We start from the raw sequence: 57,671 nt of genomic DNA, 5'->3' as shown, positions 1-57,671 counted from the left end.
AAGTTCACTGCACGAAACACAATACACACGACTATTTCGTTCGTAGCGGTCAGCGCGAACGAGGTAGCAAGAAAAGAATATAAGGAAGTAGACAATGGAAAGTTATAAGCAACCCCTTCGAATTGGTATTGGCGGCCCAGTAGGATCTGGTAAAACAGCTCTGTTAGAGGTGCTTTGTAAAGCGATTCGCGACAAGCTCAACATTGCCGTGGTAACCAACGACATCTACACGCAAGAAGATGCCAAGATACTCACGCGAGCAGAAGCGCTAGAACCGGATCGTATCATTGGTGTTGAAACGGGTGGCTGTCCGCACACGGCGATCCGTGAAGATGCGTCGATGAACTTAGCTGCGGTAGAAGAGCTTGCCAAGCTGCATAAGAACCTCGATGTGGTATTCGTCGAAAGTGGCGGTGATAACTTGAGTGCGACGTTCAGCCCTGAATTAGCCGATCTTACCATCTACGTGATTGATGTAGCGGAAGGGGAGAAGATCCCACGTAAAGGCGGACCGGGTATTACGCGTTCTGATCTGCTGGTTATCAATAAGATCGATTTAGCACCATATGTGGGTGCGTCACTTGAGGTGATGGAGCAAGACACACAACGCATGCGTCCAACCAAGCCATACGTGTTCACCAACCTCAAAGAGAGCCAAGGGCTAGACTTCATCATCAACTTTATTGTGACGGAAGGGATGCTAACCATGAAGGAGCCTTCTACGACGGAGTCGTGAGTAAGGTTTGAATCAGGTTGTTTTCTTTTACAGCCAGTAGATATACAAAAGCCCTGTCGATTATCGATAGGGCTTTCTGGTTTTAAATGATTTTCAACGTTCTAGTCGAACCTAAAGCTCGCTCTTAGTCACTCTTGTGGTCACTTGCGACTCAATCACACCGTCTTCAACTTGAGTGGTGATCACTTCACCGACTTCGACATCGTTAATCGATGATACCGTCTTGCTCGATTCTGAATGAGTAATGCTGTAGCCACGCTTTAGGGTTGCCAGTGGACTAACGGTCTCTAACTTCTCTGCAGCCATAGCGAGCTGGTGGCGAGTGGTTAGTAATGTCTTGTCCATTGCATCCAATAGCTTTTGCTCTGAACGTTGCAGATGCAGTTTCTGTTCGCCAAGGCGTTTCACTGGCGAGTTCAATTGAAGCTGGTGCTGTTTACGTTCAACACGCTGTGCATGCTGTTTTAGGTATTGAGTCATACCACGACGCAAACGCATATCTAGGTCATCAAGCTGCTGACTCTGCTTTTGAAGTTGGTAGCTAGGGTGTTGCTTCTCTAAGCGGTATTTCAACGTTTGAGTGGATTGCGCCTGTTTGATTAACACATGACGAATCGCACTGACTAAGCGAGCACGTTTAGACGCGAAAGCTTGTTCTTTATGACTGTTATCACGGCTAACCAATTCTGCGGCAGCTGATGGCGTTGGGGCACGCATATCGGCAACGAAATCAGCGATAGTGACATCCACTTCGTGGCCAACGGCGCTGATAATCGGGATTTGGCTTGCTGCGATTGTGCGAGCTACGATCTCGTTATTGAAGCACCATAGGTCTTCCAGTGAGCCGCCACCACGGCCGACGATTAACACATCACATTCATTGCGTTCGTTAGCGCGTCCAATCGCTTGGGCAATCTGAATCGCCGCCTCTTCGCCTTGAACCATGGTCGGGTAAACCACAACAGGCAATGAAGGATCGCGTCTTTTCAGTACATCAAGAATATCAAACAGCGCAGCGCCCGTTTTTGAGGTGATAACGCCAACGCGCTTTGGGTGTTCAGGAAGTGGTTGCTTACTTGATTGAGCAAACAGTCCTTCTGCGGCAAGGTTCATCTTCAGCTTTTCAAATTCTTGCTGAAGTTTACCGTCACCCTCTGGCTGCATGCTTTCGATGATCAGTTGGTAGTCACCGCGTGGCTCGTAAAGAGATAGGCGAGCTTTGACTAAAACTTGATTGCCGTTCTGAGGCTTAAAGGTCACACGGCGGTTATTGCCACGAAACATGGCGCATTTAACTTGAGCGCGAGAGTCTTTTAGCGTGAGGTACCAGTGACCAGAGACAGGTGCAGAGAAGTTTGAGATTTCACCAACGAGCCAGACTATTCCCATTTCGTTTTCTAATAGGAGACGAACCTCTGAGTTGAGGCGAGAAACAGTAAAGATGTTTGGATTAGTCATAGAAGCACTATCTTTCCTTGAAGGAAGGTCTTTCTTGGAATCTCACAGGGCGTGAGTATGGAAGATAGCGGCAATATAATACATAGCAAGGGGGCAAATGCAAATTAAAAATACAAAAATGTGTAGCCAAGCGATTTCGCCGTGCGTATAATCCGTCTGCAATATCAAATCCAAATCACTTTATTATGCGAAACGATAAAGTTGGGTTTACTCCTTTTAACACCTTTGTTGTGAGATATTGCAAATGCTACGAATCGCAAAAGAAGCTTTAACTTTTGATGACGTTTTACTCGTCCCAGCACACTCAACCGTTCTTCCGAACACAGCTGATCTTCGCACTCAGTTAACGAAAAACATTTCTTTAAACATCCCAATGATCTCTGCATCGATGGATACTGTTACGGAAGCACGCCTAGCAATTGCCCTTGCGCAAGAAGGTGGTATTGGCTTTATTCATAAGAATATGTCAATCGAGCAGCAAGCTGAAATGGTTCGCCAGGTTAAAATTTACGAAGCTGGTGTGGTTTCTCACCCAGTAACTGTAAGCCCTGACGCGACAATCGCTGATGTTGTAGCCCTTACTCAAAAACACGGCTTCGCCGGTTTCCCTGTTGTTACTGAAACAAACGAATTGGTTGGTATCATTACTGGCCGTGACGTTCGCTTTGTTACTGACCTTTCTAAGAAAGTTGATGTAGTAATGACGCCTAAAGCTCGCCTTGCTTCTGTTAAAGAAGGTGCAACTCGTGAAGAAGTTCAAGAGAAAATGCACGAAGCGCGTGTTGAAAAAGTTCTTGTTGTAAATGATGACTTCCAACTTTCTGGAATGATCACTGCAAAAGATTTCCACAAAGCAGAACGTAAACCAAACGCATGTAAAGATGAGCGCGGCAGCCTACGTGTAGGTGCAGCTGTTGGTGCTGGTGCTGGTAACGAAGAGCGTGTTGCTGCTCTAGTTGAAGCTGGCGTAGACGTTCTACTTATCGACTCTTCACACGGTCACTCTGAAGGCGTACTTAACCGTATCCGCGAAACTCGCGCTGCATACCCTGATCTACAAATCATCGGTGGTAACGTAGCAACTGGCGCTGGTGCTCGTGCTCTTATCGAAGCTGGTGTTAGTGCGGTTAAAGTTGGTATCGGCCCAGGTTCAATCTGTACGACTCGTATCGTTACTGGTGTTGGTGTTCCTCAAGTAACAGCCATCGCAGACGCAGCGGAAGTGGCTAACGAATACGGTATTCCAGTAATCGCAGATGGCGGTATCCGCTTCTCTGGCGATATCTGTAAAGCTATCGTTGCTGGCGCATCTTGTGTGATGGTTGGTTCAATGTTCGCTGGTACTGAAGAAGCACCGGGTGAAGTTATCCTTTACAACGGTCGTTCTTACAAGTCTTACCGTGGTATGGGTTCTCTTGGCGCTATGTCTCAAGGCTCTTCTGACCGTTACTTCCAATCTGACAACGCTGCAGACAAGCTTGTTCCAGAAGGTATTGAAGGTCGTATCGCATACAAAGGTCGTCTAAAAGAGATCGTTCACCAACAGATGGGCGGTCTACGCTCAAGCATGGGCCTAACGGGTTCTGCAACTGTTGAAGACATGCGTACTAAAGCTGAGTTTGTTCGTATCTCTGGTGCGGGCATGAAAGAATCTCACGTACACGATGTTCAAATCACGAAAGAAGCACCTAACTACCGTTTAGGTTAATAATACGTCCAAACGTTTGAATAATGTGCTGATTTAGTCGGCACATTAATATACCAATCGTAGTAAATAACTGGTCATCCTAGCTTGTTAAAAACCTCGATAACTTCGTTAGAATTTTTGATTGTAGAATAACTACTTATCAGAACTCTTTGTCGAATAGAGCTGCCTCGTTCTCAGGCTTTTTTCCTACGCTATTCCTGAACACTTACTTACTGTGATTGGTATTATATCTACCGCCTGTTTTGTTAAAAGTCCGATTGTCTCAAAACACGTGGTTAAAGATATCTAACGAAAACGTTTGCTTTATTTCTTGAAGAGTTAATCAGAGGTGAGTAAACTCACCTCCGTTTTATCACATAGCCAATAAGACTGCTTACAATGACTAAAAATATTCATGACCAACGTATTCTAATTCTAGACTTCGGTTCTCAATACACACAGCTAGTAGCTCGTCGTATTCGTGAGATCGGTGTTTACTGTGAACTTTGGAGCTGGGACGTAGAAGAAGCGGATATTCGTGAATTCAATCCAGACGGCATCATCCTATCTGGTGGTCCTGAAAGTGTAACGGAGGAGAACTCTCCACGTGCACCTCAGTACGTATTTGATTCAGGTGTTCCTGTATTCGGTATCTGCTACGGCATGCAAACTATGGCTGAGCAACTTGGCGGTAAAGTAGCAACGTCTACTGAGCGCGAGTTCGGCTACGCAGCGGTACAAGTGACTGGCGAATCTGCACTTTTCGCTGACCTTGAGTCTACTCAAGATGTTTGGATGAGCCACGGCGACAAAGTAGTTGAGATTCCAGCTGATTTCACAAAGATCGCTGAAACAGACACTTGCCCATACGCTGCAATGGCAAACGAAGAGAAGAAGTACTTCGGTGTTCAATTCCACCCAGAAGTAACACACACTAAAAACGGCCTGAAAATGCTTGAGAACTTCGTTCTTAACGTATGTGGTTGTGAAGGTCTGTGGACTTCAGCTTCAATCATTGAAGATGCAGTTGCACGTATTAAAGAACAAGTAGGTGACGACGAAGTTATCCTTGGTCTTTCTGGTGGTGTTGATTCATCTGTAGTTGCGATGCTTGCTCACCGCGCTATCGGCGACAAACTAACATGTGTATTTGTTGATAACGGCCTTCTTCGTCTAAACGAAGCTGAGCAAGTTATGGATATGTTTGGTGACCAGTTCGGCCTAAACATCATCAAAGTCGATGCAGAAGATCGTTTCCTTAAAGCTCTGGAAGGCGAAGCTGAACCAGAAGCTAAGCGTAAAATCATCGGTCACGTATTCGTAGATATCTTCGATGAAGAGTCTAAGAAACTATCTAATGCTAAATGGCTTGCTCAGGGTACTATCTACCCAGACGTAATCGAGTCTGCAGCATCTAAGACAGGTAAAGCACACGTAATCAAATCTCACCACAACGTTGGTGGCCTTCCTGATGATATGGAAATGGGTCTTGTTGAACCTCTACGTGAGCTGTTTAAAGATGAAGTACGTAAGATCGGCCTTGAGCTTGGTCTTCCATACAACATGCTTTACCGCCACCCATTCCCGGGTCCTGGTCTAGGTGTTCGTGTTCTTGGCGAAATCAAGAAAGAGTACTGTGATCTACTGCGTCGCGCAGATGCTATTTTCATTGAAGAGCTTCACGCTGCTGACCTTTACCACAAAGTATCTCAAGCATTCACGGTATTCCTACCAGTACGTTCAGTTGGCGTAATGGGCGATGGCCGTAAGTACGATTGGGTTGTATCTCTACGTGCCGTAGAAACTATCGACTTCATGACTGCTCACTGGGCACACCTACCATACGACTTCCTAGGTAAGGTTTCTAACCGTATTATCAACGAAGTTAACGGCATTTCACGTGTTGTTTACGATATTTCTGGTAAGCCACCAGCAACTATCGAGTGGGAATAATCTCTTAGAGATTTAACCAGCTTTGATTAAGATCTTAAGCCTCGAACTCAGTTCGGGGCTTTTTTCTTTTCGATTGATTATATTGATTCATTACATTAAAGGCTTATGAGCAATACCTCGAAATCAAATGAACAATAACTAGAAACCAAATGAGTTGGAAACTAGATATCAGCTCAAGAAACCATGAGACGCTTTGTTGTGCTGAGCCATGTATCAAAAAGATCACTCGCACTTTTTATAAATTCACACAGCTACAGCTAGGCCATTCCACATGTGAAGCATACTCTTTGATGGACTTATTAAGGACAGATAAGAGAATCCATCATGTTAAAAATCAAATATTTGGCGACAGTACTGGGCTGCACATTAGCAGCGCAAAGTCATGCGTCTTTGAACATTCAACCTGATCCGCAAAACCCGAATGGTTACCTTGTTGAAAAGTCGGCTCTACAAGCTGCTGAACAAGCGAAAACATCCGATCCTATGTATGCGATCTGGTCACAGGCCCTTCAAACTCGCCCGAATACAATCGTTGAAGCGATTGAACCCGGTTCCCCCTCGAATCCTGAAAACATAAAGCGTGTAGAGCGCGTGTTCCCTCAATCTGAATGGGACTTCCTCACTCAGATGGCAGCGCCAGAATACACCTACACTCGCTTCTTACGTGCGATCGGTAAATTCCCAGCGTTCTGTGGAGAGTACACCGATGGCCGTGACTCCGATGCCATCTGTAAGAAATCCATCATCACGGCCTTTGCTCACTTTTCACAAGAGACGGGTGGGCACATCGCGATAGGCAACACCTCTGATAATCCATTAGCTCTAGAAGAGTGGCAGCAAGCGCTGGTGCATGTTCGCGAAATGGGTTGGTCTGAAGGCCAAGAAGGTTACACCACAGGTTGTGGTCAGAATGATTGGCAGAATGCCCGTTGGCCATGTGCTGCGGGGCAGGGTTACTTCGGACGTGGTGCTAAACAGCTTTCTTACCATTTTAATTACGGCGCGTTCTCTGAAGTGATGTTCGATGGCGATGCGACGGTGCTTCTCAACAATCCGGGCTTAGTGGCGGATTCTTGGTTGAACTTAGCGTCTGCTATCTGGTTCTTTTTAACACCACAAGCGCCTAAACCGGCAATGCTGCATGTAATTGACCGAACATGGACACCATCTCAACGTGAATTGGATGCGGGTATTGGCTATGGCTTTGGTACCACAATCAACGTGATCAATGGTGGTATTGAATGTGGCGAGCAGAACAAAGACAAAGGCCAACCCGTTAACCGTATTCGTTACTGGGAAGGGTTAGCCGCGCACTATCAGATTCCTGTAGAAGCCGATGAAGCCAATACATGTTGGCAGCAAACGCCTTACGGAAGCTTGAATCTCAACGGAGCAACGGATGTGTTGTACACCAACTGGGATGGTAACTGGAAATACTACGCAGACCGCCCAGAAGGGTATTCATTTGAGTGTGAGCTAGTGGGCTTTCAAACTGCTTATTCCGCACTGGTGGCTGGCGATTACGAGAAGTGTGTGACCAACTTTTATGGTTCTCATGCGAGTTGGCCTGAAGTGAAAGTGGTCGATAAGCTGGATCCGGTAGATCCTGGTACTGATCCGGGTGGTAATGGTTGGAGTGCGACCAAGGTTTACAACGCGGGTGACCAAGTGACGCATAACGGCGCAACCTATGAAGCGAAATGGTGGACACAAGGGGATGACCCTGCCAATGGTGGCCCTTGGAAACTAGTAGCGGGCGAGCCAACACCACCAGTTGTGACAGATCCAACGCCTGTTGATCCTGCCCCTGTCGATCCAGAACCAGTAGACCCTGCACCCGTTGAACCACCTGTGACAGAACCGCCAGTGGTTGTCGATCCATCTGAATTTATTACGTGGCAAGCCGGTGTTAGCCAAGTGAGTAATGGCGATAAAGTGACGCATAACGGTAAGTGCTTCGTGGCTAAAAATGGCCCAGGTGTTTGGGAAAGCCCAGTTCAATCGAATTGGTTCTGGGATGAAATTAGTTGTAATTGATCGTCTGAATACTGAAAAGCGGTCTAACCGACGAGTTCAGTAGTACGACCATAATGATATAAATAATCAAAAGCCGAAAGTGTCTACTTTCGGCTTTTTTTCGTTTCGAACTTGGCTATCTAAGGAGGGCTATTGGTCTATTTGGCTATGTTGAAGCGCATTTAAAGATTAATTATCCAGTTAGAGGATAAAGTTCTGTACAAACGATGGGTGTGAATTTATATTCAAATTTAAATTATATTTATTCTTTTTTATTTTAGGGTTAAGGTGTACCTATGGAACAGACAGATATCACGTCACTCATCCCCATTGTGATTACTTTGGTGTTGTCGTTGGCGACAAGGAATGTGGTGATTGGCCTTTTTGCTGGCGTGCTGAGTGGTGTTGCGATGCTGACTGGCATGTTTAGCGAACTTAACCCGCTTGATACGTTTGGTACCATGGTTAAAGGTTACCTAGTCCCTCAGCTTACAGATAGCTACAACGCTGGCGTGATTATGCTGTTGGTGTTCATCGGTGGTTTTGTCGCTTTGATGGAAAAGTCGGGTGGTGGTGTTGCGTTTGCTAAGCGTGTGACTCAGTGGGTAAGCAACAAGTGCCAAGCTCAATTGTCTGCGTGGTTTGGAGGAATCGTGATATTTTTCTCTGACTTAGGTACTCCGTTGATTGTTGGTCCTGTCTTTCGCCCTCTTTTCGATAAACTGAAACTTTCTAGACAGAAGTTGGCATTCATCATCGACTCTACATCATCACCCGTCGCGATCCTTATCCCTTTTATTGGCTGGGGTGTTTATATCATGGGGTTGATTCAAAAAGAGTTTACCGCTTTGAATGTCAACATGTCGGATTGGGATGCTTTCATCGGCGCGATTCCTTTTCAGTTCTACGCTTTCTTAGCGATCTTTATTGTTCCTTTAGTTTCTTTTAAAGGTTTAGACTTCGGACCAATGGCAAAGGCAGAGCGTGATTGCCAAGCGGGTCTTTGTTCTGGTGCGAATAATGAGTCGTTGAATCCTTTCTCGCATAAAAATGCAAAAGCATCTTTTGTTTGGGCACCGTTACTCGTGATGGTCGTTGTATTGTTCACCATGTTGGTTCCGCAAGGCTTCCCGTTCCAAAAGGTTGCAGGTTCGTCATTCAGAGCGGCTTTATCATCGGCTTATTTTTTTGCTGCGATTACCTTGATCTCGCTAATGGCTTATTACGGTGTAAGAAAGTTGTCTGATGGTGTTTCTGTGTACTTAAAAGGCATGGGAAACATGATGCCAGTCGCGATCATCTTGGTATTGGCTTGGGCATTAAGCACCGTTGGTAAAGAGTTGGGTGCGGCAGCTTATATTGCTGAGCAAGCACAGAGCGGCTTTCCATATTGGTTAGTACCTGCGGTCGCGTTTTTATTATCGGCTATCATTTCATTCGCAACGGGATCGTCGTGGGGAACCTTCGCGATAATGATGCCATTGGTTATTCCAACCGCGATTGCGATAGATGCTCCGCTTCTCGTCGCAATTGGCGCTGTGTTGTCTGGTGGCTTGTTTGGTGACCATTGCTCACCGATTTCTGAAACCACGATTCTTTCTTCAACCGGGGCAGGGTGTGATCAGTTTGAACACTTTAAGACGCAGCTTCCTTACGCATTGATGAACGGCTCTATTGCTCTGATTAGTTTTGTAGTCGCAGGCTTTACGGGAAGTGCATTGGTTGTGTTAGGCGCTCTTGTTGCTCAGTTGATTGTCGTGACGTTGTTAGCCAAGCGCGATGCGAGTAAAAACGCTTCTTCAGAAGTTCAATCTCAAGTGTCTGATTCTAAAGCTCAACAAGCGTAATTTAAGATTACAAAAGAGGGGCGAGAGTTAATGAATCGATACGGGATACGAGTAAACGAGTAGCGAAGAGCTCGCCCTATGTTGCCTACGTTTGCTATTAAGGGGGCGCTTACTCGAATCTAAAGACTTTTTTCGCATCTCGCATCTCGTTACTCGCATCTTTTTCATAGCGCGACAGGGAATTTGTTCATTTATAGGTTCTATGAATTAATTAGCGTTGTTATGAAACTAATTTTCCATAAGATCATTTACACAATCTTAGTTTTCGATAACTGGATTACCTAGTTGTACGGTTTATAGATTAAAATTTTCTGACAACTTTTATTGTTTTTTTTTAATCAACCACTTTAATAAGGTAAATTCGCAATGTCGACCAAACTAGCTAACCCAGCGCCACTAGGCTTAATGGGTTTCGGTATGACCACTATTCTTCTTAATATCCACAACGCAGGTTTCTTTCCAATCGATTCAATGATTCTTGCTATGGGTATTTTTTACGGTGGTTTGAGCCAAGTTATCGTGGGCACAATGTGTTTCAAACGTGGTGACACGTTCGGTACAACTGCGTTTACTTCTTACGGCCTATTCTGGTTGTCTTTGGTTGGTTTAATCGTGATGCCTTACATGGGTCTACCTGCAAGCCCTGCAGCATTCATGGGTTGGTACCTACTACTATGGGGCATCTTCACAGGCTTCATGTTCATCGGCTCTCTATGCTACCCAGTGGCGAAGCAAGTAGTATTCGGTTCACTAACTATCTTGTTCTTCCTACTTGCAGCTCGTGATTTCACTGGCAGCGAACTAATCGGCACTATCGCTGGTTTTGAAGGTATCTTCTGTGGCGCTTCAGCTATCTACTTTGCAATGGCACAAGTAATCAACAACGAATACGGCCGCACAGTACTGCCTATCGGTGAGAAGAAAGCACCTCAAATGGCAACACAAGAAATCGCTGCTTAATACTCTAACTCGGGAACAGTTAGTTTGTTATAAGCCATTTATTGGTTATGAATAAAACAAAAGGGGTTAGCCGAAATAGCTAACCCCTTTTTTATGCGTTATTAATAGCACTATTTGTTAAAGCGATCTATTTGCTAAGGAAAGCTTAAGCTGAAGGCTGCTCTACAGGTTTAGTGTCTGCAGCTTCTGCTTCAGGAGAATTGCCTGTTTTACGCTTGTACTTCTCTTCCCAGTAAGTAGCACCTTTAATGCCTAGTTTTACAGGGTTGAATGTGTACTCAGTCACACCTTGTTTCTGTTGTTCTTCGTAGTCAGCTAGAGCTTTAAGCGCAGGCTTAGACATGAAGAAGATGATCAGAATACCCACGATGTTTAACCATGCCATCAAGCCAACACCAACATCACCCATTGCCCATGCAAGGTTCGCTGTTTTAACTGTGCCATAGAAAACGGCAGTGATAAGAACAAGCTTAAGTACGAACATCATGCCAGGGATCTTGATGGTACGACGTAGGTAAGCAATATTCGTTTCTGCGATGTAGTAGTAAGCAAGAATCGTTGTAAATGCGAAGAAGAACAGAGCAAATGCGATGAATGGCTTACCAATGCCTGGTAGTGCACTTTCAATAGCAAGCTGTGTAAATACAGGACCATTCGCACCAACGTTTGCTGCTAGGTTCTGAACAAGGAATACACCCTCAGCACCGCCGTGAACGTTGTAAGCACCAGTGATGATGATCATGAACGCTGTAGCTGAACATACTAGAAGTGTATCGATGTAGATAGAGAACGCTTGTACTAAACCTTGCTGAGCTGGGTGATCAACACTTGCAGCAGCTGCCGCGTGAGGACCAGTACCTTGACCTGCTTCGTTTGAGTAAACACCACGCTTAACACCCCAACCAATTGCAGCACCGAAGCCTGCCATAGGTGTGAATGCATCACCAACAATCATTGCGAAAACAGTTGGCACTTGGCTGATGTTTAGCAGAATGATAACGAACGCGATGATGATGTAAGCCAATGCCATGAAAGGAACAACGATCTGTGTGAAGTTCGCAATACGTTTAACACCACCAAAGATGATGAAAGCAAGGATGATAGCAACAACAGTACCGGTGAAAATTTTAGCGAAACTGAATGTACCGACAGCTGTTTCAATCATGTCACCTGAACCAAATGCAGCTTCTACAGCATTACCAATACTGTTTGACTGAACACCTGGAAGCAAAATACCACATGCAAAAATAGTCGCGATTGCGAAGATCCATGCGTACCACTTCTGACCCATTGCTTTTTCAATGTAGTAAGCCGGACCACCACGGAACTGGCCTTCGTCTTCTTCTTTGTAGATTTGCGCTAGCGTAGATTCTGCATAAGCAGTCGCGGCGCCAAAGAAGGCTACAACCCACATCCAGAATACTGCACCTGGGCCACCGAAACCGATAGCGGCAGCAACACCAGCAATGTTACCTGTACCTACACGGCCAGATAGCGAAACGGCTAGAGCTTGGAAAGACGAGATGCCTTTTGATGAGCTTTTACCCGATAGTAGCAAGCGCCACATTTCAAAGAAGTGACGGATTTGAACAAATCGAGTCATGATGGAGTAGAACAAACCTGCACCTAAACATAGGTAGATAAGTACTGGACTCCAGATTATTCCATTCAAAAAATCAACGAATGACTGCATGAGTATTTTCCCTGTTAGTTTTGCTTATGATTGTTTTTCGAACAACACAATACTTCACTTGTAACCCGAGTGTTAAATTATTTAACTGCCTATTAGGATTACTGTGACATAAAGCATGTTACAGGGGGTGTTTGTTAACGCTTAGTGCTAATTTGATAATCGTTCCATTAAAATTGATATGCAATTAGTTGTTTTTAGTGTCGGTTTGTAAAGTGAATAAATAGTGATTAATACAAATTTTCGAAACTCACAATATGTGTCAGAAGGGAAAATAGAAGAAAAATGAGAGGAAACGTTGTTCAGTACTAATGACTGTTAACACATTACGACGGTAAAGACGCAAGAATATATCACCGATATAGTGAAATTAGGCAGGTTTAAGGGGAGGTATTATTTAAAATGTCAGTAGTGATTTTAAAACTTTCCGTAAGGATTACCGCAATCAGAAATCGTGAATCAATCGCCTGTTTTAAACGACTTTAAATCCTTTTCCAACCAAAGCTTGAGCGAACTCAGACTGAGTGTTTGGATCTCCGTGAATCAAATGTACCTCTTTGGGTGGCACGGTTATTTCTTCTATAAATCGATTGAGATCATCTTTATCAGCATGAGCAGAGTAGCCAGACATACTATGGATCTGAGCCTTCACCTCAACGTGTTGGTTATCGATGGAAACCTGTTTTTCTCCTTGTTGTAGCTCTCGCCCGAGCGTTCCGTGAGCTTGATAGCCTGCTAAAATCACATCGGTTCGTTTATCGGGAAGTAAGGCGGATAAGTAGTTCATTATCCTGCCGCCCTGACACATTCCAGAAGCTGCGACCACAATTGCGGGTTCACCTGTCGACTTGAGGCGATTCACGATTTTCTTGTGCATTCTATGTCCATCAACGGTAATGCACTGCTCAAAAGCGAGTGGGTGACGTTTCAGTTCAAGACGCAGCTTTGCTTCTTGTCCCCACAACTCTTTAAAACGTCGGTATGAACGCGTCACTTTTTTAGCCATCGGAGAATCGAGAATAATAGGAATATCGCTACTGAGTTGATGCTCAAAGATCAGGTGTTCGATATCAAACAGCAATTCCTGAGTTCTGCCGATACTAAAAGCCGGGATTAGAATAACGCCACCATCGAGCAGTGAACGATCAATAATGGCCTTGAGACGCTCAGATCGCGTAGCAATATCATCATGTGTACTGGTGCCATAAGTGGATTCTATAAACAGATAATCGGCTTGCTGTGGTGACTTGGGATCCGGCAGCAGTGGTGTGTTACTCGGGCCCAAGCCGCCAGAAAACACAACTACTTCTTGGTTAGGTAACTTAATCTCGATATAGGCGGAACCTAAGATGTGCCCAGCAGGTTGAAATCGAGCATGCAGAGTATTTGGCCTATGATGATCCTTTCCGTTGTTTTGCTGTTTAGACGTGATTGGAAACCATTCGCCGTAAGGCTTGGGATCTATCAACGAATGAATCTTTTTGAGTATCAGCTTTGATTGTTTATTGCTGAGTCCTTGTAGTTTTAACCCATCCTCAATCATTAAAGGAGCGAGTTCGGCGGTGGCTTGCGTGCAATAAATTGGCTGGTTAAATCCACTGGCGAGTAACCAAGGTAATCGGCCAATATGATCAATGTGGGTATGGGTCAGCAGCAGAGCGTTGAGGCGGGAAGTTTCAAATACAATATCAAGAGGGCGAGTGTCCGCACCTTGAAGCTTTTTACCTTGAAGATCTAAACCTTGAAAAAGGCCACAATCGATGAGCACCGCTTGGCCTGAATCTCTTAGCTCGTGACAAGATCCTGTGACAGTATGTTTGCCACCATGGTGAATCACTTCCATCGTTTGCTCCCATTGCTCTATAAAGCCGTTAACGCCTGTTTTTATTTTGCGGATAAGCGCCAGCAAGTAAAACAAGAACAATGAGAGTTGCGATCGTTGAGTGTCTTTTTAAGTAACTGAGCGATGACTCAGTAGTTTCGTTGCGAGTTAGTTCGTAGAAGAACGGTCTGAATCCAACTCTGGTTTTTGCTGCGCCTCTAAACGAGCCACTTCGGCATCAAGCTCTGCTATTTTCTCTGCCATGAGTGCGTGACAGCGATTGGCCAACTCTCTCGCATCGCTAAGCTTGTATCCGGATACATCGATAGGTTCCAACATCTCGGTGATCACAATGCCATTATTGGCACGATTAAAGTCGATCTTATTGTGCGTGGTGCTAGTACACATCGGGGTGATAGGCACACCAGCTTCAATTGCCATTCGGAAAGCGCCTGTTTTGAATGGCAGTAGTCCACGCCCTTTACTACGGGTTCCTTCCGGGTAAACCCAAACAGACAGATCTCTCTGATGAATCGCTTCCGCCACTTGCTTGATGGTATCGCGTGCTTTGGATTTGTCTTCGCGGTTAATCATGATGTTACCGGTGATCCAATACAGCAGGCCAAAGAAAGGCACGTACAACAAATCGCGTTTGCCCAATGAAACAGTGCGTGGTCTTAGCATTCCTGGATCGGTCACAAAATCCAATATGCTTTGGTGGTTAGAGATGTAGACGCTGTTTTCTGGTGTCGGGGCATTGTCTAGGCCGCGTTGCACCAGTTTTACACCGATGATCTTTTGGAGTTGGTTGAACCAACGACAGAAAACGTACACATGCTTGGGGTTCTTGGGGCTAAACAAGCAGTAAACAAAAGCACATAGAGTGGTGAAAATAATAAACACCGTAGCCAAAATAATACGAAGAACAGCAAGCACAATTCACTCCTTACTCACCGCAGATGGCAGTGATTAAATAGTTTTAGATGCTTGAAGTTTTCACTCTATTTAACCGAATTGCAACAATTAACTGTTATAGAGTTCTGTTTTTATATCTTTATATAAAACAAGGACTAACAATGGGTGTTTGACACGATTATCGAGCTTACACGTGTTCACCAGTAGCGAGGCATGTTCACCAATACTGTTTATTTGGATCCAACTCTTCTACCCATTCAGGATCTTGACGCGACTCTAAATAGAGTTGTAGGCCGTTATAGGACATGAAAGCTGCAGGGCCGCCGAGGTGCTCGAAATAGTCAAAATACTCATCTTCGAGAGCACAAAGGTGGGCTAAATCTTTAACCTTGTTAGCCAGCGCCCACTGAATGGCAAATACAGGCGCTATTGAGCCTGAAATATTCACCTCTTCGACGTTTGGGTTAAACATTGAATTAGCTTGCTCAAGCAGTATCTCTTCTTGTTCAGACTCTTGTTGTAGTACCTCTTCGACGATCTCCGAGCGCTTGGTATTAGAGACATTCTTGTTCAGCTTGGTGATTCGCAGTGCGTAGCTAAACCTTTCTGATGAAACGATGTCGACAAGCTGCGACAACAGCTCTTTGTCTACGCCTGCTGCCTTGGTGAAATAGTCGATACATGAATTGATTGAGGCATAACGAGTACCGTCAAACTCAAAGCCACTGGTTTCGTCGTATACCTCAAGTGGGATGTCATCAACCGACAAAGGCCAGCCTTTATAATCGACGCGTTGTTTGGCGATTTGATACATCTTCCAAGCGCTGCGCCCAAACCCACCGAGCGTCGAACCCGAGAAATCAGAATCAATAAGCTCTTGCTCCGTCCAGTTCTCACCGATGCCAAGGTGCTTAGCGTACTTGTCTATCAGAGTGTGTTTTATCTGATCGCGCACAGACCAAATTGAGGTCAGATTCTTTGAATAGTTAATTCTCGCACACTCATTACAAGCCGGCAGTGCTATCGGTGAATGGCCAATCTTGGCAACTGCCTGCGCTGTCTTAGGAAATTCAACAAGGTTACTGGAAGGCTCACCACAAAACCAACAGGTGTGGCGCAGGTTGAACGGGGTGTCTATGTGTGAGTATGTGTTCATTAGTTTTCTATCGGTTTGGTGCTTGAGGCGAGTTAATCATCTTCAAACAATTATCTCTGTTCGCACGTCAGCTTGCACCTTGTTTGTTTTTGTTTTTCTGACGAGATCAATTCGAGGTGTGACTAGCCTGATGAACTCATTAGGTGGATATTGATATAAAACAGTCACTAACGATAAATGCTGATTGGTGTGGCTGAACTTACATGAGCTGCTAGCAATCGCCTAAGCTCCCCATTACTATTGAGATAGACTCCTTACTCCAATAGCGCATATGTCCTCATCGATTCCTTTTTACGATAAAAATGCTCACACACTTTGCCAGCAGTACAACTCAGTGACCTTCGAGACGGTGCATAAAAGCTGGCAAGCTTATTGGCCTTTAGTGGGCGATAAAGTACTCGATGTCGGTGCTGGATGCGGTCGTGATGCGCTATGGATGCACAAGGCCGGATCTGATGTTATTGCGATAGAACCAAGTGCTTCATTACGCGAACAAGGCTCGAAATATACAGGCCCAAGTGTTACCTGGATTGATGATTCACTTCCCTCGCTTAGCCGCACTGAAAACCTCGGAATGCGTTTTGACTTGATATTGGTCAGTGCGGTTTGGATGCATCTCGCTCCGTCTCATCGAGAGCGCGCATTTAGAAAGTTGTCTAACTTGCTAGCTCCAAATGGCAAGTTGGTGATCACTCTGCGTCATGGGGAGTTTCAAGACAGTCGACAAGGCTATGAAGTCTCGGTTGAAGAGCTCGAGCGTTTATCAAAAAACAGCGCCTTGTTGGTTCGTCATGTTGATGATAGCCAAGACACATTGAACCGCAGTGAGGTGTGGTGGCAAACCGTGGTGATGACACTACCAGACGATGGCTCCGGTGACTTGAACAAGGTGCGCCACATTATTGTGAATGACAACAAGTCGGCCACATACAAGTTGGCTTTGTTGAGAACTCTACTGAGAATTGCTGATGCGCATTCAGGCGCTGTGATTGATCGAACTGATGGGAAAATTTCTCTACCAGTGGGCTTGGTTGCTCTGTATTGGGTTAGACAGTTTAAGCGACTGATTGATATCGACATAGAAGGCGCTGGGATTCAGCAAAATAGCAACACAACGAAGGGACTTGGGTTTGTAAAAGAGGATGGTTGGAATAAACTAAAACACTTAAGTGCTGATGATCTAGCGATAGGCGCTATGTTTCTCGGCGATGAAGCCAAGGCTCTACAAAAGCTATTTTCACAAACGATCAGTACCATTAAATCAGGACCTGTGACTTTCATTTATCAAGGCTCGAAAGACAACCGACTATTCGATATATACCCACCTCACAAACGACGGAAGAGCCGAGAATCACTGGTCATTGATAGTGAGTTCTTAGAAAGTTTTGGTTATTTTACTCTCGATGAAAGCCTGTGGGAGTGCTTTAGAATCTACCACTCGTGGATTGAACCGCTGGTGGTGAATCAATGGGTCATGGAGATGCAGCGTTTCGAGTTGAACCGACAGCGAAGCATTTCACTACAGACTTATCACGACTGCTTGGTATGGATCGATCAAAACCATGATACTCGCGATGTGCGTAAACGTGTCGAGCAACTTAGATCTGATCGTGCCGACATTGTCAGCGTGTGGAGTGGAAAATCATTAAAAAATGAGTATCACGTTGATCACTGTTTGCCTTTCGCTTACTGGCCAAACAACGATAAGTGGAACCTCTTTCCTACTACAAGCAAAGAGAACTTAAGTAAAAGTGATAAAGTTCCTACGGCTGAAAAGCTGCGCTCGTCTAAGTCGAGGATTCTAGAGTGGTGGCAACTCGCTTGGAACGATTCGGCTCATTTTGAACAACAATTCTTTTCAGAAGCCGCGCTTTCGTTACCTAACATCCCTGCGCAGTGTCGAGACTTTGAAGAGGTGTTCGATGCAATGGGCTTGCAGGTACGTGGTGTAAAAAGCAGACTGCTGATTAGTGAGTGGCACTGATCATTAAGTGGGCTAGTTATCCCAAATAACCCTCAACAAACTAATCATCGAGAACATAATGAAATACATCGGAATTGATGGCTGCAAGGCGGGGTGGATCGCTTGGATTGTCTCTGGCAATGAGCTACCTACGTTCAAAGTGGTAAACACGCTCGATGAGTTAGTCGATGAACTTGCAGGTTCGACGACGTTAATCGATATGCCGATTGGTTTTAGTGATGCACAAACTCCAGATCGTTTGTGTGACAAAGCAGCAAGGCGTTTTCTAACCAGCAAACGTGGTTCTTCGGTGTTTCCGGTTCCGTGTCGTGAGGCGGTTTACCAAACCGATTACATTGCGGCGTGCAGTGCCAATGTGGAGCAGCTTGATAAGAAGTTTTCTAAACAGACTTGGGGAATTGTGCCCAAGATTCGCGAGCTTGATGAGCTCATTGAAACTCATCCCAATCTTTCTATCAGGGAATCACATCCTGAAGTGGTGTTTGCAGCATTGAAAGACGAACCGCTGACGTTTTCAAAACGAACGCAAGAAGGCAAAGAGGAACGGCTTTCTATTATTCAGCAGCTATCCCCTCAATGGTGTGACCGCTTGTCGTTGGCCATTTCAAATACCAAACGTAAAGACGCCGCGATAGACGATATTTACGATGCGTTCGTACTTATGTTAGTTGCCTATTACGCTCCGCAATTATCGACCTTACCTGAACTTTCTGATGTTGGTGGAGAAGCTGACAAGGATCAGAACGGACGAGTTAGAGAGATTGTTTACTGGAACAAAACACGCTAACAAAGCGTGCGCTCAACTTGGCTTAATATGCTATTTTCCAACTTCTGCTACTTTTCACTCTTACTATTTTGAGTTTTTGATATGAAACGTTTTATTGTCGGCTGTCTGGCCACTGTGCTCAGTGCAGTGAGTTATGCCCAAGTCGCTCCTATATCTCAATGGCAATGCGACATGATGAAAAAGAACAATGTCTTGAGTAGTGGTGCGCCCGTTGGTTGTGAGCGACTATCCAAAGTGGATTTCGATTTCATTAGTTTCAAAGGGGAAACGCAACAGGGCAATATGATCGTGCTTGATGTTATTGCGCCTGCTGTTGAACAAATCTTTTCAGAGCTCAAACAGCGCAATTTTCCTCTTCATTCCGCTCGCCTAATGCGTGAATTCAGAGGTGATGATAGCGCCTCAATGGATGCGAACAACAGCAGCGCCTTTAACGCTCGTCCTATTACAGGCGGAGGAGGTTGGTCGAAACATGCCTATGGTGTGGCAATCGACATCAACCCAGTTCAAAACCCTTTCTTAGAGTTTGATAGCAACGGAAGAATCACGGTAAAGCCTTCACAATCTGCGACTCGTTATGTGAACCGTACTCGTTTTCGTGCTCGTGATGAAATTGAACGCCGCGGCATGGCTGAAGATGTGGTGGAGCTGTTTGCCCATCACGGATTTATGATCTGGGGAGGGGATTGGAATAGCCCAATCGATACTCAGCATTTTGAGGTTGGATCAAGAAAGTTCGTTAACCAACTGCTCTCTAAACCACAACCTGAAGCCGAGGTGTTATTTGAGCGCTACGTCAAATCTTATCGACAGTGCTATCTCAAAAATAAAGGTGAGGACGCAGAAAAAGCTCGAGCTATCTGTGCAAAGAAAACAGTCGGGACTTTTTAGTGCTATGTTTATCTAGAACCGTTTGTGTTTTAGCAAGTTAAACTCGCTTCAGGTGTGTTTTGAATAGCTAAGGTCAGCGCTCGTCGTTGGCCTTTTTTGTATTCACTTCTTCAATAGAACACCGAGCATTGAAAAGGTTATTGGGTATCCATTAGTCAATAATCGATAAGCGAATGCAGCGCAAAGTCATCGGTTTGTCATTTAAAAACTCATAGCGTTAACGTTATGTGAGAACCATTGCTGGTGGGGGAACTCTTCGCGCAAACGCCAGTATTATTAGTGAACTGATCACAACGGACCAACTAATGAAAAAGATACCTTTGGCTCTAACTCTTTTAAGCACTCTACTTTTTTCACAATACACTTTGGCTACTGACACTTCACCTACCACTCAAAATCCCACTTACGAACTCGATGGTAAGTCGGTATTAGGTCGCACTGAGAACGTGTACCTATCTAGCGTTCAAGGGCTAAAAGACGTTCCTTTCATTGGTAAAATTGATACCGGTGCAGAAACCACTTCTATGCATGCGGAAGACATTCATGTGAAGAGCTCTAATCCCGACTACCAAAACCTCAAAGACAAAGAGCTGATGGCGGCGTTAACCGAAGACTTGTTGAACAATTCCGATGTTGATTACGATGATTGGGATGGCAGCACCTTTGCGAAATATAAAGCTGTGGTGTCTTTTAAGGTTCAAAACCCGCGCACGGGAGACATGGTATTAATCGAAGCGCCTTTAGAGCGTGTCAGCATGATACGCAGCCGCACCAGCAGCACGCCTTTGCTTCGCCCTACCGTAAAAATGTCGCTCACCATTGCAGACCAAGAGCTAAAAACCGACGTTAACCTGACCGACAGAAGCCACTTCTCTGCGCCAGTGCTGATTGGTAAAACCTTCCTTGCGGATAACGCGCTGGTGTTTGCAGGTTATGACTATTTACAAGAGCAAGAGAACGCGACCGTTGTTGGCCGAAAAGAGGTGGTGTCTATCTCTGGAATGGCGATGAACGCGACCTTCTCATTAAAAAATCGCTACAGCATCCTTCATGCAAAAGACATCGATATAGATAAGAAGAACAGTGAAGTGACGTTTGATATGTTCGACAACGACGGCAAGCAAAAAGAGATGACATTGCCGTTGGTTCGTATGTTAAGCGTGAGCGGTAAGAAGAGACCTTTGGTGTATGTGCCTGTTCAACTCGATGAAAACACGACTAAAGACGTTCTGGTGTACCTACGTGAGCGCTCGAGTAGTGAGTCGCAGTTGAGATTTGGAACCAACACCGCCAGCGAACTCTTCATGATTGACACCAGTGCTGAGAATATTTTATTAGAAGGTTCAGAGAACTTTAGTGATGTGGCTGAGTCTGGTGAGCCTATGATTATCTCGCCGGAAGAGGACATCACCCTAGATGACTTCCCGCTTAAGGCTGTGGCTTCTTTCACTGTCAATACACCTTTGCTGAAGGTCGACAGTTTTGAAATGACAGGTAAAGGCAAAGATGCTTCCGTTGAATTTTATCTTACGGATGTAAATGGTGAGAAGCAGAAGGTGACCAAGCCAATTATTAAGAAGCTTAAAGTCGGGGATGATACTCGTCCGGTTGTAAGTGGTGAGTTTGCGGTGTCTGGAAAAGTGCGTACGCAAGAGTTTGCCATCGATGTGCTTAATACAAATGAGAAAGAAGCGTACTTTATTTTAGGTAAGAAGATGGCAAAAGAAGGCGTTTACGTTAATACGCGTTCTGATTACCTTCTGAAAGCTGAGCCACTGTTTAAAGTAGGGCACATTGAAGTAGTAGAAGTGAACGGCATGAAGTTCCCGGCCAAGCTCGACACTGGCGCGGATGTAAGCTCAATGAACGCAGTCAACATCAAACGATTTAAGAAAGATGGCCAAGACATGGTGAGCTTTACTTATCAAAACAACCAAGGCGATAAGCAAGATTTCACCAAGCCAGTGATTGATGTAATGCGCATTAAAGCCAAGAAAGGCGAGAAGGTAAACATTCGCCCTGTAGTAGAAATGAAGGTTAAGCTCGGAGACCTAGAGAAAGAGGTGAGGGTAAACCTTCAAGACCGTTCTCGCTTCGAATACAGCATGATCCTAGGTAAGAACTTCCTGAAACACGGCGCAGTAGTGAGCAGCGATGAAGATTACTTGTTAGGTGATATGGAGTAACCCCTAAACTTATCTAAGTTCGTAGCAGAACAGATCTAAACAGCCACACATTTCATTAATGGGATGTGTGGCTTTTTGTTGATTGTTAATTGTTGCCGTGACAATATTTCAAGTAATCGTTTGTTTTTACTCAAGAGACAGATCGACTAGACTACAATGAAGTGGAATTCACTTTAATTTTTAAAACATCGTATTCGGCAGGCGAGTAAATCGTGCTGTCGGATCGAGAGAGAGAGCATGTCAAAAGCAGAAAAATCTTCGCGTAAGCTTAGTTTAATTATTATTTCGGTTATTTTAGTAGTGTGGCTTTACAGTTTGTGGGCCGACCGCGTCACACCAATGACGGGGATCGCCCGTGTTCACTCTTATATTGTGCGTATTGCTCCTGAAGTTTCTGGCAATATCACGTCTGTGCAAACTGAAAATAATCAGGTCGTTGAAACTAACCAAGTGTTGTTTGAAATTGATGCTCGAAACTATCAGATCAGTTTGCGTTCCGCTGAAGCGAATCTTGCTCAAGTAGGCCAAAATATTGGCGCAAGCACAGCGGCGGTTAACGTTGCACAAGCGAAAGTGACCGAGGCGGTTGCGGCTCGGGATAATTCTCGAGAGCAAGCGAGTCGAGTGAGTGAACTCGCCAGTAAAGGGCTGGTTAGCCGCTCTGAATTAGACAACGCCATAGAGAATCGTGATCGTGCTGAAGCGTCATTGAAAGCCGCAGAAGCCTCTTTGGTTCAGGCAAAACAAGCGTTAGGGCCAGAAGGGAGTGATAATCCACAAGTGTTGGCGGCGATTGCAGCCCTTGAGCAGGCTCAGCTCAACTTACAGAAAACCCAAGTGATGGCTCCTTCTCATGGCGTGGTGAGTAACCTACAACTGACGGTAGGCCAGCGAGCAACCGCAGGCTCACCTGTTTTGACCTTTGTTGATCCGCGAGAGGTGTGGATATCTGCGTTATACAGAGAAAACTCGCTAGAGCATATACAAGTCGGGCAAAGAGTTGAGATCGTATTGGATGCGTTACCGGGGCGAGTGCTATACGGCACGGTTGATAGCATTGGTTGGGGAACGGGTGGCAGCAATAGCACTGACCAAGAGACTGGCTTTTTAAATTCAGACACCAATTCTATTGCCGCGCAGCGCTACCCAGTCAATATTGTGTTTGATCATGGTGAGGTTCCAAGCAACATTCGTTTTGGTTCACAAGCCACAGTGGCTGTCATGACAGAGCAAAGTACCCCAGGTGAGTGGCTTGCTCAGCTTTGGATGAGAATTCTAAGCGTGTGGACTTATGTTTCATAGCTCAGCTAACTCCATTATTCGATTGGTGTTACTGCCGCTTTCGCTATTGTTCTACCATCAACAAAGTGGGCAGATGCTCGCTGTTTTGTCGCCCATATTTGTTGTGATGTTCATGACATTGATGCCATCCAAACCACCGATTAATTTAATATTAAAGGTGATTGTTGCATTAATCTTAATCAGCTTTGGTGTGGTGTTTTTTGGTAGTGTATTGGTCGACTCGCCAACCGGTTTTGTCCTCTATTGCTGGCTATTGCTGTTCTGGAGTTATCAGCGTAGCCATCAGAATACAAAAGATATCATCGCGACACTGACCATTATCGTGGTCATCGTAATGGTGGTGGTCAACAAGCAGATGCATCTCCCAATGGCGGGATTGCCCCTATTGTTCTTTGAAAAGCTGGTGATAGCTTTGATCGTCACTTACTTGGGGTTCTGGTTGTTCCCGGGGGATGAAGTGAATGTCCTTCCGACTGCGGCCATTTCCGATGCGCCCACTACTGGTGACTATATCATGGTTGCATTTAAAGCGACCGCGGTTGTGGTTGTGCTGGCGATTTTGGTAGGAAATTCGGTGTCACAAACGATGTTGATTGCGATTACGCTTGGCAGTATGTTGAAAAGCCCATCGAATCACGACCACCGTACATTCAGCCGAAACAAGCTTGTCACCACTGGCGTTGGCATTCTGTTTACGTTACCTGTGATGATCATGATGGTGTCAGGCGCTCCAATCTTGGTTATTTATGGCGTGAGTTTGGTGTGTGGTTTGCAACTTGCGTGTTTTGCTATCAGGCGGCAGGCGAATCTGACGATTTATCAGCTCTTGTTTACTAATTTTACGACCTTGGCTTATCAGATCATCAGCCACCCAGGATCTGCGTCCCTCTCGGCACAAATGACACGTCTATTTGCCATTGTTTGTGCAGTCATGGTTGGCGCAGTGGTACTGGGCTTTCTCAGCAGTAATACTAATCATAGTCATACCGATCACAGTAAGTGATTAATATTTATAAGTAATAATAAGGGGATAGCTCTGCCGAGTTATCCCCTTTTCACAATATGGGTTAACGACTCAAATGCCATCAGTAAAGAGCCATTTGATGAAGTGACGTGTTACTTCAATAGTCTGACTAACAAAGCGCCCGGTTCACGCATCGGATCTTGATTGACACTGAGTACATAGCCATCAGCAGGGGCGTAATAACGTTGTTTCTCAGAACCAAAACTATCATATTGAATTGAAATCAATTGTTTTGATTGTACTGATTCACTGACCTTAACTTGAGGGAGAGCGAAACCACCGACATTGGCTCTAATGGTCACCGTTTCTTTGCCTTCAAAGCAGGCATAGTGAGGCTGGTCTATCTTTGTAGAGATGATATTTTCCGAGTGCAGGATATTCATCACGCCATTCACTGAACGCTCAATGAGGTCGGGTTGTAAAACCTTTCCAGAACCAACCTCGACGGTGATAGCGGGCGTACCACTTTTATTGAGCTGCGTTTCTAAAACGCCATCATCACCTGGATCATCAAAAATACAGTCAGGATTGATCAATCGAGCCATTTTGATTGCTGCGGGGATTCGATAATCGGCAAAGACATACAAAGGATACTCTGCTCCGCGAGTTTGGGTATGCAGATCGATAGCAAGATCCGCATTATGGCTGAGTAGGTTCTGCCAAATTGAATGTGTAAAACGTTGTGAGGCATCACCGTTCGGGTTTCCAGGGAATATACGGTTAAGGTTTGCTGGGGATGCATCCGGATCCGATGAAATAAAATCTCGGCTGTGCATCAACATACCTGACACATTAATCATCGGAATAATGATGACTGTGCCGTGTATCTCCTCGTTTACGAGCTTTTGAATGACCTTCTGTGCGGTAATAACTCCATTTAATTCATCACCATGAACGCCTGCCGTTACCATTATTTTGCGAGCATTTTGACTTTGCTCACCGCGATAGACGACCACAGGTAAATGATGATTTTGACCAACACCGTTAGTTTGTGCCTCAAACCAGAAACGATGGCATCCCATCGGTAAGTCATCAACATTGAGTTGAGATATTACAGGGTGTCCATTTAGAACATCATTGGTATAAGTAGTTTTTCTCACACTAGTTTCCTTTGTCTCTGGTTCACAATCTATTCTGAGTCTGTGTTGGATGATTGTTATTGAAAGCTGTGATTAAAAATGGGCAGTAAACTGCCCATTGAGATACACGTAAATATTGAAAGGCGCTGTTATGCAAAACCCAGCAGGTGAGCCGCAACAATAATAACGCTCGACAAGCAGAATAGCAGCACGATAAAGCGCCAGCAGAATTTTGCCCAATCACCCCAGTCAATGCGGCATACACCTAGTGTTGCCATCAAAGAAGCTGATGTTGGGACGATGATATTGGTAAAGCCATCACCTAGCTGGAATGCTAAAACCGCGACTTGACGAGTCACACCTGCTAAATCGGCGAGTGGCGCCATTAATGGCATCGTTAGAGCTGCCTGCCCTGATCCTGACGTTACAAAGAAGTTGAAAATAGCTTGGAAGGCGAACATCAGCCAAGCAGCCATCGCTTCTGGCAATGCACTAATCACACCGCCCGCACTGCTTAAGATTGAATTCAGTACGCTTGGCTCGGTTGCATCGCTGCCGCCGCCTAAAATCAGCAAGATACCTTTAGCACTACCCACAAGAATAGCGGGCGCTAGCATCACACTTGCGCCTTCCTTAAATGAATCGGCCATGTCGTTGATGGTCATATCATTTAATCGGAAAATAACACCGATTAAGCCAGCAACAAATCCCATAGTGAAAAACTGAGAGGCAATTTCAGGAATGTACCATGCGTGAACCACTACACCCCAAATAACCCAGGTCATGCTCGCTATCACGGTGAGAATCACCAACGTATCGCCGATATTCCAACGTGATTGAGTCAAGTCTCCTTGTTGCTTCTTGAAGTAAACATCACCAGCTTTACTGTAAGATTTCGAAGGGTCTTTCTTTACCGAATTCGCATACCACATCGTAAAAGCGATGCCGAGCGCGGTGAAGAAAACCCATAGAGCGATACGCACCGATGCCCCAGATAAGACAGGTACACCAGCAATGCCTTGGGCAACAGCAACAGAAAATGGGTTCATCCAAGAAGCAGCAAAACCAATCTGAGTCGCTACGTACGTCACCATTACCGTAGTAATACCATCATAGCCAATACGTACCATTAGCGGCGCGATAATAATGGCAAAGGCGACGGCTTCTTCACCCATACCAAATACAGCCCCACCGAGCGAGAACAGTGCAAATAATACTGGAATGAAAAGCGATTGACTGCCCTTGGTTTTGTCTATGAGACGCAAGATACCGTTATCAATAGTACCTGTGCGCATCACAATGCCGAAAGCACCGCCAATCACAAGCATAAACATGATAACGCCGATTGCTGAACCCCACTTAGATCCAGACACTAAACCTTCAAATACGAAGTTCATTAAGCCGATATCACCACCGCTGGCGAATAGTCCGACAGTATTGTAAATCGGGTTGCCTTGGGGGTCGGTGTGATAGGCAAATGAAGCTGGATCTAGAACGGTACGAGTTTTCTCTGCACCATCAGAAACATAGCTGATGTCTTGTGTTTCAAACATGCCTGCAGGTATGACATATGTCATTGCAGTCGCAAGCAACGCGATAAAGAAAATTAGCACCAGAGTATCTGGCATTTTCCATGTCTTATTTTGGATGGTATCCGATGTTGTGGTTGTCGTGCTCATTGTCAGTTTTTAGCTATAATTAAGATTGGCATAAAATATCACTAATTAAGCATATAATGTCAATTTTAAGTTGGTTTTTGGCTTGTTTGGTGGTGTTATGTTCTTGTTTTTGCGTGGCATGATGGTTTTTATTTTTAACTTGTTATTGCCTGGTTTTATTTAGAGGTAAAAAGTCCTAGCTCAGGTGCTTTTTAAGCAGTGCGGTAAGTTTCATAGAGCGACTCTGGATATATAAAAAACTATACCTTATGAGACTGTATCTAAGGTTGTCTCAAAAGCATTGACTTAGAGTTTTGATACATGCAATCCTGTAAGTGTTAAGAGGTTTTGAGACACTAGGAGTAAGCATGGCGAACGTAGGTTACATTCGAGTTAGTACAGCAGAGCAGTCCACCAGCAGACAGTTAGCAGATGTGAAACTGGATAAGGTGTTCGAGGAAAAGGTATCAGCTAAGACAGTAGACAGACCACAGCTACAGGCGTGCTTGGATTATGTCAGGGATGGTGATGTGCTGCATGTTCACAGCCTAGACCGTATCTGTCGTAGCGGTGCAGGTGATGCTGTAGGGCTGGTGGAGCAGATGAACCAGAAAGGTGTATCGGTACAGTTCCACAAGGAAGGAATGAGATTCGATGGTGTAATGAGTGCAGCGCAGAAAGGTGTACTAGGGATACTGGCAGCAGTGGCACAGATGGAAAGGGAATTGATTAAAGAGCGTCAGGCTGAGGGGATAGCAGCAGCGAAGGCAGCTGGTAAACACATAGGTAGACCGAAAGCACAGGTGACGAAAGAGGATGTGCAGAAGCTATTGGATAACGGTGTACCTAAAGCTAAAGCAGCCAAGGAGTTAGGAATAGGTCGTGCGACACTGTATCGGCTCCTTGACGCTAGAGAGTATTAAGCTGGTTTAAACTCTCTTCTCACGCTCTTGAGGTACATGAGCTCCGCTGGAGTGGAGTCGGATGATTGGCGTATTAGTTTTGGTGCAATTCCTATTGCTGCACCAGCTAAGCCAGCTTTTAACGGGTCAAAACCAAATTGCGATGCTGTACCTAGTGCAGCAAGAGTTAAGCCTAGGATACCAGTTGTATCTGAAATCACAGAGCGAAGGCTATCGACACTAATGTCTATTTTTGACTGTTCTAAGGTGCGATTGACATCTCTAATGGAAGCTTCCAGCTTAATCATTGCGGTATTTTTTGCTCTAGGTATGTCACCAGCAGTTAGCACTGACTGGTAGAGTTCATCTAGGTAACTACGGAACGCGAGCAGTTCATCATGATGCTTGTACTTAAATTCAAGTATAGAATCGAAGTGTGTGCTAACAGTAGGGACGGGTAGTAAACCGTGAAGCTCCAGTTCAATACTCTCTTTATCTACAGGAGTTGTGGTGAGAATGCTATCCGAGATTTGAGCCTTAGACCATAAGCCTGGATGTGCTTCATTGAGCTGTTTAAAAATTGCTTCATGTGAAGCAAGGATTTCATCTCCAGCCTTTTTGCTTAGGGTTACATCAGTGCAATCAACAATCTCAGCAGTCATAAAGTTAGATACATTAATCACACTGCTTTGTTCCATGCGCATTCCAAGCGAGCGAGGTTTTTCTCCATGTCGAGTTCGTTGTAACGCACCAGCTTTTTCTAGTTCTTGGAACTGCCAGCAATCAAACTCTATCGAGGAGCATTTAGGAACTTCAATCTTATCCCAATAAAGTAGGTACTTACGTAACTCAAAATCATCAGTAGCAGAACGAAATAAAGCCCCACCTGTTTCTGGATACTCAAATTGAGGAGATAGAACAATACCTCTTTCCATTGATAATCGCCTTACACTCAGATAGTTAGGTTATTATGATAATGCAAGGTGTTGAATAGGGGAAAGGAAGAGAATAGGCTTTATGAAGTGTGGCACTTTACTGTGGCACCCATACAAAAACAGCGCTATCCCAAAAGGCGCTAACCTATTGAAATAACGCTGTTTCCAAACGTTTGGTGGAGCTGGCGGGAGTTGAACCCGCGTCCAAAAATCATTCATCATTGGTACTACATGCTTAGTCGATCTTTAATTTCACCAGCAACCTGCGAACCGACACGCTAGTTAAAGGCTAACCTGAATTATAATTCGCGCTTTTCCTCTCAGGTGGGAGAAGCCACGCTAGCTAGTTTGGGTTTGATCTCTTATTGGTCCCCGTCTTACGAGCGGAAGCTAGGGTAAGAGAGCTCTGAGCAGGTTATTAAGCTGCTAGTGCGTAGTTTTCGTCGTTTGCGACTATTTTTTTGCGGCTTTTAACGTGGCCAACCGCCCCACGGCATGCACCTCAGACTTCAAAATTCCTGTCGAATCCTAAATCAGCCCCAAGTGTTATTTGCATAGTACCAGAAAAGCTTACCCTGTCTAGCACTGTGCGTTTAAGTGCTTAAAATTAACGCAAATTACTCTTCATAATTCGTGCTTTATCTCTCGCCCAATCTTTTTCTTTCATATCAGTACGTTTATCGTGCAGCTTTTTACCTTTCGCTACGCCAACTTTAATCTTCGCCCAAGAGCGAGACCAGTAAAGTGCGGTTGCGACAAGCGTCATGCCTTCACGGTTAATACGACCGATAAGGTTATCGAGTTCTTTTCTCGACATTAGTAGTTTACGGATGCGTGTTGGGTTCGCCACGATATGAGTACTCGCTTGAGTTAGCGGAGTGATCGTCATACCACTGATGAATGCTTCGCCATCTCGGATGTAGACGTAGCTTTCTGCGATATTGGTTTTGCCTTCACGTAGGGATTTTACTTCCCAGCCTTGTAGCTCAAGCCCCGCTTCTATCTCATCATCGATGAAATATTCGTGGCGAGCTTTCTTATTAAGCGCAATGGTATTACTACCGGCTTTTGATTTTGATTTATTCTTTGCCATAATGGCCTCATTATACGGATTGCACCCTAGTTGGGGAATCCTTTTTATTTGCGCTCTGGCCCAATACAATTAAAATTGCAGTTTGTGTTAATGTAACGCTGTCTTTAACAGGAGTCTATATGCCAAAGGTTACTCGTTCAGCATTAGTGTCGTTTAGTGCCGACCAGATGTTCAACTTGGTCAATGATGTTGCTCGTTATCACGAGTTTTTGCCAGGGTGTTCTGGTTCACGTGTGATCGAATCTTCAGATTCAACTATGGTGGCTTCGGTTGATGTCTCTAAAGCTGGTATCAGCAAAACATTTACCACATCGAACCGCTTAGCGGATGGTGCTGAGATCTTGATGGAGCTGGTAGATGGCCCGTTTAAGAAGCTGGAGGGGGGCTGGTATTTCACTCCTCTAGACGACCAAGCATGTAAGGTTGAACTTAAACTAGAGTTTGAATTTTCTAGTCGAATGATTGAAATGGCATTTGGCAAGATTTTCAATGAACTGACAAGCAATATGGTCAGTGCATTTACTCAACGAGCGAAACAGGTTTACTAAGCCATGACTATTGAATCAGATATGATCCACGTAGAAGTTGTGTTTGCGCTTCCACATGAGCAGCGTGTATTTACCTTAGTGGTAAATAAGAACGCGACCGTTGAAGAGATTATTGCGCAGTCTGGTGTTTTAGAGTTGTATCCAGAAATCGACTTGGCGAAAAATAAAGTTGGCGTATACAGCCGCAACGTTAAGTTAGATGCAACCGTTCGAGATAAAGATCGTATCGAAATTTATCGAGCACTGTTAGCCGATCCAAAAGAAATTCGCCGTAAGCGTGCTGAACAAGCGAAAGCGGCGGCTAAATCGTAATACCAAACAAATTTGAATGATAAAGAAGCTCGCATTAGCGAGCTTTTTTTCATCTGTTTGTTAGACAATACAGTCTACAGTCTCATTTGTTAGCAGATATTAAAAAGCCTGCTCATATGAGCAGGCTTTTGCGATTCTTGCTTTTGACTGGAAAGCTTTGTTAGTTGAAAGCTAGCGAAGGCTTTCGAAGAATTCATCACTGGCTTCAAAATCACCATTGATCGTCACTAAGGTGCCCGTTGCATCAAAGTTAACAACAAGATTTTTTTGAATCGAGTCTTCATGGCCTTTTGTGTGGTGGTAAATGTAGTACCACGTATCTGGGTAGCCATTTTCGATAAGCATAGGTGAGCCCATAACGTAACGAACTTGTGTTTTTGTCATGCCAAACTTGAGCTGATCGACAGCTTCCTGTTCAACATAGTTACCCTGATTGATGTCAATTCGATAAACCAACTTCTCTAATAGAGAGCAACCGGTCAACATTGTTAGTGCAAGTGGAACTGCAACTAACCACTTTTTAATTCGCATAGTTTGAGATCTTTCTTCGCTAAAATACTGCCTGATAATAAACAAGCTCCAGCAAGAAGTAAAAAGCTCCTTGCGCTTTGAGCTTGTTATGACTGGCAATTTTGAATTAAGTTGCAAAATTGCCAAGAATTTTCGGTAAATTATCAGAAAGTTGCTGAATATGTAACCTATGCTGCGATTAATAACTCTTTTGCATTGGCAAGCGTCGATTCGGTAATCTGGCTGCCACCAAGCAGTCGAGCAAGCTCTGAAACGCGTTGTTGCTCATCAAGCGTGTGCATTTGAGTCTCGGTTTTACCTGATTTCGTGTTCTTCGCTACAAAAAGTTGTTGGTGACCGCAACCGGCAACTTGAGGTAAGTGAGTCACGCACATAACTTGTGTCGATTCGCCCAGCTTACGTAGCATTTTTCCGACAACCGCAGCGGTTGGTCCACTGATACCCACATCGACTTCATCGAAAATCAGGCTTGGTGTATCCACTTTTTGCGCTGTGATCACCTGAATCGCCAGTGAGATTCGTGATAACTCACCACCAGAGGCCACTTTCGCAATCGGCTGCATTGGTTGGCCTGGGTTGGTCGAAACAATGAAGGTCACGTTATCCATACCCAATGGAGAAGGGTGTGTGTTGGTGTTGTTCACTTCAATGGCAAACTGCGCTTTTTCCATGCTCAGTTCGTGCATGCTTTGCGTGATCAGCTTGTTGAGCTCTTTTGCGTAACGAGTTCGAGATTTATGAAGCTTCTCTGATTTAGCAACGAACGATTGGTATTGGTTTTCCACCTCGTTTGCCAGTTCTTCTAATTTTTCATCAGAGCAATCAAGCGCTTCAACTTGTTGTAGTAAGTCTTGATGGTGCTTATACAGCTCTTCAGGTAACACGTGGTGTTTACGAGACATCGACATCACTTTAGAGAAACGCTCCTCAACGTAAGCCATACGACCGGGATCAACATCAATGCTGTCTAGGTATGTTCTTAACTCGTTGTTGGTTTCTTCAATCTGAATAATGGCTTCGGAAAGCAAGTTTGGTAACTCGGCTAATCTTTCATCTAGCTCAGCTAACTGAATTAAGGAGTTATTGGCCGATTGCAGAATACCAAGCGCATTAACTTCTTCGCCTTCATAAATAAGCTCGATAGCTTGCTGACAGGTTGTGGCCAGTTCTCCGCTATTGGAGAGGCGCTTATGCTCTTGTTCGAGGTCTTCATATTCTTCCTCCCCAATAGACAGCTCATTTAACTCTTTGATTTGGTATTCAAGAAGTTGTTTTTGAGCTTGGTTTTGCTGGCTATTCTCACGTAACTCTTTTAAGTGGTTATCCGCTTGTCGCCATGCTTGGTAAGCATTACGTGTCGATTTCAATAGGTTCAAGTGGCCTGCGTATTGATCAAGCATGGCCATTTGGTAATCGCTTTTCATTAACTGGTGATGCGCGTGTTGACCATGGATGTTGATCAGCAGTTGTCCAAGTGATTTCAATTGCGAAAGAGGGACAGGGCTACCGTTGATGAATGCACGAGAACGACCTTCTTTTGAGATGGTTCTGCGCAGGATGCACTCACTGCCATCAAGCAATTCGTTGTCTTCTAACCAGCGGGTTGCATGCAGATTGTTCTCAAGTAAAAAAGCGGCACTGACTTCGGTTTTTTCTTCACCTTGTCGAACCATTCCTGCATCGGATCTTCCCCCAAGACATAAGCCTAAAGCATCGATAGCGATAGATTTACCCGCACCAGTTTCCCCGGTGATTGTTGTCATGCCTTTAGATAGTTCTAGCTGTAAAGACTTAACAATAGCGAAATTATTAACACTTAAATGAGCCAGCATTTTTATTTACCTGTATAACTGAACAATACTGTATATAAGTTCAGTATATACTGTTTCTTTATACAGTAAAGTCGGCAGGTGAAAATTTTTTGCGACCGTTATCAGAATTGAGGTTGTTCGTAGATCACTGAAACCGCTATAGATTCCCAACTCAGTCGTTCCTCCCTCTTGGGAGTGGAGGCATAAGGAACTGCAGAGAAGCTAGAGCCGACGGGCTTTTACTGGCAATAAAAAGGCTGACGAATGTCGTCAGCCTTTCAAATTTTCGGTTACCACTGGAGCGTTTATTCTTTTAGAACAGCTTACTCGACCAACCTAGTTTGTTACGTAGAACGTGGTAGTAGTTGTAGTCTTTAGGGTGGATCAGTTTGAGCACATTTGGGCTTTGGTAAATGTGGATCTCATCACCAGGAGAAACAGGCAGTGAGATTTGACCATCACAGCTGACTTCCTGAGTTCCACGGTTATCAGGCGATACGATCAGCTTAATACGACGCTTGCCATCCACCACAAGTGGGCGGCTTGAAAGGGTGTGCGGGAACATCGGCACTAATGAGATAGCATTTAGACTTGAAGACAGGATAGGGCCGCCGCCAGAAAGCGAGTAGGCGGTAGAACCTGTCGGTGTTGAGACGATTAAGCCATCAGAGCGCTGTGAGAAGGCGAAGCTGTCATCGATGTACACTTCGAACTCGATCATGTGAGCAACTTGTCCGGGGTGCAGTACAGCCTCATTAAGTGCTGCATTGTGGCTTTTTATCTGGCCGTGACGATGAATTTCCGTTTCAAGTAAGAAGCGCTCTTCTTCCATGAACTCGCCTTTGAGTACATCAGTAAGCGCGCTCTGGAAGTTTTCAGGGTTAAGATCGGTTAGGAAACCAAGATTGCCTCGGTTAACACCAATCACTGAAATGTCGAAACGTGACAAGATTCTAGCGGCACCGAGCATATTTCCGTCACCACCGACCACAATGGCGAGATCGGCGCGTTTACCTAATTCAATCAGGCTAGAAAAATGTTCTTTTGGGATGTCGTCTAAAATAGTGGCGAGTCTGTCATCAACAAACACTTGATAACCCTCAGCACTTAACCACTGATAGAGCTCTCTATGAGTCTGAATTGCTTGCTGATCTCGAGGTTTACCGATAATGGCGATGACTTCAAATGGCTTTTTCATAACGTTTCCAAACGAATTAGGCTTGAATCAAAATTCTTCATCCCCATAATAAAGGCAAGTTGAACGTCTATGCGAGTGTTTTATATCAATTTGGGGCGCAAACACGCCTGTCACTTGCATTGAAAACGAATTCTGGAGATATCATGAGCAACGAAGAAAACAAAGTAACCGAAGCAGAGCTAGATCAGATCATCGCTGAAGCTGAGAAAGTTGAAGAAGCTGAACTGAATGAAGACGCTGCTGATGAGCAGGAAGCAAAAATCGCTCAACTGGAAGCTGCACTGCTTTCTAGCGAATCTAAAGTGAAAGAGCAGCAAGATTCTGTTCTTCGCGCGAAAGCTGAAGTTGAAAACATGCGTCGCCGTAGCGAACAAGAAATTGATAAAGCGCGTAAATTCGCTTTGAACAAGTTTGCTGAAGGTCTGCTTCCTGTAATCGACAACCTAGAGCGTGCAATGCAAGCAGCAGACGCTGAAAACGAAGTGGTTAAGCCACTGTATGAAGGTGTTGAGCTAACGCACAAAACGTTCGTAGACACAGTTGCTAAGTTTGGTCTTAAAGAGATCAACCCTGAAGGTGAAGCGTTCAACCCTGAATTCCACCAAGCGATGTCTATTCAAGAAAGCCCAGATCACGAATCGAACACGGTTATGTTTGTGATGCAAAAAGGCTACGAACTAAACGGTCGTGTGGTTCGCCCAGCGATGGTTATGGTTGCTAAGTAATGACGAATTACGTTGCCAAGTGATTGACTGGTGCATTGACTGAGTTAGTCGCAGCGACAAAATAAATCACTGGTTTGCGTAAAATAAAAAGAGAGGTATAGGCCTCTCTTTTTTTGTGCCTATAACTTGAGAGTCCACGTAAATAAGCATCAAAACCGCATTAAGAATGTCGTTCTTTTTATTTCATTCAGATCAGCGATTTAGAGTTTTGTGTTATGAAACTTGTTGTGATTGAGTAAATGTTTTGATGTCACATTTGTGGTGTTTTTGTAAATAAATACTTTTAATTGTTATCTTTGTATGTAAAATCCACTGCCATATAGCGATTTTGGTCGCATATATAACTATAAAAGTACAAATTTCAAACACAACAAACTGGAGAAGAACGATGAATAAATCGCTCTCAAGTAAAATTTTTGTAGGCTTGTTCGCCGGTCTACTTATTGGTACTGCTATTCAGTACCTATTCAGCGGTATTGCTATTTTTGATACGTATCTACTTGGCGCTGCCGAAGGTGCTGGTGGTATGTTCGTATCACTTATCAAATTGCTTGTAGTTCCTCTTGTATACGTATCTATTGTTTGCGGTATCGTTGAGCTAAAAGATATTCGTTCATTCGGTCGTCTTGGTGGTAAAACCTTTGGTCTTTACATTATTAACACCATCATCGCGATTTCTGCAGCGCTAACGATTGGTCTTATTTTCCAACCGGGTGCTGGTGCGAATCTAGCGGGTACAGTTTCTGAGACAATTGCGCTTACAACAACTGAAACGCCAGATATCTTCTCTCTTGTTGTTAATATCGTTCCTAGCAACCCTGTAGAAGCATTTGCAAGTGGAGACATGCTGCAAATCATCTTCATGGCTATTCTGACTGGTCTTGCTATCCAAGCTCTTGATTCTCGTGGTGGCCCAGCTATCAAGACATTCAAGATGGCTAACGAGATCATGATGAAGCTTATCGGCCTAGTAATGAGCCTTGCGCCATACGGTGTATTTGCTCTGATGATTCAACTAGGTGCAACACTTGATGCAAACACGTTAATGTCAGTTGCTGGCTATGTAGCGCTTGTTGTAGCGATGCTTGTGTTCTGGATCTTCTTCTTCTACCCAATGATGGTTGGTTCATTCACTGGTATTTCTCCAAAGCAGTTCCTACGTGCAACTCGTGAGCAAGTTCTATTCTCACTATCTACAGCAAGTTCGAATGCAACAATCCCAGTAACAATGCGTACTCTTACTGACAAACTAAACGTATCTAAGTCAGTAGCAGGTTTCGGTGTACCACTAGGTGCAACAATGAACATGTCTGGTGTATCTATCTACATCGCACTAGCAACTATGTTCGTAGCAAACGCGTTTGGTCAGCCAATCAACACTGCTGATATCTTCACTCTTGGTCTAACTATCCTGCTACTGTCTATCGGTGCTGGTGGTGTTCCTGGTGGCGGTGTTGTGATGGTAGGTGTTCTATTGCACCAACTAGGTTTACCACCAGAAGGTCTAGCGATTGTTGCTGCTGTTGACCGTATCTGTGACATGTTCTGTACTTCTTCAAACGTAGTGGGTGACACAGCGGTGAACACTATCGTTGCTAAATCTGAAAACGAAATTGGCGTTGAAGCTAACGAAGAAGCTGAGCTGCAAAAAGCAGAAGCTTAATTCTTAATTAAGACTCAATAACTGCGAAGCCCCGCTCAACCAGAGCGGGGCTTTTTTATTTCTGCTGTTGGGTACTTTGGGCTGTCTGCTGCTGAGTTAAAAGAGGGGGCTATGTTGGTGCGAAGTCTCATTTTTTCTTTTTACTCGCGCTGAATGGGTCATCAGTTTTCAATCTTTAATATAGATCACATATAATAATACAATATTATTATATTGTTCTGACAACCTACATTATGACGACATAAAGGAAACCCAATAATGAAGCTGTCTTACCTTAGCCTACTGACTGCCAGCCTTTTAGCCGCTCCCGCTCTTGCTTCTAATCACGATATTGGTCAACAGTTCAATCTTGACCCTGCAAAAGCACCAGCACAAAACTTCGATTTATCTAAATGGAAAATTAACTTACCGGAGCTGACGACTGAAGGGTCTAGAAAAGGTAAAACGCTGGAGATTGGTAAAAAGGAACTGTCGAATGTAGACACGCCTTACGTTCACCCTAAATGGTTCTACACGGATGCTGAATCTGGTGCGATGGTGTTTGTGGCTCCGAATACAGCTCCAACGACGCCAAACAGTAAAAACACGCGTAGTGAGCTAAGAGCGATGCTAGCGGATAGCTACTCTGCGCCGAGCAACAACTTCGCGATTTCAAGCCATAAGAACGCGGAAGAGTTTGGCTCTATCGGTGGCCAGATGACGGCAACACTTTCTGTTGATCAGGTGAGTACCAGCGGTAACTATAAGAAAACCGGCGCATTCTCGGTAGTGATCGGCCAAATTCATGGTTCAGACAATGAGCCACTGAAAATTGTTTACCGCAAGTTGCCAGAACATGAGCATGGTTCGTTAACGTGGAACTATGAGTTAAACCCGCCGACAGAGATGAAAAACGCGAAGGATGAAAACGGAAAGAAACTTCGTAAAGACATTCGCCATGATGTATTTGGTCAATACAATCTGAAAAAAGGCAGCTCGGACCCTGCTGATGGCATCAAGCTAGGTGAAGTGTTCTCATACGATGTGAATATCAAAGATAACATCATGCACTTAACCTTTACTAAGAATCCAAACTCAGCCGATCCTATTGTGAAGACGTATGATGTTGATTTGGCCAAGGGTAAGTATCAGGGGCATGATATCGACCTTGGTTATGGACAGGACTGGATGTACTTCAAGGCGGGCGCATACAATCAATGCAATACTAAGAAGTCGAGCTCAGCCTGTGAATGGCGTGGTATGGAAGCGGGTGATTACACTCAAGCGAGCTTCTACCAGTTAGTGCTCAACCAATAATATGGCTGAATCAGTCACCATTTGAACAATATTTAACTGATTAGTATCTATTTGAAAAAGACCTTCCACATGAAGGTCTTTTTTTATGGCATCTGGAATAGGGTTGAGGTTTCAATGTGGCGACAAATGCGAGAGTTTCTCAACATTGGAGCCTTAATTGGCAAGGGATCGGTCACTTTTTACCTTTATGTAAAAAGATACGGGAAAAAATAGATTTTTTTTACTTATTCCCTTGAAAACCAGTTTGCAGCCCTTATCTATGGTGCATACGAAAGCAAATTACATTTGCACTTTAATTTTGTGTATTAGGGTTGATTCCCTGATTACCACCCCCACATATGTGGGTATAGCAAAAACTTAATAGAAAATATTTCGGAGATGGCCTGATGGGTAAAATCATTGGTATTGATTTAGGTACTACTAACTCTTGTGTTGCTGTTTTAGACGGCGACAAACCACGCGTAATTGAAAATGCTGAAGGCGAACGCACAACAGCATCAGTAATCGCATACACAGAAGGCGAAACGCTAGTTGGTCAACCTGCAAAACGTCAAGCTGTTACTAACCCTCAAAACACACTGTTCGCTATCAAGCGTCTAATCGGTCGTCGTTTTGAAGATGAAGAAGTTCAACGCGATATCGAAATCATGCCTTTCAACATTGTTAAGGCTGACAACGGTGATGCATGGGTTGAAGCGCAAGGCCAAAAAATGGCTGCTCCTCAAGTATCTGCTGAAGTTCTTAAGAAAATGAAGAAAACAGCTGAAGACTTCCTAGGCGAAGAAGTAACTGGCGCAGTAGTAACTGTTCCTGCTTACTTCAACGATGCTCAACGTCAAGCAACGAAAGATGCTGGCCGTATCGCTGGTCTAGATGTTAAACGTATCATCAACGAACCAACTGCTGCTGCTCTAGCTTACGGCCTAGACAAGCAAGGTGGTGATCGCACTATCGCTGTATACGACCTTGGTGGTGGTACATTCGATATCTCTATCATCGAAATCGATGAAGTAGAAGGCGAGAAGACTTTCGAAGTTCTTTCAACTAACGGTGACACTCACCTTGGTGGTGAAGATTTCGATAACCGCATGATCAACTACCTAGTAGATGAGTTCAAGAAAGAGCAAGGTATCGACCTTAAAGCTGATCCACTAGCAATGCAGCGTGTTAAAGAAGCAGCAGAAAAAGCGAAAATCGAGCTTTCTTCTACTACTCAAACTGACGTAAACCTACCTTACGTTACTGCTGATGCGACTGGTCCTAAGCACATGAACATCAAAGTGACTCGTGCGAAGCTTGAGTCTCTAGTTGAAGACCTAGTTCAACGTTCTCTTGAGCCACTAAAAGTTGCTCTAGCGGATGCTGACCTATCTGTAGGCGAAATCACTGACGTTATCCTAGTTGGTGGTCAAACTCGTATGCCTATGGTTCAAGCTAAAGTAACTGAATTCTTCGGTAAAGAGCCACGTAAAGACGTGAACCCTGACGAAGCTGTTGCAATGGGTGCTGCTGTTCAAGGTGGTGTACTAGCTGGTGACGTTAAAGACGTTCTACTACTAGACGTTACTCCTCTATCTTTCGGTATCGAAACGATGGGCGGCGTGATGACTAAGCTTATCGAGAAAAACACAACTATCCCTACTAAAGCGGATCAAGTGTTCTCTACAGCTGAAGACAACCAAAACGCAGTAACTATCCACGTTCTTCAAGGTGAGCGTAAGCAAGCGACTTACAACAAGTCTCTTGGTCAGTTCAACCTAGAAGGTATCCAACCAGCACCACGTGGCATGCCACAAATCGAAGTAACATTCGACCTAGATGCTGATGGTATCCTGAACGTATCTGCTAAAGATAAAGCAACAGGTAAAGAGCAGAAGATCACTATCCAAGCATCAGGCGGCCTGTCTGAGGAAGAGATCGAAGCAATGGTACAAGAAGCAGAAGCTAACAAAGAAGCGGACAAAAAGTTCGAAGAGCTAGTAACTGCACGTAACCAAGCTGACCAAATGATTCATGGCACTAAGAAGCAAGTAGAAGAAGCTGGTGAAGCTCTACCTGCAGACGAGAAAGCTAAAATCGAAGCGGCTATCACTGCACTAGAAGAAGTTAAGTCTGGTAACGATAAAGAAGCTATCGACGCTAAAGTTCAAGAACTTATGCAAGCAGCTCAAAAGCTAATGGAAATTGCTCAACAGAAAGCTCAAGCTGAACAAGCTGGTGCTGACGCTGGTGAACAACCTAAGCAAGACGACGATGTTGTAGACGCTGAGTTTGAAGAAGTTAAAGAAGACAAAAAATAATTTCGTCGCAGAGTAGCCTGATTTCGTTATCGGAAGTGTCCACCTACTAACGTAGGCTCCGCGCTTCCACTTAGGACTCAAGCTATCTGCTTAGAAATTTGTCTCAAAGACTTATTATTGCGGGCGTCAGAGGTAACTCTCACGCCCGTAAATTTGTATTTAGACTTGTCGATCTAGATAATAGCTTTATTCGGCATTTCAGCCGGCAGAACTTTTATCTAGATTGATACACAGACTACTGAAGTGATCATTCGGTAGTAGCAATTATTTTGGTGACCTAGAACATGTCAAAACGTGATTTTTACGAAGTATTAGGCGTAAGCCGCGATGCATCAGAGCGCGATATTAAAAAAGCGTACAAACGCTTAGCGATGAAATTCCACCCGGACCGTAACCAGGGTGATGAGACCGCAGCAGATAAGTTTAAAGAAGTAAAAGTAGCGTACGAGATCCTAACCGATTCTCAAAAGAAAGCGGCTTACGACCAATACGGTCATGCAGCCTTTGAACAAGGTGGCATGGGCGGCGGCGGTGGTTTCGGCGGCGGTGGCCAAGGTGACTTCGGCGATATCTTCGGTGACGTATTTGGCGACATCTTCGGCGGCGGTCGTCGTGGTGGCGGTCAACAGCGTGCACAACGTGGTTCAGATCTACGTTACAACATGGAACTTTCTCTAGAAGAAGCGGTTCGTGGTGTTTCTAAAGAAATCGAAGTACCAACACTTGTAGAGTGTGATACTTGTGACGGCAGCGGCGCGAAAGCGGGTTCTTCTGCACAAACGTGTGGCACTTGTCATGGCCACGGCCAAGTACAAATGCGCCAAGGTTTCTTTGCGGTTCAACAGACTTGTCCTACTTGCAACGGTAAAGGCAAGATCATCAAAGACCCATGTAACTCATGTCATGGTCAAGGTCGCAAACAGAAGACGAAAACACTTAACGTTAAGATCCCTGCTGGTGTTGATACTGGCGATCGTATTCGTCTATCTGGCGAAGGCGAAGCGGGAGAGCACGGCGCTCCAGCTGGCGATCTGTACGTACAAGTACACGTAAAAGAGCACAACATCTTCGAACGTGACGGCAACAACCTTTACTGCGAAGTACCAGTAAGCTTCTCTATGGCTGCTCTAGGCGGTGAAGTTGAAGTTCCAACACTGGATGGTCGTGTAAACCTTAAGGTACCAGAAGAGACACAAACGGGCCGTATGTTCCGTATGCGTGGCAAGGGCGTGAAAGGCGTTCGTGGTGGCGGTGTGGGTGATCTAATCGTTAAGCTAGTGGTTGAGACTCCAGTTAAGCTAAGCTCTCGCCAAAAAGAACTACTGCGTGAATTCGAAGAAACATGTTGTGGTGAAGCGGCAAGCAAGCACAAGCCAAAGTCTGAAGGTTTCTTCAGCGGTGTTAAAAACTTCTTCGATGACCTTACTAAGTAATTAGATCGTGGTTTGAAAATTTTAAAGCCTGCCTATGTGCAGGCTTTTTTGATCTTCTCGTTTAGTTAAAAAATGCAGCTATGTATATGCCTAGTCATTCTTTACTCATACCAAGGATATTAACGTCTATTAGTTCCAGCAATTTACAGGGGATTCTTCACCTGAAGATTTGAGCGTCATTGTTTTGGGAGTGCCTAGGCAAGAGTCACCACTTTGCCCCTTAGTTGACTGTGCCGTGGCGGTTATTGTATATGCCATGCTGCTTGAACTTGCGACAGAAAATACATAGCGATCACTTGGTGATTCACATATAGCACAAGCCCCTCCTGAAATAATACTGCCCCAGTTATAGACACCGTTGTATGACTGCTCAAGTGTGAGTTGTATTTTTGCCATATCAGCTAATGCTGCTGTTCTATGCGATTTAATGACATGTTCGGTATAGCTTGGGTAGGCGATAGCGGTTAGCACTCCAATAATAGCCACTGCGACCAATAGTTCGATCAATGTCATCCCTTTGCAACTTAAGTTGTTGTTGTTGCATTTATTTTTTCGAATCATCACGAGTAGTTCCTTCTCTATATTCAGCCTATTTTTCTTCGGTGGTAGCATCCTTGCAAGATTAAATACGGTTACGTATCGGTTTACATAGGAATTTGGGAAATGTCTCGCGGGTTTACCTTCTTAGAGCTACTCATAACCATATCAGTGCTCTCTATATTATTGGCTGTTGCCGCTCCAAGTTTTAGTTCTGTCTCGGAAACAGTGAAGATGCAACGGTTAGCTACTGAGTTGAATGGTTTTATGATGCAGGCAAAATCTGAGGCAGTTATGAGAAATACTGATCTTTGGGCTCATTTCTTAATGAATGGTAATTCAAATGACACCGGTGATTGGAAAATTGAATTGACCGAATTCGATATTCCGAATACTGGTACGGCAATTCTTACACTGGAAGGTGCTTCATTTCGAAACGTAGATTTCACCGTTAACTACAGTTCTGAACAAATTAAATTTAGTGGAGTAAACGGTAAAGCTAAAGATGGACATCTCTTATTTGATATGAACTCTAAGCCTTTAAAGCTTATAACATATCGTACTTCAGGAAGAATGAGAATTTGTGGTGTAGAAGGAGACTTTTATGGTTATCAGATCTGCACTTAGGAGGCAGCAGTTCGGTGCAACATTAGTCGAATTTATGATCTCTTCCATTTTGGGAATTGTCGTTATTGGAAGTGTGGGGTCGGTATTTATATCCGGACAAAACATCGCATCCGAGAGAAGTAAAGAATTATTACTATTACAACAAGTTTCAGGAGCTCTTCAATACTTTAAAGAAGATATCCAGCGTGCGGGCTACGATGGAGGGACAGGTGTATCTCTAAAATTATCAGGCTCCACCGATACTTTATATATTTCTCCTGATTCAAAAACGGTTGCATATGCTTACACTCATCAATCAGAGATTCGAAATGTCGCTTTTGTATTCGATTCAGGCTTGGTCAAGGTGTGTGATAGCCCCTCCAGTATCGTAAAAACAGTATCAGCGGCGATTAGTGGGTGCTCTTCTATCTTTGAGCCGAATCAAATTAGAGTCGTTGATTTTCATGCGAATCAGTCAAGTATTGAATCTCAAGGGGTTAGTTCAGGTATTACAACCATTATGATTTCTGCTGAATTAGTAGGAGATACGTCCGTTAATTATTCATCAAGTGTGATTGTAAAAAATAGGAATTGGCGATGAATAAAAATCAACAAGGTGCGGTTGTTTTACTTACAACAAGTGTATTACTAGTTACTGCGTTAATGTTGACTTTTGGTAGTTATCGCTCTGTTTTTTATCAAATAAAAAGATCTCAGAATGAAGTAGAAGCGCGCAAGCAACATTGGGAAGCAGAGGGAGGTCTAGAGTGTGGGTTTACATATATTGTTAATCAAAAATTGCAATCAATACCCAATAATTTAGCGACAGTTTGTAACTCGTATAGTTTTTCTTCCTTAAATGCTGACTTTACAAACCCTGAAATTTTGCTTTCTCAAGTTGGTCATAGCAGTGTTAATAAAAAAATAATCTTTTCATCTTCAGTTGGTTATGGAGCTATGAAGTCGACTTCTGATGTTATTTCTTTTGGCTCAGCACTTTTTTCACCACCAGACCCTGGTGAATTTGACTCGGCTGCTGAAGCTTATGAGTGTATCGGGGCAGTGGTTAAATATAGGTTTATTGCGACTGGTATTACCAATCATGGCGTAAGTAGTTCTATTGAATCTCCAGGATCCGGGCATGATCCCACTAAGGATTGTAAGCCTTCTCATAAGACATCGACAGCTGTTAAATCAGGGATATGGGAGAACTCCTTTGGAGTGATAAGTTCTCATAATGTTGGGTTAGATATTCAGCGAGATGACACTATCGACCCTTTTAAAGATTTTTTCGGAGTCGATAAAAGTAAGTGGCAAGAGGTTCGTGATGATGTAGATAACGAATTTATTAAAGTTTCAATGCCTTCTAGTAGTGTTGATTGCTATAGCCAATTTTCTGATTCAATAGTGAATGGACAGCCCAATAAAGTTTGGATTGATGGCTCTTGCCAACTAGCGCCAGTTGATGTGACGAATATTGTAAATTTACAGGCTGCACACCCGGGAACCGATTTGTTTTTACTTGTTCATGACGGTGTTTTTGGGGTCACTGGTTCTGGCGATATTAGCGGTGTATTTTTTCATTTTAATAATACTTACTCTCCCACTCCTTCTCAATGGGACTCGATGACGGAAGTGAAACCTTTTGTAAATTCAGTATTTAGTGACCTAATTAATACTATGTATGGTTCTTCAAGTACTCTTACGCCATACCATGCAACTTATGCGCAAGCTGGCGCATTCAGTTTCACGGGGGGACAGTTTTTTGATACAGAAGGGCAAATGGCGCTATTTAATAACTCTCTGAATTTTTCATTCAATTCAGATGTTATTGATGAGTTCGAATTTTCACCTAAGCCAAGATGGCAAAAAGGTTCATGGAATGATTTATAAGCAAAAAGGTTTTAGCCTAATTGAAGTACTCATTTCATTTTTATTGATCGGAGTCGGTTCGCTAGGGCTAATTAAGTTACAAACATATGTTGAGCAAAAGTCTGACTTTGCTATTCATAGTGTAGAAGCTTTGAATTTGGCTGAAAATAAGCTGGAATGGTTTAGAACTCGAGGCGCATCTGCCGCTTTATCGAGTATAATGCCTGCGGATTTTGCTACGGATATTGTTGATGGCATGGATCACTCGCATTTTAAATATCAACTTGATTGGACAGTGACGAACAGTTTATCCGGAGCGCTGAAGACCGTTCAGATAACAAGCTCATGGGAAGACCGGTTTGGTAATAATCAAGCGATCGAATTACATACCATGATTTCTAAATACAGCGAGTTCGATTGATTGGGTTTATAACTTCAATGTCGTGATAGTTTGCTCTTCTCGGACATTCTTTATGTGCTAGTTAAAACTCTGTATATGGAATAGTATGTTTTGTGTTTTTATATTGTTGCTGTTGTATGGTATTTTTGCAAAATATGTCTCCATTTATGGAAAATAAGATGGAATCTTGTGCTTTTTAATGACGACTTTAATAGAATATGTGCTGCACCAATAGGCCGTGGTCAAAACTTATATTAGGCCTAAACAAAACAACATCACATATGGAGTTACAATGAGTAACCAAGCCGTAAAAAAAGCACCATCGACTGAGAAGATCAGTGGTATGGACCGCTTTCTAAACTTCATTGAACGCGCCGGCAACAAAATTCCAGATCCAGCAATCCTGTTCTTCTGGGCTCTAGTTATTGTATGGGTAGCATCTGCACTTTTATCGAATCTTTCATTCGACTTAATCAACCCTCAAACGGGTGCTGCTCTTGAAGTAAACAACCTACTAACTGGTGAAGCGCTTGCTAGCTTCCTAGCGAATATGGTTACCACGTTCACAGGCTTCGCACCTCTAGGCATCGTACTTGTTGCTATGCTAGGTGTTGGCGTTGCAGACTCTTCAGGCTTCATTACGACTGGCCTTAAGAAGATGCTTAACTTCACGCCAGCTAAGCTACTAACGCCGATGCTAATCTTGGTTGCTATCGTGTCTCACACAGCAGCTGATGCAGGTTACGTTCTAGTAATCCCTCTTGGCGGTATCATCTTCCACGCTGCGGGTCGTCACCCTCTAGCGGGTATTGCAGCAGCGTTTGCTGGTGTATCAGGTGGTTTCTCAGCGAACTTTATCCCTTCAGGTATTGATCCGCTACTAGCTGGTTTCACTCAAACAGCGGCAAACGTTCTTGACCCTGCATATGTGATCAACCCTCTAGCGAACATCTTCTTTACTGGTTTGTCTTCAATTCTAATTGTGGCAATTGGTTGGTACGTTACAGAGAAAATTATCGAGCCTCGTCTTGCTAATACGCCTGTAGATGAAGATGCAGAACAAGCACCTGATCTAGGTACGTTCACAGCCATTGAATCTAAAGCATTCAAATTCGCTGGTTGGGCTATGGTTGCAGGTATTGGTCTGCTTATCGCTGCTTTGGTTCCTGAAAACTCAGCACTTCGTTCGCCTGAAGGTGAACTAACGGCGTTCTCAGCACCAGTAATGAAGTCTATCGTTCCTCTGATCTTCATTCTGTTTATTATTCCGGGTATCGTCTACGGCCGTGTAGCGGGTACATTCAAGAATAGTAACGATGTTATCAAAGCGATGTCTGAGACAATGGCAACGATGGGCGCATACATTGTAATGTCGTTCTTCTGTGCTCAGTTCCTATCTGCATTCGCTCAATCAAACATCGGTACTATGCTGGCGCTTTACGGTGCTGAAGGCTTGAAAGCGATGGATCTTCCTGGTGAAGCAACGGTTGTTGGTATGATTCTACTAACGGCTGCAGTTAACCTTCTTGTAGGTTCTGCTTCAGCTAAGTGGGCACTGATCGGTCCTATCCTAGTTCCAATGCTAATGGTTGTGGGTATCTCTCCTGAGCTATCTCAAGCGGCTTACCGTGTAGGTGACTCAGTGTCTAACATCATCTCTCCACTAATGGTGTTCTTCCCACTGGTTGTTGTTTACTGTCAGCGCTACGTTAAGTCGACAGGTATCGGTACTCTAGCTTCTCTAATGATGCCATTCTCGATTGCGATGTTAATCGGTTGGTCTATCTTCTTGCTAGCTTACTGGGCTCTTGGTATCCCACTAGGTATCCAAGCACCTTACACTTACACAATGTAAGATTGAACTAAGCAAAACTAAGCTTTATTCATTGCTAAGCCCGCACCGAAATGTGCGGGCTTTTTTTCGCTATTTTTTCCGTTTTTTATATCCAAGGTTTTTATATCCAAAACTTTTTATATTCAAAACTTTCTATATCCCAAATAAACGCACTCAGCTTATACTCCGGATTACGGCTAATTGTTGGCCGGTAAATTTAGGAAATCCAAGCCACATGAAAATTCTGCTTTTAGTAGGGTTAATTGTTTTAAATGGTCTGTTTGCCATGTCTGAGATTGCATTGGTAGCAGCAAAAAATAGTCGGCTGAAACGCTTAGCCGAAAAACACCGCTCCGCTCAGGTTGCTCTTGATCTCAAAGAAAACCCAACCCGCTTCCTCTCTACAATCCAAATCGGTATCACGGTAATCGGCCTACTCAGCGGGATTGTGGGTGAGGCGACGCTATCGGCTCCACTAGCCGTTCAACTTGAACTGTGGGGACTAGACCCAACACAAGCGAACATCTTGTCTACTGCGGTTGTGGTGGTAGGTATTACTTATTTCGCTATCGTTGTCGGTGAGTTGGTACCAAAGCGTTTTGCTCAGTCTCAAGCTGAAAACATTGCTGTGTTAGTCGCGCTGCCAATCTTCTGGTTATCTAAAATCGCGACGCCGTTTGTGTTTGCGTTGTCGGCTTCAACGGAAGGTATTCTTAAGTTGATGGGCCGAGGCGGTGAAGAAGATAGCGTTACCGAAGATGATATCCATGCACTTGTGAAAGAGGGCTCAGAATCGGGTGTGATTGAACGCGGCGAACAAGAGATGATTCGTAATATCTTGCAGCTTGATGATCGTCTTGTGAGCTCATTGATGACTCCGCGTCGAGACATCGACTTTCTGGATGTCGACCAACCCGTTGAGCAGATATTAAAGAAACTGCGTTCATCAAAACACAGTGTGTTTCCATTGTGCCAAGATCACCTCAATAAAGTGGTGGGTACAGTGTCAGCCAAAGCCTTGCTGAATCAGGCGGGCAATCTAAGCATTCAAGTGATCATGGGGCTGTCTCGCTCGCCGATCTATGTTCCAGAATCGATGAAAGCTCTGCGTCTACTTGGCTACTTTAAAGAGTCGGGCACCGAGATGGCATTCATTGTCGACGAGTATGGCGATGTTCAAGGTCTTGTGACTCATTACGATATTCTTGAGGCGATTGCTGGCGAGCTATCGAATAATCCGAACGATCTTTGGACCGAGCAAGTGGAAGACGGTTTGTTGGTGGATGGATTGATTCCTATCAGTGAACTGAAAAACCGTTTAGAGCTATCGGATTTTGAGGGCGAAAGCGAGAGCTTCCAAACGCTGAATGGCCTTGTGGCATGGTTAATAGGGCGCTTACCGGATGCAGGCGAAGTTGTTCAATACCAGCAGTGGCAGTTTGAAATTATCTCTGTTGAGAACAATCGCATTGTGAGTATCAAAGCGACGCCAATAGCCGATGACATAGAAGACGCTAATAGCTAACAGTTCGACCAACCAGCAAGCGGCAATGGTTCATTGTCTGTTGTTGTCTATTACCTCTTTATTGTTCATTATCTCTAAGATTAGGTATGCTTCACCGCATACCTATTTTCGTTTTTATCCTTTGTTTCTGGAGTTCCCTTTGTCAGACCATCAATTCACCCCTCAAGATGAAATCTTCATGCGACGTGCCATCGAGGTGGCTACGCAAGCAGAGAGCGAGGGAGAGGTTCCTGTTGGTGCAGTATTAGTAAAAGATGGGGAGATTATCTCTGAAGGATGGAACCGTTCGATTGGCAGCCACGATGCTACGGCACACGCAGAAATTGAAACCTTGCGTAAAGCCGGTCAAACCTTAGAAAACTATCGGCTACTCGATACCACTTTATACGTTACGCTAGAGCCTTGCCCAATGTGCGCAGGTGCCTTGCTACACAGCCGAGTAAAGCGCATTGTGTTTGGTGCTCCAGACTTAAAAGCAGGCGCTGCAGGTACAGTGTTGAATTTGTTTGAAAGCCAGGCCTCATACCACTATGCCGACGTTAAACATGGTTTGTTAGAGGAAGAGTGCCGTGAGCAATTACAAGCGTTTTTCAAGCGTCGTAGAAAAGAGATAAAAGAGAAGCGAAAGCAAGAACGTCTGTTGGAAGAGCAGCGTTTAGAAGCAGAGATGAAGGCTGGCAATAAGAAATAGAAATAGTAGCGTACTTTCGGCACTCTCTATCGCAAGAGTGCCAAGCAAACTGACTGAGTAACTACATTTACTCAGCAATCATCTGCATGAAAGCGCGATTGCGCCAAATGATCTTCTTCTTATTATTTGAAAGCATACGCTTACGACGGTTTGCAGCAACGGTCTTATCAAGGCGTTTCGATTTCAGTTTCTTCATCATTTCAATGATTTCCTATTTGTCGTCTGACTTTTTAGTTTGGACTAACGATTTAATTATAGTGTTATTCGTTTGTTTGGCCTGTCGCACGCTTGGCTTAAATAGAAGAGCAGTTCTAGTCTAAAGCCAGCATTGCAGTGCAACAGAGCATAATCTTGATTGTGGTGTGCCGTTATAAGGTTCGATTGTTACTGCAATATGACACTCTAGATCTCATCATCATTTTCTTGCCTGCTTCCCTTATCCCTTAGTGACGAAAGAAGAGTCGAAAAAAGACAATAAAAAAGAGCAATGCTAGATGGCATTGCTCTTTTGGGTTTTACTGTGAAGGCTCAGAACTGCTTACTGTCGACTGAGCTGCGCTGATACTCGATTCAGCACCTGAGGTTTCTAAAGGTGGGATCACCACCAAACCTTCAAGGGTCGCTTCTTGTTCTTTATTGCGCTTATTTACATGGCCAATAATGCTTTGGTAATAACGGCGAATGTTTTCAACGTAGTTTCTCGCTTCATCACCACGCGCATACCCATATCGAGTTTGGCTGTAGTACTTCTTCTGTCTTAACAGAGGTAATCTGTCTTTCACATCGCCCCAAGCATCAGGATCTCCTCCTTGTGCCTTCGTGAGGCGACGCGCGTCCATCATGTGCCCGTAACCGACATTGTATGAAGCAAGTGCAAACCAGATCTTTTCGTGTTGAGTGATTGAATCTGGTACTCGGTTCACGATACGACGCAGGTACTCAACACCGCCTTGTACCGACTGGTTCGGGTCGAGACGGTTGGTTACCCCAACACTCTTCGCGGTGGGCAGTGTCAACATCATCATGCCACGAACACCCGTTGGTGAGCGCGCAACAGGGTTCCAGTGTGATTCTTGGTAGGCCAAAGCGGCAATCAAGCGCCAATCAAATTCTTGAGAGTACCTTTGAAATAGCGGCGACCATTTTGGCAACTTGCTGTCCAGTGCGCGGATAAAGGCACGAGTATCAACGTAGTCAAAAGTGCCGATGTGGCCGATGTATTTCTCTTCTAGTGAAGCCAGTTCACCAGACTGTTTTAGGTTACCGAAGAACTCAATCAACAGAGCATAAAGGCTTTCATCTTCAGACTTCTGCAAATACCAAGAGATAGGTTGGTCTTCTGTCAGTTCAAAAGCCAAAGCTACGTCTGGGTATAAACGTTGTGCCAGTGACAGCTCAATTGAGTCCGCAACCGTAAATAAGCGCTCGCCAGTCGATACTTCTTTGAGCAGGTCGTTGATATCAGCATTGCCGACCGCATCATAGATAAAGTCATCGTGTGTTTTCTGCAGCTGCTTTAGTGTTGGCTCAAAGTGTGAGTCTTTCACCACAACCAAAGATGGCGTTAATGTGTCAGTAGACGCCGCCTCTTCTGATTCAGTTTGTGCTTTAACAAAGTCAACCTGACGCTCATTCTCGAAATTGATCAGTTGTTCAAGGTTTCTCGGTCGCCACTGGCCTTTTTTGTATACGACCTGTTGGCTTACGTAGTAATAAGCAGGTGCGGCGCGATAAGCTCGTGTCAGTTTGTTGTTTTGCGTTAAGCCGGTCGCGATAAGATCGATTTCGCCTTTCTGCAGTGCAGGGAACAAGCCAGACAAACGGTAAGCGGGTTTAACCTCAAGCTTTACACCAAGCTCCTGCGCAAATTCACGAGCTAATTCGTAATCCAAGCCAGCAGGACCATCAGGACCGATGTAATAAGAGAGTTGGTTATTTAGGGTGCCGACACGAAGAACGCCACGATCTCGTATCTGCTCAAGGACACTTTTAGGTTCAGATTCAATCTGGCATCCAGCCAACCCAAATAGGGCGATGGCGAGCAGAAGGAACTTAGACGAAAAGATGAGCGTAAATTTAGGCATCAAAATGAAATCTCGAAAAGTGGAAGCTCCTTTATACCAAACCCCGCAAGGCTGGCAAAGCAGGTTTAATTAAACAGTTGTAAAAGTGGTGATAAATGCAGCAAAAGTACCATTTACGCAGAAAGATAAAAAAAATCACGCAAACGGTTGCTTTTGGTGTTACGTCACAAAAAGAAATGCTTTATAATGCGCTCGCATTGAAGAGGTGGGATCGGCATAGGTTTTTAAACCTTCGGGAATAGCTTCGAAGAAAACAGTTAGGTTTTTCCTTTAACCCACTGAATTTATTCCAATACTACCTTAATTAACTGCATAAGAGACGTAAGCACATGAGAATTTTGCGTGGCTCCCCAGCTCTATCTGAGTTTCGTGTTAACAAGCTTTTAGAGCTTTGTCGTGAATTAAGCTTACCTGTAACAGGTATTTACGCTGAGTTTGCCCACTTTGCTGATCTAACGGCAGACCTAGATGAGTCTGAAGTTGAGAAGCTAGAAAAGCTACTGACTTACGGTCCAACGATTGAAGAGCATGAACCTGAAGGTTTACTGCTGCTTGCAACGCCACGCCCAGGCACTATCTCGCCTTGGTCTTCAAAATCAACAGATATCGCACACAACTGCGGACTGGCTAAAGTGTCACGTCTAGAGCGCGGTACTGCTTTCTACATTGAAACCTCTGCTGAACTTTCTGAACTTCAACTTGTTGAGCTGAAAGCAATCCTGCACGACCGTATGATGGAAGTGGTTTTCACTGACTTCGAATCAGCGGCGGCACTATTTACCGTTGCTGAGCCTGCTCCTTATGCGGAAGTTGACCTACTAACTGGTGGACGTAAAGCGCTTGAAAAAGCAAACGTTACCCTAGGTCTTGCACTTGCAGAAGATGAGATTGATTACCTTCTTGAAAGCTTCACTGAGAAGCTAGGTCGTAACCCGACGGACATCGAGCTAATGATGTTTGCACAAGCGAACTCAGAGCACTGTCGTCATAAGATCTTTAACGCTGATTGGACTATCGATGGCGTTAAGCAAGAAAAATCATTGTTCAAGATGATTAAGAACACCTTTGAAACGACACCAGAACATGTTCTGTCTGCTTATAAAGATAACGCAGCGGTAATGACAGGTTCTGAAGTTGGTCGTTTCTTCCCAGATCCAGAAACTCGCCAGTACAGCTACCACCAAGAAAAAACACACATCTTGATGAAAGTTGAAACGCACAACCACCCAACGGCAATCTCACCGTGGCCAGGCGCATCGACAGGTTCAGGCGGTGAAATCCGTGATGAAGGCGCAACCGGTATTGGTGGTAAGCCAAAAGCGGGTCTTGTTGCTTTCTCTGTATCTAACCTTAAGATCCCGAACTTCGTTCAACCTTGGGAAACTGACTTTGGTAAGCCAAGCCGTATCGTTACTGCTCTGGATATCATGCTTGAAGGTCCTCTTGGTGGCGCGGCATTCAACAACGAATTTGGTCGTCCAAACCTACTTGGCTACTTCCGTACTTACGAAGAGAAAGTAAACTCTCACGCAGGTGAAGAAGTGCGTGGTTACCACAAACCAATCATGCTAGCTGGTGGTCTTGGCAACATCCGTGATGAGCACGTTCAGAAGAAAGAGATCCCGGTAGGTGCAAGCCTAATCGTTCTAGGTGGTCCTGCGATGAACATCGGCCTTGGCGGCGGTGCGGCATCTTCAATGGATTCTGGTTCTTCTTCTGAAGATCTTGATTTCGCTTCTGTACAACGTGAAAACCCAGAGATGGAGCGTCGTTGTCAGGAAGTTATCGACCGTTGTTGGCAGCTTGGTGATGCGAACCCAATCGCATTTATCCACGATGTGGGCGCGGGCGGTATCTCGAATGCTCTTCCTGAGCTAGTCGACGATGGCGAGCGTGGCGGTATCTTTAATCTACGTGACGTGCCAAACGATGAGCCGGGCATGAGCCCACTTGAGATCTGGTGTAACGAATCTCAAGAGCGTTATGTAATGGCGGTTGCTGATAAAGACATGGCAACGTTCGACGCGATTTGTAAGCGTGAACGTGCACCGTACGCAGTGGTTGGTAAAGCAACTGAAGAACGTGATCTGAAATTAGAAGATTCACACTTCGACAACACGCCAATCGACATGCCAATGGACATCCTATTAGGTAAAACACCTAAGATGCACCGTGACGCGAAAACGCTAAAAGCTAACAACCCTGCGATTGACCGTTCTGGCATCGAGATGAACGAAGCGGTTGACCGTGTTCTTCGCTTGCCAACAGTCGCTGAGAAAACATTCCTTATCACCATCGGTGACCGCTCGGTAACAGGCCTTGTAGCTCGTGACCAAATGGTTGGTCCATGGCAGGTTCCTGTTGCTAACTGCGCAGTAACAGCGGCAAGCTACGACTCTTACCACGGTGAGGCTATGTCTCTTGGTGAGCGTACGCCAGTGGCACTTCTAGACTTCGGCGCATCGGCTCGTCTAGCGGTTGGTGAAGCAATTACTAACATCGCAGCGACCAACATCGGCGATATCAAACACATTAAACTGTCGGCTAACTGGATGTCTCCAGCAGGTCACCCAGGTGAAGATGCAGGTCTTTACGAAGCGGTTAAAGCGGTTGGTGAAGAACTATGTCCAGCTCTGGGTCTAACTATCCCAGTGGGTAAAGACTCAATGTCGATGAAGACTAAGTGGGAAGAGAATGGCGAGCAGAAAGAAGTAACGTCTCCGCTATCTCTTGTTATCACTGCGTTTGCACGTGTTGAAGATGTTCGTAAGACGATTACTCCTCAGCTTCGCACTGACAAAGGTAATACAAGCCTAGTTCTTATCGACCTAGGTAACGGCAAAAACCGTATGGGTGCAACAGCACTTGCACAGGTTTACAAGCAGCTTGGTGACAAGCCAGCAGACGTAGACAACGCAGCGCAACTAAAAGGTTTCTACGAAGGCGTTCAAGCACTTGTAGCGAACGACCAAGTTGTCGCTTACCACGATAAAGGCGATGGTGGTCTATTCGTAACGCTAGCAGAAATGGCATTCGCAGGTCACTGTGGTGTTAATGCAAACATTGAAGCGTTAGGTGAAGACACGCTAGCAGCACTGTTCAACGAAGAGCTAGGTGCAGTAATCCAAGTCCGTAACGACGACCTAGACGCAGTACTTTCTACTCTTGCAGCTAACGGTCTAGAAGCATGTTCTCATGTGATTGGCAGCGTTGTTGGTGAAGGGGAAGCATCAGATGAACTAGTGATTAAGTCTGGCGAGTCTGTAGTGATTGAACGTAACCGTACTGAACTACGTACTATCTGGGCTGAGACAACGCACAAGATGCAAGGTCTGCGTGATAACCCAGTATGTGCTGACCAAGAACACGAAGCGAAGAAAGACAACTCGGACCCAGGTCTGAACGTGACACTGAGCTTTGACGTAAACGAAGACATCGCAGCGCCGTTCATCAACACAGGTGCTAAGCCTAAGATGGCGATTCTACGTGAGCAGGGTGTTAACTCTCACGTTGAAATGGCAGCAGCATTCGACCGTGCAGGCTTCGAAGCAACTGATATTCACATGAGCGACATCCTAACAGGTCAAGCGGTACTAGAAGAATACAACGGCCTTGTGGCATGTGGTGGCTTCTCTTACGGTGATGTACTAGGTGCTGGTGAAGGTTGGGCGAAGTCGGTTTTGTTTAATGACTCGACTCGTGACCAGTTTGAAAACTTCTTCAAGCGTGAAGATACCTTCTCTCTAGGTGTGTGTAACGGTTGTCAGATGCTGTCGAATCTACGTGAACTTATCCCAGGTGCGGAGTACTGGCCACGTTTCGTTCGCAACGAATCTGAGCGCTTTGAAGCACGTTTCAGCCTAGTAGAAGTTCAGAAGTCAGATTCTGTATTCTTCAACGGCATGGAAGGTTCTCGTATGCCAATCGCTGTTTCTCACGGTGAAGGCCGCGTAGAAGTACGTGATAACGACCACCTAAACGCGATTGAAAACTCAGGTACGGTTGCTCTACGTTACGTTGATAACAACGGTAACCAAACGCAGCAATACCCGAATAACCCGAATGGTTCGCCAAACGCTATCACAGGTTTAACAACGACTGACGGCCGCGTGACAATTATGATGCCTCACCCAGAGCGTGTATTCCGTACGGTTGCAAACTCTTGGTCTCCGGAAGGTTGGGGCGAGAATGGCGCTTGGATGCGTATGTTCCAAAACGCACGTAAGAACGTGGGTTAATTGAAAACGATTTAAACAGTGTTATCGGGACAATAACCACAAGCGCAGATCGAAAGGTCTGCGCTTTTTTTGGTGGTGAGTGTGGTGTAGGGATCACCGTATAGTGGATGTGTGTATAACAAACTTTTGGACAAAAGCTTGCTAGAGTTATTGTACTAGTCGATAGTAATACACATTAGATTTTGTAGGGGTAGTGAAGGAATCTAACGAATGCCCTCACTCCATTGACCATCACATGTGTTACCCGCAGTGGTTTAACCTTTTAATTTGTAGCCAAATTAACTATTTCACTACACCACGTCACAGACTATTGTAATATTTACATCACACCGCCAAAAAGAAAGTAACACGATGATTTAAAAAGAAAATCAAACAAGACTCCATAATGATACCCTTCCTTATACCCTGTAATTACTAAGATGCATAATATACAGGGGAATAGCATATTAAATACCACTATTTTAGGAAGCTACACTCTAAAACTATTTATGGTTACTTTTGAAGGCAGAGAACTCCAAACAACTGGTGGAATGTGACCGTAACAATTTACTCGCTAAGTCGCAATGGGGCACATTGCGAGATAGAAAATGTTGTTGGTTCACTCTAAATTAGTGGCCAAATTCACTTAGCCACAACAACTTGCTTAATTATACATATATCCACTATCAGTAGACCTAAAATACCAACTTCGATTGGCTTAGGTAATGAAGGTAGTGACTTGGTTTAGGTGGCCAAGTCAGCTATCTTTCATATTGACGGACAATTTAACGCTGACATTTTGTGAGCCCCCGAAAAATAAGAGAGCAGATATATGCAAAGTAATTTCCTCAGTCACTTCATGTCCTTATTATCTATTACTAGCGATTACATCTACTTTAAGGATATGAATTATAGGTTCATATTGTGCAGTCAGAACTTTGCAGAGCTTGTCGGGAAAAACTCATGGAGGGAACTTCACGATAAAGATGACTTTGATCTGTTTCCTCATGAACATGCATTAATGTATCGTAAGGAAGATGAGAAAATAATCGAAGGTCGAATACAGAAAACAACCTCAATCGAACCTTATACAGATAATGAGGGAAATGAGGGCTGGGTATCTACCTGTAAATGGCCTCTTTACAAAGATGGAGGAAGTGAGTTGATAGGAATGTTCGGTATTAGTCGTGATATTACTGAGCAAGTAAAGCTTCAAAAACTTCTTGACCTTAAGGAAAAAGAATTAGTTGAGGCAAATATAAAATTAAAGGAGCTTAGCGAGATTGATCCTTTGACAGGGCTATATAATCGTCGTATTTATTCAGCATATTTAAAAAAAATTTCAGCCTTAGCAATGCGATCTGGTGAGCCCTTGTCACTTCTGATTATAGATATTGATAATTTCAAAAACTACAATGATAATTATGGTCATGCTGCGGGGGATACAACGCTAAAGATAATTTCTAGCCAATTAAGAAAAAATGTGTATAGAGATTCTGATCTACTAGTAAGGTATGGTGGAGAAGAGTTTGTGGCTGTATTGCCCAATACTAACCTCCGTGATGCAAAATATGTCGCAGAAAGAATAAGAAAAAATATACAAGCTGAAGCAATGACTCATGAATACTCTACCGATGCAGGTGTTGTCACGGTAAGTATTGGCATTTCTACTATCAAAGGAAAAGTTATTGATACCGATAACTTGTTTTTACAAGCTGACAATTCCCTTTATAAGGCTAAAACATCGGGAAGGAATAGGTGTGAAGCCTTTTGTTGTGGCTAAGTAATGTTGGCCACTAATTTATAGTTCCTAGGGCGCTTTGGGGCGAAAGCGATTTAGCTAATTACTATCACGTTAGGCTAAATAATCTCTTTAACTGATAGTGTAGTGGATTAGCAAATTTGGTTAGATAGTTAGAGTTCTAGGCATGAAAAAAAGTAAGTCAAATGATGCTTTAGTGAAGAGTTTGTTCAATCGGTCGAAACATGATGTATGGAATCCACTCC

At 44.3% G+C, this 57,671-nt stretch carries 44 protein-coding genes, 1 other RNA gene and 1 pseudogene (1 of these 46 running past the window's edge); 30 read left to right on the top strand and 16 right to left on the bottom strand.

Annotated elements, in window-relative coordinates:
• A protein-coding gene (locus AB4167_RS08090) for an urease accessory protein UreF (protein WP_372136389.1) crosses the window boundary here: on the top strand, window positions 1-46 show its final stretch. Its footprint begins 635 nt before the window's first position; the window shows 46 of its 681 coding nt (coding positions 636-681); its start codon lies beyond the left edge, outside the window; it ends in the stop codon at window positions 44-46.
• A gap of 48 nt (window positions 47-94) precedes the next feature.
• Window positions 95-736: an urease accessory protein UreG gene (gene ureG / locus AB4167_RS08085; RefSeq protein WP_004735125.1), complete on the top strand. Its 642-nt coding sequence runs from the start codon at window positions 95-97 to the stop codon at window positions 734-736.
• 111 nt (window positions 737-847) lie between these two features.
• Here ureG and xseA read toward each other — a convergent pair whose 3' ends face one another.
• Complete coding sequence (xseA, locus tag AB4167_RS08080; protein ID WP_102393626.1) at window positions 848-2,194, bottom strand: exodeoxyribonuclease VII large subunit; 1,347 nt, start codon at window positions 2,192-2,194, stop codon at window positions 848-850.
• Between the two features lie 244 nt (window positions 2,195-2,438).
• On the opposite strand from xseA, the gene guaB reads away from it, so the two are divergent.
• The 5 genes from guaB to AB4167_RS08055 all read left to right on the top strand — a co-directional run bounded on the left by guaB (window position 2,439) and on the right by AB4167_RS08055 (window position 10,657).
• Window positions 2,439-3,902 (top strand): IMP dehydrogenase, encoded by a 1,464-nt coding sequence (guaB, locus tag AB4167_RS08075; RefSeq protein ID WP_372136388.1) that lies wholly within the window; start codon window positions 2,439-2,441, stop codon window positions 3,900-3,902.
• A 378-nt stretch (window positions 3,903-4,280) separates the two neighbouring features.
• Window positions 4,281-5,834 (top strand): glutamine-hydrolyzing GMP synthase, encoded by a 1,554-nt coding sequence (gene guaA, locus AB4167_RS08070; RefSeq protein ID WP_017059729.1) that lies wholly within the window; start codon window positions 4,281-4,283, stop codon window positions 5,832-5,834.
• 324 nt (window positions 5,835-6,158) lie between these two features.
• On the top strand, window positions 6,159-7,871 hold the full coding sequence (locus AB4167_RS08065; RefSeq protein ID WP_372136386.1) for a glycoside hydrolase family 19 protein: 1,713 nt from the start codon (window positions 6,159-6,161) through the stop codon (window positions 7,869-7,871).
• 275 nt (window positions 7,872-8,146) lie between these two features.
• Window positions 8,147-9,697, top strand: a complete 1,551-nt coding sequence (locus AB4167_RS08060) for a Na+/H+ antiporter NhaC family protein (protein ID WP_372136385.1) — start codon at window positions 8,147-8,149, stop codon at window positions 9,695-9,697.
• Window positions 9,698-10,063: 366 nt separating this feature from the next.
• Window positions 10,064-10,657 (top strand): acetate uptake transporter, encoded by a 594-nt coding sequence (locus AB4167_RS08055; RefSeq protein ID WP_010440610.1) that lies wholly within the window; start codon window positions 10,064-10,066, stop codon window positions 10,655-10,657.
• A gap of 145 nt (window positions 10,658-10,802) precedes the next feature.
• Here the strand turns inward: AB4167_RS08055 and AB4167_RS08050 are convergent, their stop codons facing one another.
• The 4 genes from AB4167_RS08050 to AB4167_RS08035 form a co-directional block, all read right to left on the bottom strand.
• On the bottom strand, window positions 10,803-12,350 hold the full coding sequence (locus tag AB4167_RS08050) for an alanine/glycine:cation symporter family protein (protein WP_372136384.1): 1,548 nt from the start codon (window positions 12,348-12,350) through the stop codon (window positions 10,803-10,805).
• A 469-nt stretch (window positions 12,351-12,819) separates the two neighbouring features.
• The gene (locus AB4167_RS08045) at window positions 12,820-14,190 is read right to left on the bottom strand and encodes an MBL fold metallo-hydrolase (RefSeq protein ID WP_372136383.1); all 1,371 of its coding nucleotides are present in this window, start codon (window positions 14,188-14,190) and stop codon (window positions 12,820-12,822) included.
• Window positions 14,191-14,337: 147 nt separating this feature from the next.
• Window positions 14,338-15,105 carry a 1-acylglycerol-3-phosphate O-acyltransferase gene (locus AB4167_RS08040; protein WP_017059735.1) on the bottom strand — a complete coding sequence of 256 codons (768 nt, stop codon included), beginning with the start codon at window positions 15,103-15,105 and terminating at the stop codon, window positions 14,338-14,340.
• 196 nt (window positions 15,106-15,301) lie between these two features.
• Entirely contained in the window at window positions 15,302-16,240 is a 939-nt protein-coding gene (locus AB4167_RS08035; protein ID WP_136974081.1) for a hypothetical protein, read from the bottom strand.
• A gap of 271 nt (window positions 16,241-16,511) precedes the next feature.
• Between AB4167_RS08035 and AB4167_RS08030 the strand changes: the two genes are divergently transcribed.
• The 6 genes from AB4167_RS08030 (at window position 16,512) to AB4167_RS08005 (ending at window position 24,393) form a co-directional block, all read left to right on the top strand.
• The gene (locus AB4167_RS08030; RefSeq protein WP_108162458.1) at window positions 16,512-18,224 is read left to right on the top strand and encodes a bifunctional 2-polyprenyl-6-hydroxyphenol methylase/3-demethylubiquinol 3-O-methyltransferase UbiG; all 1,713 of its coding nucleotides are present in this window, start codon (window positions 16,512-16,514) and stop codon (window positions 18,222-18,224) included.
• Between the two features lie 58 nt (window positions 18,225-18,282).
• On the top strand, window positions 18,283-19,011 hold the full coding sequence (locus AB4167_RS08025; protein ID WP_372136382.1) for a DUF429 domain-containing protein: 729 nt from the start codon (window positions 18,283-18,285) through the stop codon (window positions 19,009-19,011).
• Window positions 19,012-19,092: 81 nt separating this feature from the next.
• Window positions 19,093-19,902 (top strand): M15 family metallopeptidase, encoded by an 810-nt coding sequence (locus tag AB4167_RS08020; RefSeq protein ID WP_029235636.1) that lies wholly within the window; start codon window positions 19,093-19,095, stop codon window positions 19,900-19,902.
• A 305-nt stretch (window positions 19,903-20,207) separates the two neighbouring features.
• Window positions 20,208-22,088, top strand: a complete 1,881-nt coding sequence (locus tag AB4167_RS08015) for an ATP-dependent zinc protease (protein ID WP_372136381.1) — start codon at window positions 20,208-20,210, stop codon at window positions 22,086-22,088.
• A 237-nt stretch (window positions 22,089-22,325) separates the two neighbouring features.
• Window positions 22,326-23,390 (top strand): HlyD family secretion protein, encoded by a 1,065-nt coding sequence (locus tag AB4167_RS08010; protein ID WP_017059741.1) that lies wholly within the window; start codon window positions 22,326-22,328, stop codon window positions 23,388-23,390.
• A complete protein-coding gene (locus AB4167_RS08005; protein WP_372136380.1) occupies window positions 23,380-24,393 on the top strand; it encodes a multidrug DMT transporter permease in 1,014 nt (337 codons plus the stop codon). The genes AB4167_RS08010 and AB4167_RS08005 overlap by 11 nt, the downstream gene beginning before the upstream one ends.
• Window positions 24,394-24,506: 113 nt before the next feature.
• Here the strand turns inward: AB4167_RS08005 and AB4167_RS08000 are convergent, their stop codons facing one another.
• The gene (locus tag AB4167_RS08000; RefSeq protein WP_017059743.1) at window positions 24,507-25,514 is read right to left on the bottom strand and encodes a succinylglutamate desuccinylase/aspartoacylase family protein; all 1,008 of its coding nucleotides are present in this window, start codon (window positions 25,512-25,514) and stop codon (window positions 24,507-24,509) included.
• A 128-nt stretch (window positions 25,515-25,642) separates the two neighbouring features.
• Window positions 25,643-27,121: a putative basic amino acid antiporter YfcC gene (gene yfcC, locus AB4167_RS07995; protein WP_017059744.1), complete on the bottom strand. Its 1,479-nt coding sequence runs from the start codon at window positions 27,119-27,121 to the stop codon at window positions 25,643-25,645.
• A gap of 398 nt (window positions 27,122-27,519) precedes the next feature.
• Between yfcC and AB4167_RS07990 the strand changes: the two genes are divergently transcribed.
• Window positions 27,520-28,074, top strand: a complete 555-nt coding sequence (locus tag AB4167_RS07990) for a recombinase family protein (protein WP_017071865.1) — start codon at window positions 27,520-27,522, stop codon at window positions 28,072-28,074.
• Here the strand turns inward: AB4167_RS07990 and AB4167_RS07985 are convergent.
• The 3 genes from AB4167_RS07985 to smpB all read right to left on the bottom strand — a co-directional run bounded on the left by AB4167_RS07985 (window position 28,071) and on the right by smpB (window position 30,081).
• Window positions 28,071-28,988 (bottom strand): DUF6236 family protein, encoded by a 918-nt coding sequence (locus tag AB4167_RS07985; RefSeq protein WP_102393636.1) that lies wholly within the window; start codon window positions 28,986-28,988, stop codon window positions 28,071-28,073. The genes AB4167_RS07990 and AB4167_RS07985 overlap by 4 nt on opposite strands.
• A gap of 174 nt (window positions 28,989-29,162) precedes the next feature.
• Window positions 29,163-29,529: a transfer-messenger RNA gene (gene ssrA / locus AB4167_RS07980) on the bottom strand.
• Window positions 29,530-29,595: 66 nt separating this feature from the next.
• Window positions 29,596-30,081 (bottom strand): SsrA-binding protein SmpB, encoded by a 486-nt coding sequence (gene smpB, locus AB4167_RS07975; protein ID WP_004735156.1) that lies wholly within the window; start codon window positions 30,079-30,081, stop codon window positions 29,596-29,598.
• A 119-nt stretch (window positions 30,082-30,200) separates the two neighbouring features.
• Here smpB and AB4167_RS07970 point away from each other — a divergent pair, with 119 nt between their 5' ends.
• Together AB4167_RS07970 and AB4167_RS07965 are read left to right on the top strand one after the other, a co-directional pair.
• The gene (locus AB4167_RS07970; protein WP_017069540.1) at window positions 30,201-30,629 is read left to right on the top strand and encodes an SRPBCC family protein; all 429 of its coding nucleotides are present in this window, start codon (window positions 30,201-30,203) and stop codon (window positions 30,627-30,629) included.
• A gap of 3 nt (window positions 30,630-30,632) precedes the next feature.
• Window positions 30,633-30,941, top strand: a complete 309-nt coding sequence (locus AB4167_RS07965; protein WP_016796754.1) for an RnfH family protein — start codon at window positions 30,633-30,635, stop codon at window positions 30,939-30,941.
• A gap of 171 nt (window positions 30,942-31,112) precedes the next feature.
• Here AB4167_RS07965 and bamE read toward each other — a convergent pair whose 3' ends face one another.
• From bamE to nadK, 3 genes are all read right to left on the bottom strand, one after another.
• Complete coding sequence (gene bamE / locus AB4167_RS07960; RefSeq protein WP_010438918.1) at window positions 31,113-31,472, bottom strand: outer membrane protein assembly factor BamE; 360 nt, start codon at window positions 31,470-31,472, stop codon at window positions 31,113-31,115.
• A 167-nt stretch (window positions 31,473-31,639) separates the two neighbouring features.
• Entirely contained in the window at window positions 31,640-33,304 is a 1,665-nt protein-coding gene (recN, locus tag AB4167_RS07955) for a DNA repair protein RecN (RefSeq protein WP_017059862.1), read from the bottom strand.
• A 292-nt stretch (window positions 33,305-33,596) separates the two neighbouring features.
• Window positions 33,597-34,481, bottom strand: a complete 885-nt coding sequence (gene nadK / locus AB4167_RS07950; protein WP_017066747.1) for an NAD(+) kinase — start codon at window positions 34,479-34,481, stop codon at window positions 33,597-33,599.
• 143 nt (window positions 34,482-34,624) lie between these two features.
• Here nadK and grpE point away from each other — a divergent pair, with 143 nt between their 5' ends.
• The 5 genes from grpE to dnaJ all read left to right on the top strand — a co-directional run bounded on the left by grpE (window position 34,625) and on the right by dnaJ (window position 41,898).
• The gene (gene grpE, locus AB4167_RS07945) at window positions 34,625-35,206 is read left to right on the top strand and encodes a nucleotide exchange factor GrpE (RefSeq protein WP_017069543.1); all 582 of its coding nucleotides are present in this window, start codon (window positions 34,625-34,627) and stop codon (window positions 35,204-35,206) included.
• Window positions 35,207-35,594: 388 nt separating this feature from the next.
• The gene (locus AB4167_RS07940; RefSeq protein ID WP_372136379.1) at window positions 35,595-36,869 is read left to right on the top strand and encodes a dicarboxylate/amino acid:cation symporter; all 1,275 of its coding nucleotides are present in this window, start codon (window positions 35,595-35,597) and stop codon (window positions 36,867-36,869) included.
• Window positions 36,870-37,127: 258 nt separating this feature from the next.
• Window positions 37,128-38,165 carry a polysaccharide lyase family 7 protein gene (locus tag AB4167_RS07935; protein WP_017059866.1) on the top strand — a complete coding sequence of 346 codons (1,038 nt, stop codon included), beginning with the start codon at window positions 37,128-37,130 and terminating at the stop codon, window positions 38,163-38,165.
• 386 nt (window positions 38,166-38,551) lie between these two features.
• A complete protein-coding gene (dnaK, locus tag AB4167_RS07930; RefSeq protein ID WP_017067645.1) occupies window positions 38,552-40,465 on the top strand; it encodes a molecular chaperone DnaK in 1,914 nt (637 codons plus the stop codon).
• Window positions 40,466-40,749: 284 nt separating this feature from the next.
• A complete protein-coding gene (gene dnaJ, locus AB4167_RS07925) occupies window positions 40,750-41,898 on the top strand; it encodes a molecular chaperone DnaJ (protein WP_136975828.1) in 1,149 nt (382 codons plus the stop codon).
• A 129-nt stretch (window positions 41,899-42,027) separates the two neighbouring features.
• Here dnaJ and AB4167_RS07920 read toward each other — a convergent pair whose 3' ends face one another.
• Entirely contained in the window at window positions 42,028-42,459 is a 432-nt protein-coding gene (locus AB4167_RS07920) for a type IV pilin protein (protein ID WP_010438935.1), read from the bottom strand.
• A gap of 102 nt (window positions 42,460-42,561) precedes the next feature.
• Here AB4167_RS07920 and AB4167_RS07915 point away from each other — a divergent pair, with 102 nt between their 5' ends.
• The 7 genes and pseudogenes from AB4167_RS07915 (at window position 42,562) to tadA (ending at window position 49,363) form a co-directional block, all read left to right on the top strand.
• Window positions 42,562-43,062, top strand: coding sequence for a GspH/FimT family pseudopilin (locus AB4167_RS07915; RefSeq protein ID WP_102402141.1), 501 nt, complete (start codon window positions 42,562-42,564; stop codon window positions 43,060-43,062).
• Window positions 43,040-43,642 carry a PilW family protein gene (locus AB4167_RS07910; protein ID WP_010438939.1) on the top strand — a complete coding sequence of 201 codons (603 nt, stop codon included), beginning with the start codon at window positions 43,040-43,042 and terminating at the stop codon, window positions 43,640-43,642. Before AB4167_RS07915 ends, AB4167_RS07910 begins: the two co-directional genes overlap by 23 nt.
• A complete protein-coding gene (locus tag AB4167_RS07905; protein WP_372136378.1) occupies window positions 43,639-44,934 on the top strand; it encodes a hypothetical protein in 1,296 nt (431 codons plus the stop codon). The genes AB4167_RS07910 and AB4167_RS07905 overlap by 4 nt, the downstream gene beginning before the upstream one ends.
• Complete coding sequence (locus tag AB4167_RS07900; RefSeq protein ID WP_136975827.1) at window positions 44,924-45,334, top strand: prepilin-type N-terminal cleavage/methylation domain-containing protein; 411 nt, start codon at window positions 44,924-44,926, stop codon at window positions 45,332-45,334. The genes AB4167_RS07905 and AB4167_RS07900 overlap by 11 nt, the downstream gene beginning before the upstream one ends.
• A 271-nt stretch (window positions 45,335-45,605) precedes the next feature.
• Complete coding sequence (locus AB4167_RS07895; protein ID WP_136982763.1) at window positions 45,606-47,168, top strand: AbgT family transporter; 1,563 nt, start codon at window positions 45,606-45,608, stop codon at window positions 47,166-47,168.
• Between the two features lie 214 nt (window positions 47,169-47,382).
• Complete coding sequence (locus tag AB4167_RS07890) at window positions 47,383-48,672, top strand: hemolysin family protein (protein ID WP_136982764.1); 1,290 nt, start codon at window positions 47,383-47,385, stop codon at window positions 48,670-48,672.
• An 86-nt stretch (window positions 48,673-48,758) separates the two neighbouring features.
• Window positions 48,759-49,363: pseudogene (gene tadA / locus AB4167_RS07885) on the top strand (tRNA adenosine(34) deaminase TadA).
• A 67-nt stretch (window positions 49,364-49,430) separates the two neighbouring features.
• Here the strand turns inward: tadA and AB4167_RS07880 are convergent.
• Together AB4167_RS07880 and mltF are read right to left on the bottom strand one after the other, a co-directional pair.
• Complete coding sequence (locus tag AB4167_RS07880) at window positions 49,431-49,562, bottom strand: hypothetical protein (protein WP_017059878.1); 132 nt, start codon at window positions 49,560-49,562, stop codon at window positions 49,431-49,433.
• A 316-nt stretch (window positions 49,563-49,878) separates the two neighbouring features.
• On the bottom strand, window positions 49,879-51,447 hold the full coding sequence (mltF, locus tag AB4167_RS07875; RefSeq protein ID WP_065584391.1) for a membrane-bound lytic murein transglycosylase MltF: 1,569 nt from the start codon (window positions 51,445-51,447) through the stop codon (window positions 49,879-49,881).
• 329 nt (window positions 51,448-51,776) lie between these two features.
• Between mltF and purL the strand changes: the two genes are divergently transcribed.
• Both purL and AB4167_RS07865 read left to right on the top strand, forming a co-directional pair.
• The gene (gene purL, locus AB4167_RS07870; protein WP_136982766.1) at window positions 51,777-55,685 is read left to right on the top strand and encodes a phosphoribosylformylglycinamidine synthase; all 3,909 of its coding nucleotides are present in this window, start codon (window positions 51,777-51,779) and stop codon (window positions 55,683-55,685) included.
• A gap of 811 nt (window positions 55,686-56,496) precedes the next feature.
• On the top strand, window positions 56,497-57,447 hold the full coding sequence (locus AB4167_RS07865) for a GGDEF domain-containing protein (protein WP_102320243.1): 951 nt from the start codon (window positions 56,497-56,499) through the stop codon (window positions 57,445-57,447).
• The last annotated feature ends 224 nt before the right edge of the window (window positions 57,448-57,671 follow it).

This window comes from Vibrio sp. 10N.286.49.E11 (assembly GCF_041469505.1).
In the GTDB taxonomy this organism is placed as follows: domain Bacteria; phylum Pseudomonadota; class Gammaproteobacteria; order Enterobacterales; family Vibrionaceae; genus Vibrio; species Vibrio crassostreae_C.
This window is presented reverse-complemented; position numbering and strand designations above follow the sequence as displayed.

Excerpts from the sequence above, each read along its gene's own strand:
- ureG (WP_004735125.1), top strand. The coding sequence starts at position 95 with ATGGAAAGTTATAAGCAACCCCTTCGAATTGGTATTGGCGGCCCAGTA.
- xseA (WP_102393626.1), bottom strand. The coding sequence starts at position 2,194 with ATGACTAATCCAAACATCTTTACTGTTTCTCGCCTCAACTCAGAGGTT.
- guaB (WP_372136388.1), top strand. The coding sequence starts at position 2,439 with ATGCTACGAATCGCAAAAGAAGCTTTAACTTTTGATGACGTTTTACTC.
- guaA (WP_017059729.1), top strand. The coding sequence starts at position 4,281 with ATGACTAAAAATATTCATGACCAACGTATTCTAATTCTAGACTTCGGT.
- AB4167_RS08065 (WP_372136386.1), top strand. The coding sequence starts at position 6,159 with ATGTTAAAAATCAAATATTTGGCGACAGTACTGGGCTGCACATTAGCA.
- AB4167_RS08060 (WP_372136385.1), top strand. The coding sequence starts at position 8,147 with ATGGAACAGACAGATATCACGTCACTCATCCCCATTGTGATTACTTTG.
- AB4167_RS08055 (WP_010440610.1), top strand. The coding sequence starts at position 10,064 with ATGTCGACCAAACTAGCTAACCCAGCGCCACTAGGCTTAATGGGTTTC.
- AB4167_RS08050 (WP_372136384.1), bottom strand. The coding sequence starts at position 12,350 with ATGCAGTCATTCGTTGATTTTTTGAATGGAATAATCTGGAGTCCAGTA.
- AB4167_RS08045 (WP_372136383.1), bottom strand. The coding sequence starts at position 14,190 with ATGGAAGTGATTCACCATGGTGGCAAACATACTGTCACAGGATCTTGT.
- AB4167_RS08035 (WP_136974081.1), bottom strand. The coding sequence starts at position 16,240 with ATGAACACATACTCACACATAGACACCCCGTTCAACCTGCGCCACACC.
- AB4167_RS08030 (WP_108162458.1), top strand. The coding sequence starts at position 16,512 with ATGTCCTCATCGATTCCTTTTTACGATAAAAATGCTCACACACTTTGC.
- AB4167_RS08025 (WP_372136382.1), top strand. The coding sequence starts at position 18,283 with ATGAAATACATCGGAATTGATGGCTGCAAGGCGGGGTGGATCGCTTGG.
- AB4167_RS08020 (WP_029235636.1), top strand. The coding sequence starts at position 19,093 with ATGAAACGTTTTATTGTCGGCTGTCTGGCCACTGTGCTCAGTGCAGTG.
- AB4167_RS08015 (WP_372136381.1), top strand. The coding sequence starts at position 20,208 with ATGAAAAAGATACCTTTGGCTCTAACTCTTTTAAGCACTCTACTTTTT.
- AB4167_RS08010 (WP_017059741.1), top strand. The coding sequence starts at position 22,326 with ATGTCAAAAGCAGAAAAATCTTCGCGTAAGCTTAGTTTAATTATTATT.
- AB4167_RS08005 (WP_372136380.1), top strand. The coding sequence starts at position 23,380 with ATGTTTCATAGCTCAGCTAACTCCATTATTCGATTGGTGTTACTGCCG.
- yfcC (WP_017059744.1), bottom strand. The coding sequence starts at position 27,121 with ATGCCAGATACTCTGGTGCTAATTTTCTTTATCGCGTTGCTTGCGACT.
- AB4167_RS07990 (WP_017071865.1), top strand. The coding sequence starts at position 27,520 with ATGGCGAACGTAGGTTACATTCGAGTTAGTACAGCAGAGCAGTCCACC.
- AB4167_RS07985 (WP_102393636.1), bottom strand. The coding sequence starts at position 28,988 with ATGGAAAGAGGTATTGTTCTATCTCCTCAATTTGAGTATCCAGAAACA.
- smpB (WP_004735156.1), bottom strand. The coding sequence starts at position 30,081 with ATGGCAAAGAATAAATCAAAATCAAAAGCCGGTAGTAATACCATTGCG.
- AB4167_RS07970 (WP_017069540.1), top strand. The coding sequence starts at position 30,201 with ATGCCAAAGGTTACTCGTTCAGCATTAGTGTCGTTTAGTGCCGACCAG.
- AB4167_RS07965 (WP_016796754.1), top strand. The coding sequence starts at position 30,633 with ATGACTATTGAATCAGATATGATCCACGTAGAAGTTGTGTTTGCGCTT.
- bamE (WP_010438918.1), bottom strand. The coding sequence starts at position 31,472 with ATGCGAATTAAAAAGTGGTTAGTTGCAGTTCCACTTGCACTAACAATG.
- recN (WP_017059862.1), bottom strand. The coding sequence starts at position 33,304 with ATGCTGGCTCATTTAAGTGTTAATAATTTCGCTATTGTTAAGTCTTTA.
- nadK (WP_017066747.1), bottom strand. The coding sequence starts at position 34,481 with ATGAAAAAGCCATTTGAAGTCATCGCCATTATCGGTAAACCTCGAGAT.
- grpE (WP_017069543.1), top strand. The coding sequence starts at position 34,625 with ATGAGCAACGAAGAAAACAAAGTAACCGAAGCAGAGCTAGATCAGATC.
- AB4167_RS07940 (WP_372136379.1), top strand. The coding sequence starts at position 35,595 with ATGAATAAATCGCTCTCAAGTAAAATTTTTGTAGGCTTGTTCGCCGGT.
- AB4167_RS07935 (WP_017059866.1), top strand. The coding sequence starts at position 37,128 with ATGAAGCTGTCTTACCTTAGCCTACTGACTGCCAGCCTTTTAGCCGCT.
- dnaK (WP_017067645.1), top strand. The coding sequence starts at position 38,552 with ATGGGTAAAATCATTGGTATTGATTTAGGTACTACTAACTCTTGTGTT.
- dnaJ (WP_136975828.1), top strand. The coding sequence starts at position 40,750 with ATGTCAAAACGTGATTTTTACGAAGTATTAGGCGTAAGCCGCGATGCA.
- AB4167_RS07920 (WP_010438935.1), bottom strand. The coding sequence starts at position 42,459 with ATGATTCGAAAAAATAAATGCAACAACAACAACTTAAGTTGCAAAGGG.
- AB4167_RS07915 (WP_102402141.1), top strand. The coding sequence starts at position 42,562 with ATGTCTCGCGGGTTTACCTTCTTAGAGCTACTCATAACCATATCAGTG.
- AB4167_RS07910 (WP_010438939.1), top strand. The coding sequence starts at position 43,040 with ATGGTTATCAGATCTGCACTTAGGAGGCAGCAGTTCGGTGCAACATTA.
- AB4167_RS07905 (WP_372136378.1), top strand. The coding sequence starts at position 43,639 with ATGAATAAAAATCAACAAGGTGCGGTTGTTTTACTTACAACAAGTGTA.
- AB4167_RS07900 (WP_136975827.1), top strand. The coding sequence starts at position 44,924 with ATGATTTATAAGCAAAAAGGTTTTAGCCTAATTGAAGTACTCATTTCA.
- AB4167_RS07895 (WP_136982763.1), top strand. The coding sequence starts at position 45,606 with ATGAGTAACCAAGCCGTAAAAAAAGCACCATCGACTGAGAAGATCAGT.
- AB4167_RS07890 (WP_136982764.1), top strand. The coding sequence starts at position 47,383 with ATGAAAATTCTGCTTTTAGTAGGGTTAATTGTTTTAAATGGTCTGTTT.
- AB4167_RS07880 (WP_017059878.1), bottom strand. The coding sequence starts at position 49,562 with ATGATGAAGAAACTGAAATCGAAACGCCTTGATAAGACCGTTGCTGCA.
- mltF (WP_065584391.1), bottom strand. The coding sequence starts at position 51,447 with ATGCCTAAATTTACGCTCATCTTTTCGTCTAAGTTCCTTCTGCTCGCC.
- purL (WP_136982766.1), top strand. The coding sequence starts at position 51,777 with ATGAGAATTTTGCGTGGCTCCCCAGCTCTATCTGAGTTTCGTGTTAAC.
- AB4167_RS07865 (WP_102320243.1), top strand. The coding sequence starts at position 56,497 with ATGCAAAGTAATTTCCTCAGTCACTTCATGTCCTTATTATCTATTACT.